The sequence below is a fragment of the Nocardioides sp. genome (assembly GCF_016462705.1).
Classification (GTDB): Bacteria; Actinomycetota; Actinomycetes; order Propionibacteriales; family Nocardioidaceae; genus Nocardioides.
Genome location: NZ_JAEMSS010000003.1, coordinates 1 through 54718, shown reverse-complemented (window position 1 = coordinate 54718; position 54718 = coordinate 1). Strand labels below are relative to the sequence as shown.

Here is a 54718-nt window from a genome sequence, read left to right as displayed (position 1 = left end):
GCCCCAGCTGAGCCATGCCCCTGCCCGACCCCGCGCTGGTAGTGCTCGTCGGGGCGTCGGGGTCCGGCAAGTCGACGTGGGCGGCGGCCCACTACCGCGCCCCTGAGGTCGTCTCCTCAGACACTTTGCGCGGGGTCGTCGGCAGCGGGCCACACGACCTCGCCGCCTCCGACGAGGCGTTCGTCCTCCTCGAGTCGATCGTGGCGGCCCGCCTCGGACGCGGCCTGACGACCGTCGTGGACACCCTGGGAACCGACACCGAGCGCCGCCTCGGCTGGCTCGCCCGGGCCAGGTCCGCCGGGCTGCCGGCCGTGGCGGTCGTGCTGGACACCGCGGAGGCGACCTGCCGCGTCCGGAACGCTGCTCGGCAGGTGCCGGTCCCCGCCCGGGTGCATGCCGCCCAGCTCCGTCGGCACCGTGAGCACGTGGCGCGACTCAGCGCCGAGGGCTGGGACGTCGTGCACACGGTGACCACGGACGAGCCACCGCCGGAGGTCGCCGCGGCCGCGTCCGTCGCGCCAGGGGCGGAACGGCGGAGCTCCCAGGGCCTCAAGGTCGTCCTCCAGGTCAGCCGGTTCACGTGGGGTGAGGACCCTCTGGGCTGGCTCCGCGGGGTCGCCACGGAGGCCGACAGGCTCGGCTTCTCGGGCCTGGCGCTCATGGACCACCTGATCCAGATCCCGCAGGTCGACCGGGCGTGGTCGCCGATCCCGGAGCCCTGGGTGGCCCTCGGTGCCGTCGCGGGCCTGGCGACGGACCTCGAGCTCGGCACCCTGGTCACGCCCGTCACCTTCCGGGCTCCCGGCATCACCGCCAAGGCCGCCGCCACCCTGGACGCTCTCACCGGGGGGCGCGCGTTCGTCGGCGTCGGCGCCGGGTGGTGGGAGCGCGAGCACGCGGCCTACGGGCTGCCGTTCCCGCCGGCGCGCGAGCGGCTGGCCGCCCTCGAGCGCGGCATCGAGACCATGCGCGCGCTGTGGTCACCCGGCACCAAGGCCTACGACGGCGAGCTGGTGTCCCTGCCGGAGACGACCTGCTACCCGAGGCCCGCCGCCGGGATCCCGGTCATCGTCGGAGGTAGCGGCCCACGTTCGCTGCGGGTGGCGGCCCACCTCGGCGATGCCGCGAACGTCCCCTCGGCACGGCCGGCCCTGGACGAGCTGGTCACGACCTTGCGCGGCCACTCCGAGACCGTGCGGATCACCGTGCTCGACCTGCCGACGGTCGGGCGTGACCGCGAGGACACCTGGGCCAGGGTCGAGCGCCTGCGGGGGCGCACCCCGGCGGCGGCGTACGCCCAGCGGACCCACGCGGGGACGGTGTCGGCGCATCGGGACCGGTGGGGCGAGCTCGCGGACCTCGGTGTCGACACGGTCTTCGTCGGTGTGGCGGACCTGGACGGTCCCGAGGACGTCGAGCGGCTGGCCGGACTGGTGCGCTAGTCCCGGTCGGCGGGAGTCAGCGGTGGGTGAGCCGCCGGCGCCGCTCCTCGTCACGCCGCAGGTCACGGTCGAGGCGCCGGTCGCCGTGGTAGAGGATGGCGGCCCAGTCGACGGCCTTGCCGTCGGCCGCGACCGGCGCGGCGGCGGCCACGGGCTCAGGCTTGGGCACGTAGAGCCAGTTCACCAGCCCCAGGGCCATGTCGGCGATCGAGTTGCGGATCCCGATGTAGGCGTTGATCGCCAGTGCCGCCAGGACCGCGTTGAAGAGGGCGAAGGCGAAGTTGCCCCAGTTGTCATGGGTGTAGCTGCGCCACGCGGTGAGCACCGAGTAGCCGACGATCAGGTAGGGCACCAGCACGTGCAGCCCGGGCGAGGCCGTCCGGTTGCGCACCTTGGGCGTGCGGGCGAACGGGATCTTCTCGCCGGTGAAGGCCTGCTGGATCGACTTGAGGACGCCCGCCAGGTTGACGAAGAGCAGGACCAGGTTGAACCCGTAGATCCGGAAGACGTCCAGGTAGCGGTGCCCGCACAGCTTCAGGTCGCTGCCCATGGCGATGAAGTAGGGCAGGGCGGCACCGACGACCAGCGGGCTGAGCAGCCGGCCGTCGTAGGGATAGAACAGGAGCAGCAGCAGGCTGAAGCTGGCCCAGGTGATCGAGGCCATGTAGTTGACCCGCAACGTCCACTCGCCCAGCGTCACGGCGTTGTCGGCGCGGGCCCGGGCCCGGCGCTGGTGCCAGAGCTTGGGGAGGATCAGCAGGCCGCCGTTGGCCCACCTTCGCCGTTGCACGACGAGTGACCCGAAGTCCGGAGGCGTGGCGCTGTAGCTCAGCCGCTCGGGGTAGTTGACCAGGTCCCACCCCTGCCCCGCGAGGTCGATGCTCGACTCGGTGTCCTCGATGACCGTCCGGTCCTGGATGTAGGTGCGCACCTCGTGACCGCCGATGGTCTCGATCTGCACGATGTCCTCGAGGGCACGGCGGCGGATGACCGCGTTCGCACCGACCCAGAACGTGGCTCCGTAGTAGGTCATCCCCTGGTGGAGGATGTGCTGGATGTCGGTGGTGGCGCCGGCGATCCGCTCGATCCGGGTCGGCGCGCCGCGGTACGACGAGTAGGGCGTCTGGGTGATCGCGACGTGCCCGTTCTCGGGTTGCTCGAGGAAGTAGACCAGGCGCAGGCAGTAGTCGCGGAGCAGCTGGGAGTCCGCGTCGAGCGTCAGCACGTACTCGGGGCCCTCGACGACGAGGTCGCCGTCCATGGCCGGGGTGCCCTCGTCGAGCCGTACCAGCACGGTGCCCTCCGCGGACTCGGTGGGCCGCCACGTGGCTCCCATCAGCCCGAGGTAGGCGTTGATGTTCATCGCCTTGTTGGCCTCGTGCGAGAGGGACGCGTAGAGCTTGCGCTCGAACGTGTCCGCCGTGGCACCGAAGATCCACATCAGTCGGCGGTGGAGCTCGCGGACCCGTTCGGAGGCGATGGTCCCGCGCTGCTCGATCAGGGCCTCGAGCCCCAGCAACGTGAGCCGGAGCTCGCTGGCCAGCCCCATGAGCACCTGGTCGACGAAGAACTCGGTGACGTGGTCGTGGACGTCCTCGGTGGCGGCCATCTCCTCCAGCCACTCGGCCGAGGCGAGGTAGGCGTCGGCGAGGGCGCGGACCACGTCGAGCGGAGCGTCCGGGCCGGCGTCCTGGAGCCAGTCGACCGCAGCGTCGTGGGCATCCTGCGCGACCGCGTGAGGGTGTGCCAGCCGCTCGTTGATCTCGTCGGCCAACGCCCGGGTCGCGTCGAGGGTGGCCCGGACCTCGGGGTCGGAGGGGAAGGGCGGGTCGTCGATCAGCAGCACCACGCGCAGGTCCGGGTACTCCTGGAGGGCCGCGCTCCACAGCGTGAGCCGGACGATGTCCGGCTCCTCGGCGTACGACGGGATCAGCACCGTCAGTGCCCCGTGGTCCTCCGTGAAGTGCGCGTCGAGCAGTCCCCGAGGTACTCGCTGGTGCTCGCGGAACCGACGGAGGGCCCCCTGCCGCGCGACCAGGTACATGAGCGCGGAGAAGGTGAGGACCGTGACCACGATGAGGTAGGAGATCGCCTCCATGGTGAACCGGAAGCCGCCGACGTCGTCGAGGAAGCGCCGCAGGATCGTCGAGACCACGTAGGCGAGCCAGAACAGCACCGTGGTGGCGATGGCGACCCGGCCCCAGGTGAGCTTGGCGGCACTGGGTCGCAGATGCACGATCGGCATCGGCTCGGCACGCTTCTCCGAGCCCCACTGCCGACGGCGGGTCGCCGGTCCGGCGGGCGCGTTCTTCGCCACGCGCCCTCCTCCTGTGCGGTCATGACTGGACCAGCAGCGTAGATCGGGACTGGCCATACCGCCGCGAGATGCGGGTATTGGTGCGAGCATCGTGACCACTGAGCCGCGAGATGGGAGTCGGATGTCGCTGGTCGAAGGGCGACGTCTGTCGCTGGCGCGGCTGGGCCTGCTCTTCCTGGTCCTGGCCGCTGTCGTGTTCGCCTCCCTGCAGGGGTGGCGCTGGTTCCAGGACGCCCGCTCGGCGGTCTCGCAGAGCGCCTACTTCGCGCCGTACGTCGACGTGACCGCCACTCCGACGGTCGAGTTCGAGAAGGGCCCGGACGGGGCCGGCCCCAACGTCGTGCTCGCCTTCGTGGTCGCCGACCCCGCGGACGGGTGCCGACCCACGTGGGGGGCGGCCTACAGCCTCGACGAGGCGGAGGAGCAGCTCGACCTGGACCGGCGCGTCGCCCGGGTGCGGCAGCTCGGGGGCACCCCGATCGTGTCCTTCGGAGGCCAGGCCAACGACGAGCTGGCCGTGGCGTGCACGGACGGCGACGACCTCTACGAGGCGTACCGGTCCGTGGTCGACCGCTACGACACCCGGGTCATCGACCTCGACATCGAGGGCGAGGCCCTGACCGACGCCGCCGCCAACGACCGGCGGGCGCAGGCCGTCGCCCGGCTCCAGCAGGACGAGGAGCTGGAGGTGTGGGTCACCCTTCCCGTCTCCCCCGACGGGCTCACCGCGGACGGGGAGCTGCTGGTCGCGTCCATGCTCCGAGGAGGTGTGGACCTGACCGGGGTCAATGCGATGACCATGAACTACGGCGAGAGCAGGTCGAGCGGCAGCTCCATGGCGGAGGCCTCGATCGACGCGCTCGAGAGCACCCACGACCAGGTCACCGCGCTGTACGCCGACGCCGGCCAGCGGCTCACCCCGACGCAGGCCTGGCAGCGCATCGGTGCGACGCCGATGATCGGCCAGAACGACCTGGCAGGCGAGGTGTTCGGCCTCGGTGACGCCGAAGAGCTGCACGCGTTCGCCAGTGACCGTCGGCTGGGGCGCGTCTCGCTGTGGTCGATGAACCGGGACCGGGCCTGCAGCTCCAACTACCCGGACGTCACGATCGTGTCGGACTCGTGCAGCGGCGTGACGCAGGAGGCCGGGTCCTTCTCGGCGGTGCTCGGAGCGACCTTCGACGGTGTCCCGGAGGACGTCTCCACCTCCGCGGCACCCGACCCGACGGAGACTCCGAGCGACGACCCCGCCACCAGCCCCTACCCGATCTGGACCGAGGACGGGGTCTACGTCGCCGGCGAGCGCGTGGTCTGGCGTCAGAACGTCTACGCCGCCAAGTGGTGGACGTCCGGCGAGCTGCCGGACGACCCGACCATCGCCGAGTCCGCCTCGGCGTGGCAGCTGATCGGACCCGTGCTTCCGGGCGAGACCCCGGCGCCGTCGCCGACGATCCCCGCCGGCACCTACCCGGAGTGGGACCCGGACCAGGTCTACGAGAAGGGCGACCGGGTGCGCTTCGGCGAGCTCGGGTACGTCGCCCAGTGGTGGACCCAGGGCGAGCCGCCCGACGCCCGATCCACGGCGGACGCCCCGTCGCCGTGGCGGATGCTCACGCTGGCCGAGGTAGAGAGCCCCACCCCAGAAGGGTGACGTCGCTCATTTCAGCTCAGCGCTGGACAGGCCCAGGACCCGGCGGGCGATGATCAGCTGCTGGATCTGCTGGGTGCCCTCGAAGATGTCCAGGATCTTGGAGTCGCGCGCCCACTTCTCGAGCAGCTCGTTCTCGCTGTAACCGACCGTGCCGCACAGCTCCACGCAGCTGAGCGTGATGTCGGAGCCCACCCGACCCGCCTTGGCCTTGGCCATGGAGGCCTCGAGCGAGTTGGGCTTGCGGTTGTCGGCCATCCACGCGGCCTGCAGCATCAGGAGCCGGGCCGCCTCGAGGTCGGCCTCCATCTGCAGCACCTTCGCGGCAGCGGCGGACTGGAGACACGCGGGGCGGTCGTAGTCGACCACGACGCCCGCCTGGGCCAGCAGCTCCCGGGTGAGGTCGAGCGCCGCGGTCGCGCAGCCGACCGCCATCGAGGCGACCAGCGGCCGGGTGTTGTCGAAGGTCGCCATGGCTCCGGCGAACCCCTGCTTGGGGTCGATCTCGGGCGACCCGAGCAGGTTCTCCTTGGGCACCCGGCAGTTCTCGAAGATGATCGTGGCCGTGTCGGACGCTCGGATCCCCAGCTTGTGCTCGAGCCGGTCGACGCGCATCCCCGGCGTGCCCTTGGCGACGACGAACGACTTGATCGCCGACCTGCCGAGCTCGCGGTCGAGGGTCGCCCACACCACGATGTGGTCGGCGCGGTCGCCCGAGGTGACGTAGATCTTCTCGCCGTTGATGACGTACTCGTCGCCGTCCAGGACGGAAGTGGTCGTGATGTTGGCGGAGTCGGAGCCCGTGCCGGGCTCGGTGATCGCCATGCCCGCCCAGACGCCCTCGAACCGCTTGAGCTGCTCGTCGTCCGCCACGGAGGCGATCGCCGAGTTGCCGAGCCCCTGGCGGGGCATCGACAGCAGCAGGCCGACGTCGCCCCAGCACATCTCGGCGATCGACATGACCGAGGCGAGGTTGGCACCGTTCTTCACGCCGGCGTCGGCCTCGGACTCGTCGCGCCGTACGCCGGCCGCGCCCGCGCCCTCGCTGGCGCCGGACTCGGCGAGGCCGTCGATCATCGCGGCGAGCATGTCGAGCTCCTTGGGATACTCGTGCTCGGCGCGGTCGTAGGTCCTCGAGATCGGGCGCAGCATGTTCATCGCGACCTGGTGGGCCTGCCCGGCCAGGGTCCGGAACTTCTTCGGGTCGTCCAGCCAGATGCTCATGCCTTCCGGGGTCCCCTTCGTGTTGTGAGTGGTGAAGCGTTGCGGGGGAACGAGCAACAGGGAGGGGCGTTCATACCAGGACAGCTCCTTCCGCGAGTCCGACGACCCTGAGGTCGCGGTACCACCGCTCCACCGGGTGCTCCTTGACGAACCCGTGCCCGCCGAGCAGCTGGACGCCGTCGAGCCCGATCCGCATGGCCTTGTCGGCGCACAGGTTCCTGGCGAGGGCGACCTGCTGGGAGAAGTCCTTGCCTGCGGCGGCGCGCGCCGCGGCCTTGTAGGTGAGCAGCCGCATCGCCTGGAGCTCGGTCGCCATGTCGGCCACCATGAACGCCACCGACTGGCGGTGCGCGATCGGCTCGCCGAAGGCCTCGCGCTCCTTGACGTACGGCGTGACGTAGTCGAGCACGGCCTGCCCGGTGCCCACGGCCAGCGCGCACCAGGCGAGCCGGGACAGCCGCACGCACTCGGCGTACGCCGTGCCGTCGGTGTCGCCGAGGACCGCGCTCTCGTCGAGCCGGACGCCGTCGAGACGGAGCGTGGTCAGGGACGCGGCCCGGATCCCCATCGACGGGTCGGCCTCGACGGTCAGGCCGGGTGTCGAGGACTCGATGAGGAACAGGACCGGCGCGTCGTCGAGCGTGGCGCCCACCACGAACAGCTCGGCCTCGGCGCCGCGTGGGACCAGCGACTTCACGCCGTCGAGCACGAAGCCGTCGTCGGTCCTGGTCGCGGTGGTCGCCGGGGACAGCGCGTCGAACAGGACTGTCGGCTCGGCCAGGGCGAGCGCCGCGGCGGGGACCTTCTCGTCGCCCCGGTCACCGGTGAACGCCGGCAGGTAGGTCTGCTGCTGCTCCTCGCTCCCCCACAGGCCGATCGCGGTCGCGACCGCGCCCGGGGCGAGGGCCGCGACCGCCAGGCCCATGTCGCCCTTGCCGAGCGCCTCTGCCACCAGGGTGCCGGCCATCGCGGAGCGCTCCTCGGAGATGCCGCCCAGCGACTCCGGGACGCCCAGGATCGGCAGCCCGATCTCCAGGCTCCCCTCGAGGACCTCAGTCGGAGCCGCGCACGCCTCGTTGGCCTCCGCCGCCGCGGGCCGGACGACCTCGTCGGCGAACTCGGTCACGACGTCGACCAGCATCTGCTCGTCCTCGGTCGGGGTGAGGTCGAAGGTGCCGGGGGCGCTGACGCCCGGTGGCCGGACGCCCGGCTTCTTGCTCGAGCCCCGCCGCGAGAACTGCCGGCTGGCGGCGGTGACCGCCTTGAACCCGCCGCTCGTGACGGTGAACACGGTCTGCTCGGCCTGCTTGCGCAGGCCGAGCCGGTCGAGGAGGTCGGCCTGCGCCAGCCGGCTCAGGCCCGCCACGAGGTAGCCGATCGGGTCGCGGGTCTCGGTGGATGCCACACCATGGCGTCCGCCGGGCCGCAGGTTCGGGAGCAACGACATGACGCCAATGTAACTGCGAGTTACACACCGGGATACAGCCGGCCCGCGTGCCCCGCGTCACATCGCGCCTGTCGTGCGCCGCTCAGGTGAGGTCACGACGGATCCGCCAGAAGCAGAACCCGGCCAGCACGAGTGCGAGGCCGAGCATCAGCCCCGTCTCGATCAGCTGTAGCGTCCAGAACCGCGAGGCCGGGTGGTACTCGACGTGCTGCCGGTAGCCCTCGGCGGCCAGCCTGTCGAAGCACGCCGCGGTCTCCGCGTCCTGCTGTCCGGGCGGCGCCGCGCACTCGGCGACCCACGACGGGAAGGTCGCCACCACCGTGCCGGAGTCATCGAGGGTCTGGTTGGACGTGATCCACGCGCCTGGGCTGTCGATCGACACCCCGATGCGCTCGACGACCATCTCGTCGGGCGCGCTCCCTGGTCTCCCGGTGAACTCCGTGAGCCGATCCTCGGTGATCGTGGTCGTGAGCTCCTTGGGTGGCAGGAGACGTGCCTGGACCACGAGCGGGAACACGAGCTGCACGGCCACGACGGCCACCAGGGTGACCGCCATGGCCGCGATGGAGCGACGCACGAGGAGTCCCGCGGTCACCCCGATGACGAGGGCCAGGACGGTCATCGCCAACGGCACCACGCCCCGGGAGCCGAACAGCTCCGGCCAGAGCCGCGGCACGCTCAGCATCCCCGGGTCGGAGTAGCCCTCGGCGACGGCGTCGTCGATCGGCGCGCACCACCACGTGAACGCCAGGCCCCCCAGCCCCACGATCGCGGCGCCCGCGCCGGCGACTCCCAGCTTGGTGGCCAGCCAGCGGATCCGGGTGACCCCCTGGGTCCAGACCAACCGGGACGTGCCCGCCTCGAGCTCGCGGGCGACCGTCGGCGCACCCCAGAACACCCCGACCACCGCGGGAAGCGCGTAGACGACGGCGGTGCCGGCGTGGAAGATCGCCGTCTTCACCCGATCCGTGGCCAGCTGGTCGAAGAAGCTCTGCTGGGACACCTGCCACGAGTCGGCGAGCTGAGGTCCGGTCACGCCGAGCACCAGCAGCCCCACGGCCAGGGCTCCCAGCATGATGAAAGCCGACACCCGGAACTGCCGCCAGGTCAGCCAGATCATCGGAGTGCCTCCAGGCTCGGTCGCGCGCTGGAGCCGGGCTCCGCGGCCGATCGCCCCAGGTAGGCCAGGACGAGGTCCTCCAGATCGACCTGGCTCACCTCCCAGCCCGGGTCGAGGATGGGCCGGTCGGTCCGCACGAGCAGGGTCGACTGCCGGTCGGTATGACTGGCGGCCACCACGTGCTGGTCGGCGGGGAGCTGCGCGGGGTCACGTCGGGGCCCGGTCAGCCGATGATGGGTGGACAGGAGCTCCTCGATGTCGCCGGCGACCTGGACCCGCGAGTCCACGAGCACGACGAGATAGTCACAGGCGCGCTCGACGTCGGAGACGAGGTGCGAGGACAGCACCACGCTCAGCTCCTGCTCCGCCACCGCCTCCATCAGGTCCTGGAGGAACTCGCGGCGTGCGAGCGGGTCGAGGCTGGCGACCGGCTCGTCGAGCAGGAGCAGGTCCGGCCGCTTGGCGATGCCCAGGGTCAGGGCCAGCTGGGCGCGCTGGCCGCCGGAGAGCCGACCGGCGCGTTGACCGGGGTCGAGTCCGAGACCCGAGATCCGGTCCGCTGCCAGCGCGCCGTCCCAGTACGGGTTGAGGTGGGCGCCGAGCCGGAGGTGGTCGGCGACGCTCAGGGCGGCGTACGTCGGGGTGTCCTGACCCACGAAGCCGACCTTGCCGCGGCGGGCCCGACGGCCCGTCGGCCGCTCGCCGAGGACCTCGATCTCGCCGGACGAGGGGGTGAGCAGGCCGACCGCCAGGTTGAGGAAGGTGCTCTTGCCCGCACCGTTGGGGCCGACCAGGCCGACCACGCGGCCCCGGGGCACGTCGACGGTGCAGTCGGTGAGTGCCCAGCGACGGCCGTAGCGCTTGCCCAGGCCGGTCGCCCGGAGCACCGCGCTCACGCGGACTCCTCGGTCACCGCAGCACGAAACGTGGCGAGGAACAGGGCCTCGATGCTCTCGTCGTCGAGGCCGGCCCGCCGCGCCTTGGCGAGCCACTGCTCGAGGCTTGCGCGCAGCGGCCCGTGCGCAGCCAGGGTGTTGTCGGTCAGGGTGCGGGTCACGAAGGTGCCCACACCCGGCCGCGGGGCCACGAGTCCCTCGTGCTCGAGCTCGCGGTAGGCCTTGAGCACGGTGTTGGGGTTGATCGCGAGCCGGCCGACGACGTCCTTGACGGTCGGGAGCTGGTCGCCCTCCTGGAGCAGGCCGAGCCGCAGAGCGCGGCGCACCTGCTGGACGAGCTGCAGGTAGGGCGAGATGCCCGACCTGCCGTCGAGATGGAACTCGATCATGCGCCCTCCATTGTGCTAGGTAACTAGCACTATAGATCTCTGAGTACGACTCGGGAAGACCCAACGGCCTCCGAGTCGGGCGCACCTAGGATCTGGGCATGGCCGACCCGTCCACCGGCAGCACGTCCACCGGCACCGTCCGCGCCCCGCACGGCGCGCTACCTCGCGGTGGCACGGTCCGGCCCATCACGCGGTGGGGTAAGCCCGTCATGCACCGCGCCCAGCAGCCCGTCGTGAGCTACGACGACGAGCTGCGCAGCCTGGCCGCGGACATGGTCGAGACGATGTACGCCGCCGACGGCGTCGGGCTCGCGGCGTGCCAGATCGGCGTCGACCTGGCGATGTTCGTGTTCGACTGCCCGGACGAGAGTGGGATCCGCACCGTCGGAGTGGTCTGCAACCCCGTGCTCACGCTGCCCGAGGGACGGGACCGCCACCTCGACGAGAGCGACGAGGGCTGCCTGTCCTACCCGGGTGCCTACATCGAGTGCGCGCGTCCGGACTTCGCCTCGGTCCGAGGGACCGGTCTCGACGGGGAGCCCGTGGAGTTCTCGGGTGACGGCTTGCTGGCTCGGTGCCTCCAGCACGAGGCCGACCACACGGCGGGCACCGTGTTCGGCGACCGGCTCCCGACCAAGGCCCGCAAGCGCCTGCAGAAAGCGATGGAGAAGGCCGCCGAGGACTACCCGGACAACTGGCCGGCGTGAGCGGCCCGCAGGTCCGGATCGTCCACCTGTCGGCCGAGGCGCTCGGCGCCCTCGCGGCCGGCGACCTCGAGGCCGCGTCCGCCGCCAGCCCGGTCCCGCTGACCCCGTGGCTCGTCTCGGACGAGGCGATCGGCACCTGGCGCTACCGCGTCAGGCAGGTGGCGGACACACCGGCGGACCTGGGCTGGGTCACCGGGGTGATCTGGGACGACGAGCGTGAGGTCGTCGTGGGCAAGGCCGGCTTCCACGGCGCACCCGACGCCAGCGGCATGGTCGAGGTCGGCTATGCCGTCGACCCGGCAGAGCGCCGGCGCGGCTACGCCCGAGCGGCGCTCCTGGCAATGCTCGACCGTGCTCGCGCCGAGCCATCCGTCCGGACCTTCCGGGCGACCGTGTCGCCGACCAACACCGCGTCCCTGGGACTCATCGCCCAGCTGCCGTTCGCCGAGGTCGGCGAGCAGTGGGACGACGAGGACGGACTCGAGACGATCTATGAGCTGCCCGTCTGACGGTTCGGGAACGCCGTTCCCCCGCCGGACGCCAGGCTCTCGGCGACGATCCGCACGTGCTCGCGCTGCAGGTCGTCGGGCATGGCCGGCAGGACGTCGTCCCAGAACGCCAGCATCGGTCCGCGCCCCTGCATCATGCCGAGCGGCCGGGCGAGCGCCCACAGGTGGAAGTGCTCGCTGCCGTCACCCCAGCGCGCGAAGTGGGTCCGGGCCACCCCGGGGATGGACTTCACCGCGGCGTTGATCCGCTGCAGGAGCGGGCCGAGGGAGGTGAGCACGTCGAGGGGAGCCGTGTCGAGCGTGCAGTGCTGGTTCGGCGCGAGGCCACCGACGTACGGGATGCCCATGCCGGTCCACCCGGCGTTGACGTGCCAGGTGTCGTCGGACCAGATGGTGTCCTGCGACGCGCGGCAGTGGTGACAGCTGTCCCGGTCCCCCTCGGCCGCCCGAGGTCTCTCGGGGACCAGCATCGGCTCGAGCTCCTTCAACGTCACCGTCTCGAAGCAGGAGAGCTCGTCCTCCACCAGGGGTCGGGCACTCAGGCGCTGACCGATCGGCAACGTCCGGTGGTAGGGCGAGTCGGCGGCGCGGGTGCGGTAGGCGGCCATCCCGCGACGGTATCCGTGATCAGCCTCGAGGATCAGTGGTGCTCAGCGGTGCGACGTGACGTAGCAGGCGACCGCGGCCGCGGCGGCGACGTTGAGGGAGTCGACGTCGGCAGACATCGGGATGATCGCGCGTCGGTCCGCCACCTCTTCCCAGCGGCGCGAGAGACCGTGGCCCTCCGAGCCCAGGACGAGGGCGACCCGGTCCAGCCCGGCGACGGACTCCTCGACGGGGCGCGCGTCCGGGGCGAGAGTCAGGGCGACGGTGGTGAAGCCGAGCCGGCTCAGCGACGGGAGCGCGTCGGCCCAGTCGGGGAGCCGGGTCCACGGCAGCGCGAAGACGGCGCCCATGCCGACCTTGACCGACCGCCGGTAGAGGGGGTCGGCGCAGCGCGGCGCCAGCAGGACTGCGTCGAAGCCGAACGCCGCGCCGCACCGGAAGATCGCGCCGACGTTGGTGTGGTCGACGACGTCCTCGAGCACCAGGACCGAGCGGGCGCCGGCCAGGACGTCCTCGACGGGGGGTAGGGCTCGGCGTTCGAGCGAGGCGAGCGCACCGCGGTGCACGTGGAAGCCGGTGACCTCCTCGGCGAGGTCCTCGCTCATGACGAAGCAGGGCGCGTCGCTGGCGTCGAGGACGTCGCGCAGGCCGTCGAGCCAGCGTGGCGCCATGAGGAACGAGCGGGGCGTGAATCCGGCGGCCGCGGCGCGGCGTACGACCTTCTCGCCCTCGGCCAGGAACAGCCCGTGCTCGGCTTCGTGGTGCTTGCGTAGCTCCACGTCGCGCAGGTCGCGGTAGTCGGCCAGCCGGGGGTCGGTGGGGTCGGTGACCTCGATGAGCTCCGCCATCTCAGGACACCTCAGGCCGTCTCAGGCATAGCGGGCGGGATGGGCGACCGCCACGACGTCGCCGACGACGAGGATCGCGGGCGGTGCGACCGACTCCCGCTCGAGGTCGGTGGCCAGGCCGGCGAGGGTCGACAGGACGGTCCGCTCCCCCGGCATGCTGCCCTGGCAGATCACGGCGACCGGTGTGCCCGGCTTGCGCCCGCCGGCGAGCAGGACCTCGGCGATGGCGGGCGCGTTCTCGACGGCCATCATCAGCACCAGGGTGCCGGTCAGCCGCGCGACCGCGTCCCAGTCGGTCAGGGACTCGGGGTGACCCGGGGGCAGGTGGCCGGAGATGACGGTGAAGTCGTGGGCCACCCCCCGATGGGTCACCGGGATGTTGGCCAGGCCCGGCACGGACACGGGGCTGGTGAGACCGGGGATCACCGTCACCGGGACACCCGCCTCCCGACAGGCCAGGACCTCCTCGTAGCCCCGGCCGAAGACGAAGCTGTCGCCACCCTTGAACCGCACGACCCGCTTCCCGGCGAGTGCGTGCTCGACGATGAGCCGGTTGATCTCCTCCTGCTGGGCGGAGCGGCCGCGGGGCAGCTTGGCGACGTCGATGAGCTCGACGTCGGCCGGGAGCTCGCCCAGGAGCTCGCGAGGCGCGAGCCGGTCGGCCACGACCACGTCGGCCTCCATCAGGGCCCGGCGCCCCGCGACGGCGATGAGGTCCGGGTCGCCCGGCCCACCGCCGACGAGCGTGACCCCCGGGGTGTGGTCGCGCTGGTGGCGGGCGGTGATCCGCCCCTCGCGCAGCCCCTCGAGGATCTCGTCGCGGACGGCCGCCGAACGCCGTGGCTCGCGGTTGCCGAGGACCGCCACCGTCACTCCCGCGTGGCGACCGACGGCCGGGGTCCAGGCGCTGGCCCGGGTGGCGTCGTCCGCCCGGACGCAGAAGACCCGGCGGGCCTCGGCGCCGGTGCTGACCAGCTCGTTGACCGCGCGGTCGTCCGTGGCCGCGATCACGTACCAGGCGCCGTCGAGGTCCGCGTCCTCGAAGCCCCGAGCCTCCCAGTGGATCTCGCCGTCGGTCGCCATCCCCTCGATGGCGGGCGTGACCACGGGAGACACCAGGTGGACGTCCGCCCCGGCGGCGATCAGCTGCGGCACCCGTCGCTGGGCGACGTGCCCGCCGCCCACGACGACGACACGCCGGCCGCCGAGCCGCAGCCCGGCGGGGTAGGTCACCTCCTCGTCCACCGGTCCATCATCGCGGGCCGCGGACTATGGTCGGAAACCGTCCGACCGCCGCGAGACACAGGAGCCGTGATGAGCCTCGACCGCCCCGTCAGCCCCGACCCCTACGAGCTGCTGCCCAGCGTCCCGTCGTTCACCGTCACCAGCGACGACGTGACCGACGGCCAGCCGCTCGAGGACGACCAGGTCAACGCGCACGGCGACCGCTCCCCGCAGCTCTCCTGGTCGGGGTTCCCGGAGGACACCAAGAGCTTCACCGTCACCTGCTTCGACCCGGACGCACCGACGCCGTCCGGCTTCTGGCACTGGGTCCTGGTCGACCTGCCCGCCGACGTGACCTCGCTCGAGGCCGGCGCGGGCGCGGAGGGGGCGGCACTGCCCGGCAACGCGTTCATGTGCCGCAACGACGGCGGGGTGAAGGGGTTCATGGGTGCCGCGCCCCCGGAGGGCGACCAGGTGCACCGCTACTACTTCGTGGTGCACGCGGTGAAGGAGGAGAGCCTCGGGGTCGACGCCGACGCGTCCCCTGCCGTGGTCTCGTTCAACCTGGCGTTCAAGACGGCGGGCCGGGCGATCATCCACGGGACCTACCAGCACTGATCCTGGCTGAGCCCCGGGCCGACCTCCGGTCAGGGCCGGCGCGCGGCGTACGCCGCCGGTGACTGCCCGACCAGGGCGGTGAAGTCCCGGGTGAAGTGCGCCTGGTCGAACCAGCCCAGCTCCACGGCGAGCGAGGCGAGGTCGCCGTAGCGGCCGGTGTCGATGCGGTCGACGGCGTCATGGAGCCGGGCCCGCCGCAGCACCCACTTGGGGCCGACCCCCACGTAGCGCCGGAACAGCCGCTGGAGGGTGCGCTCCGAGACGGCGTGGCGACGCGCGGCCAGGTCGACGGTCGTCAGGGTGGGGTCGTCGCGGATCTGGTCGACGATGGTCAGGACGGCGTCGTAGCGCGGGTCCCGGCCCGGCGCCCGGCTGAGCAGGAAGCCGTCGGCGACCGCCGCCCGGTCGGCGTCGGCCGGCACCGCGAGGACCTGGTCGAGCAGGGTCGCCGCCGAGTCGCCGAACGCTGCCGACAGCGGCAGCACCCGATCGGTCCAGGCGCCGACGTCCGCCCCGGTGAAGGCCCCGAAGCCGCCCGGGTGGAACTTCACACCGAACACCCGTCCGGCGCCGACCAGCTGGTGGCTGAACCTGCGGGTGACCACGCCGTGCACGAGGCCCGCCGGCATGGCGTGGCCGAAACGTGGCCGGGTGCCGCTCTCGACGGTCACGTGGACCGAGGGATGCGTGACGACCTCCGCCACGAACGGAGCCCCGCCGCGGAGGTCCCACTCGACGGTCCAGTAGTGCTCGACCCAGGCGGTCAGCGCCTCCGCGGGCGCCAGCCGGTCCCGGCGCACGACCGCGTCCTGCAGCTCCGGACGCAGGATCCCGACCGCCCGCTCGGCTGTCGCGTTCGTCCAAGAACCCACGTCTGGAGCGTAGGGAGGATCGGGGACATGACGAACTTCGTGCCGGACGGCTACACCAGCCTGACCCTGTTCCTGTGCGTCGACGGTGCCGCCGCGGCCATCGACTTCTACACCTCGGTGCTCGGGGCCGAGGTCGTGTCCAGGAACGACCTGCCCGACGGTCGGGTCGCCCACTGCGAGCTGCAGCTGCCCAGCGGTCGGATGCAGCTCAGCGACCCGGATCCCGAGCACCACCTGGTGCCGCCGTCGGGGGCCGACGACGTGCACCACTCCACGGTCCTCTACGTGCCCGACGTCGACGCGGTCCACGCGAAGGCGGTGGCCGCCGGCGCCAAGAGCTACGAGGCGCCGCAGACCTTCGTCACCGGCGACCGGTTCTGCTCGATGCTCGACCCGTGGGGGCACCGGTGGGCGATCCTGACCCGGGTCGAGGACGTCAGCCCCGAGGAGGCCCAGCAGCGGGTCGACGCCTGGCTCGCCGAGCAGGTCGAGCCGGCCGGATCCTGACGCTCGGCGCGGGTCCGCCGGGGTCACCCGGTCGCGTCGGTGCGCACCAGGCGCCACCCGCCGACGGCGACCGCGGAGACCGCCCACACGACCAGGGTGAGGCTCGCCGAGGTCGTCGTCATGTCGTCGCTCGGCCCCTCACCGTAGATCAGGAAGAGGGCGCCCGACCCCAGCAGGTGCTCGGCCACCGTGGTCGACCAGGAGTACCCCAGCTGGGCGAGGAGCAGGGGCAGGACCAGGACCAGGCCGATCACCGTGACCAGACCTCCCGCGGTGCTGCGCAGCGCCAGTCCGACGCCCGAGCCCAGCAGTGCTCCCGATGCGAAGACGAAGGCGAGTCGGCCGAGGACCTGTGCTCCGTCCCCGACGGGCAGGCCGAACTCGGGGAGGAACACCCACACCATGACGCTGGCACCGCTGACGGCCACGACCCCCAGGAGCGTGGTGGTCGCGACGACCACGCCGGAGCGGGCGGCGAGGAGGACGCCTCGGCGTGGTGACCACTGAAGTGTCGGGACGATGCCTCCGGTGCCGTGGTCGGCGGTGGTGGTGACCACCGCCAGGGCGAGGACGCCGAACAGGGCGAACATCCCCGTCGGCTGGCCGCCGTCCCAGGCGGTGGACCCGGGCGACGCGACGGACGGGTCACCGGAGGTGGAGTAGCCGACCAGGGTGCCGAACCCGAGGACGGCCAGGACCGTCACCCCGGCCAGGATCCAGCTCGACCGGACGCTCCAGATGCGGTGCCACTCGGCCGTGCCGGTGCGGACCAGGACCGCGCCCGCCGTCATCGCCCGGCTCCGCTCGCGGCCGCGCCGTGGAACTCGACGCTCTCGCCGGTCAGGGCCAGGTAGGCGTGCTCCAGCGACTGCTCGACCTCGGACAGGAGGTGGAGCGGCAGCCCGTCGGCGTACGCCGCGTCACCGATCTCGACCGCGCTCAGTCCGGTGACCTCGAGCTCGTCCGGACCGGTCCGCTCGATGGCTGCGCGGCCGGAGAACCCCGTGGTCAGCGCGTCGGCCAGGTCGTCCGCCCTGGCCGTCCGGACCCGGACCCGAGGTCCGCTCAGGCCCCGGAGCATCTCGTCGAGCTCCGCGTCCGCGATCAGCCGCCCGCGGCCGATCACCACCACGCGGTCCGCGACCACCTGCATCTCGCTCATCAGGTGGCTGGAGACCAGGACCGTGCGGCCCTCGTCGGCGAAGCTCCGGAAGAGGCCTCGGATCCACCGCACCCCGTCGAGGTCGAGCCCGTTGACGGGCTCGTCGAACAGGAGGGTCTGCGGGTCCCCCAGGAGGGCGGCGGCGATGCCGAGGCGTTGGCGCATCCCCAGCGAGTACCCCTTGATCCGCCGACCGGCGACCTTCTCCAGACCGACCTGGGCGATGACCTGGTCCACCCGGGAGAGCGGGAGCCCGTTGCTGCGCGCCGCGATGCGCAGGTGGGCGCGGCCGCTGCGACCGGGGTGCACCGCTCCCGCGTCCAGGAGCGCGCCCACCGTGCGCAACGGCGCGGGGAGACCGGCGTACGACCGGCCGTCGACCGTGGCGGTGCCCGCCGTCGGCCGGTCGAGCCCCAGCACCATCCGCATGGTCGTGGACTTGCCGGCCCCGTTGGGGCCCAGGAACCCGGTGACCTTGCCGGCACCGACGTCGAAGGTCAGGTCGTCGACGGCGCGGGTGCGCCCGTATCGCTTGGTCAGGCCACGCACGCTGATCACGCCTCGGGCTCCCATCGGAGCAGGTCGCCGGGCTGGCACTCGAGCACCTCGCACAGGGCCTCGAGGGTCGTGAACCGCACCGCCTTGGCGCGCCCGTTCTTGAGCACGGCCAGGTTCGCCGGCGTGATCCCGACCCGCTCCGCCAGGGTGCCGACCGGCATCTTGCGCTTGGCGAGCATCACGTCGATGTCGACCACGATCGGCATCAGATGACCTCGTCCAGCTCGGACTGCAGGCTCCGGGCCTCGTCGTCGCGGGCCACCGCCTGGGCCAGGAGCGCGCGCTGGACCATGACGACCAGCGCCACCCCGGCGATCACCAGGGAGAGGCCACAGATCAGGCCGACCACGCCGGGGGCGACCTCGTCACCGGGGGTGGTGCGGTTGCTGATCGCCGCCACCACCGCGACGCCGAAGGTGAGGGCCGACGCCGCCAGGATCGCGCCGACGATGATGTCGACGAAGCGGAACGCCGCGGGCGAGAAGACGGTGCCCCGGCGGACCATCGTCAGCAGCCGCCAGATGCACACGGCGGTCACCTGCATGCAGACGATGACCAGCACGAAGATCACGATCAGCGGGACTCGGACCTCAGGCCGGGCGTCGTCCATGTCTTGCCACATGAGCGGCGTGAGCAGGCACTGGACGAGCACCGAGCCGGCGAAGGCGATGGCGATGACCACACGCAGCGCCAGGATGGCGAGATTTCCCATGTCGTCTCCTTAGATCGAACAACGACAGGAATCTATCGTTATTCGACAGGTCAGACAAGCGTCAGCCCGGTGAGCTCGGCCGACCGCTCCCACAGCCCGTCGACGAGCGACTGGTCGCCGGCCTGCTTGTTCTCCCGTCCGTCGACCTTGAACCGGCTGTAGTAGCGCCCGTTGACCTCGGGGTCGGGGCCGCGTTCGGCGAGGGCGATCAGCGGGGCCGCGCCGTCGGCGACGCTGATGGTGCCGAAGCGCCGGAGCGGCGTCCGGTAGAGCAGGCCGACGAACCACGAGTCGCGCCCGAACGAGGTGCCGGCCGGGCCCGGGTGGACCGCGACCGAGACGATGCCGTCGCCTGCCCAGCGCTGAGCGATGCCCCGGGTGAAGAGGATGTTCATCAGCTTGCCGGTGCCGTAGGCGGTCATCTCCATCGACCGCCGGTGCTGGTAGTCGAGGTCGTCGAGGACGATCTTGCCCCCCAGGTTGGCGATGCTCGAGGTGTTCACGACGAGCGAGGAGCCCGCCGCGACGAGCTGCGGCCGCAGCAGGTGGGTGAGCAGGTACGGCGCCAGGTGGTTGATCTGGAAGTTGGGCTCGTGGCCGTCGTGGGTGGTCCTGGACGGGGCGAAGGTGCCGCCGGCGTTGTTCATGAGCACGTCCAGTGACTCGACCCGCTCCCCCACCTCGGCGGCCAGCCGGCGTACGTCGTCGAGCCGGGAGAAGTCGGCGACGAGCGGCTCCGTCCCGACCTCCTGGGCGACCGGCCGGAGCTTGTCGGCCGAGCGCCCGGTCACGAGCACGGTCGCGCCCTTCCGGGCCAGGACCCGCGCGGTCTCGGCCCCGATCCCGTCGCTGGCCCCGGTCACCAGGACCGTGCGGCCCGCCATCGTCGTGTCAGTCATGCCGTGAGCGTAGGGCGGACCCGTGCAGTCGATCAGCGGCGGACCCGGCATGATGCGGCCCGTGGAGTCCACGGGGAGGCGCAGCCTGATCTGGCTGCCCGCACTCATCCTGGCGCTGACCGTCGGCCAGCTGGCGGTCGCGACGTTCGTCCCGGGGATCGAGCGGTTCGAGGACAAGGCCTTCGGTGCCCGGCTGGCGGCGTACCCGGTGATGATGCTCTTCGTCCCGGCGATCTGGTGGCTGACGGTCAAGCGGAAGCGTCCGGACGCGGAGGTGCCCTACCTCGCGTTCGCCCTGGTCATGCTCGGGTTCCTGGTCGACACGACCGGCAACAGCCTCGACTACTACGACACCCTCGACTGGTGGGACGACCTCAACCACTTCGTCAACTGGGTCTTCCTCAACGCCGGGATCGGCCTGCTCGTCGTGGGCGCCGTGCGACCGCCCTGGGCCCGGGTGGTGCTGGTCGCCGGGATCGGGTCCCTGCTCGCGCTGGGCTGGGAGATCGGTGAGTGGTACACGTTCATCCGGCACGGCACCGAGATCGAGACGGCGTACGAGGACACGCTCGGTGACATGACCCTCGGCACCCTGGGCGGCACCCTCGCCGCGCTGCTAGTGGCCAGGGCGAAGCGCGGGTAACCTCTCGCCGGTGATCCACCGGTGAGCCTCCACGTCGCCGTCGCGACGCGGGCCTTCCGCCGCTACTCCACCTATCGGGCGGCGACCCTGGCCGGGATCTTCACCAACTCCGTGTTCGGCGTCATCTACTCCTACGCCTACCTGGCGCTCTGGGCCGCCAACCCCGACGCCGGCGGCTACGACGCCGTGGACGCGGTGACCTTCGTCTGGCTGGGCCAGGCACTGCTGATGACGGTCGCGCTGTTCGGCGGCGGCAGCACCGAGGACCTCGCCGAGCGGATCCGCACGGGGGACGTCGCCATCGACCTCTACCGGCCGGTCGGCCTGATCGGCTGGTACCTCGCCTCGGACCTCGGCCGAGCCGCGTACCACCTGCTCAGCCGGGGACTGGCACCTCTGGCGGTGGGTCTGCTCCTGTTCGACCTCACGCTGCCCGTGTCGCCGCTCCACGCGCTGGCCTTCGTGGTCAGCCTCCCGCTCGCCGTGACCCTGAGCTTCACGGTTCGCTTCCTCGTCGCCTGCAGCGCCTTCTGGTTGCTCGACTCGAGCGGCCTCCGGGTGCTGTCGCTGGGGTTCGCGCTGTTCTTCAGCGGGATGACGCTGCCCCTCGTCCTGTTCCCGGGCTGGCTCGGCACAGTGGCGGAGGCCATGCCCTTCGCCGGGTTCCTCCAGGTCCCCGCGGACCTGTGGCTGGGACGGCACGAGGGCGTCGACATCCTGGCCCGCCTCGGGTTCCAGGTGGGGTGGATCGTCGTGCTCCTCGCCGCCTGCGCACTGGTGCTCCGCGCCGCCACCCGGAAGGTGGTGCTCCAAGGTGGCTGAGATCCAGGCTGAGGACTCGCTCTCCGCGCGCGGTCACGTCGGCATGTACGCCGCGATCGCGGGCCTGTGGGTGCGCGCGGCCTGGGTCTACCGCACCTCCTTCGTCACCCTGGTGGTCGCCAACGGGCTGATCACCGGTCTCGACGCGGTCGCCATCTGGATCATGTTCAGCCAGCTCGACCTGCTCGGCGGCTTCGCGCTGCACGAGGTGGCGCTGCTGTATGGCGCCTCGTCCCTGGGACTCGGGATCGCGGACACGCTGATCGGGAGCGTCGAGCGGATCGGCGAGTACATCCGCACCGGCCGCCTCGACCAGATGCTCACCAAGCCACTGCCCCTGCTGCTCCAGGTCTGCGCGGACCAGTTCACGCTGCGCCGGCTGGGCCGCATCACGCAGGCGGCCGTCGTGTTCGCGTGGGCGGCGGCGTACGTCGACTGGACGCCGGCCCGGGTCGGCGTCGCGGTCGTCATGGTGGTCTCCGGCGGGGCGATCTTCTTCGGGCTGTTCGTGACGTTCTCGTGCATCCAGTTCCTCACCAAGGACGCGACCGAGTTCGCCAACGCGTTCACCTACGGCGGGGCCACGCTCACGCAGTACCCGCTCACGATCTTCCCGCGCGAGGTGATGCGCTCGCTGACGTTCGTCGTGCCGGTGGCGTTCGTGAACTGGTACCCGTGCCTCTACCTGCTGGGCCGCGACGACCCGTTCGGGCTGCCCGGCTGGCTGCAGCTCTGCTCGCCCGTCGCCGCGGTGGCCATGGTGGGAGTCGCCCTGCTGACCTGGCGGGCCGGTGTCCGCCGCTACACCTCGACAGGATCGTGATGACCCGGCCCGTGCACCACCCACTCATCGACGTCAGGGACCTCGCCCGCACCTTCGTCCGGCGGCGCAGGATCGGCCGCCTGCGGCGCACCACCGACACCGTGAAGGCGGTCCACGACCTGTCCTTCACCATCGACGCCGGAGAGATGGTCGGCTACATCGGCCCCAACGGGGCTGGGAAGTCGACGACGATCAAGATGCTCACCGGGATCCTGGTCCCCACGTCGGGCGCGCTCACGGTGGCGGGACTCGAGCCGCAGCGCGACCGCGTCGAGCTGGCGAGGAGGATCGGCGTGGTCTTCGGCCAGCGCACCACGCTGTGGTGGGACCTCCCGTTGCGCGACTCCTTCGACCTGCTGCAGAAGATCTACCGCACCGGACCGGCACGCCACCGGGAGAACCTCGGGCGCTTCGTCGAGCTGCTCGACCTGCAGGACCTGCTCGACACTCCCGTCCGGCAGCTCAGCCTCGGGCAGCGGATGCGCGGCGACATCGTGGCGGCGCTCCTGCACGACCCGGAGATCCTGTTCCTCGACGAGCCCACCATCGGCCTCGACGTGATCAGCAAGGGCCGCCTTCGGGAGTTCCTTCGCGCGCTCAACGCCGAACGGGCCACCACGCTGGTCCTGACCACCCACGACCTCCAGGACATCGAGGCGCTGTGCGACCGGGTGATCGTCATCGACCACGGCACGGCGGTGTACGACGGCAGCCTGACCGGGCTGCACCAGCGCGGCGGGTCGACCAGGACGCTCGTGGTCGACCTGGTCGACGAGGCACCGCCCATCGACGTCCCGGGTGCCACCACGCGGCGGGTGGAGGGGCCGCGTCAGTGGCTGGCGTTCCCCGCGGACGCGTCGGCCGCTCCGGTGGTGGCGGCCGTGGCGGCGGCGTACGACGTGGCGGACCTGTCGATCCAGGAACCGGCCATCGAGGACGTCATCCGCGAGCTGTACTCGACTCCTCCGGCTCCGCCCGGGTGACGACGGGCTCCCGGCTGAGGATCAGCACGGCACGGTCGTCGTCGCCGCGGGCGACCTGGCCGATCACCCGTTGCGCGGCGCCGGCGAAGCCGCGGCTGACCGCGTCGCGGGCGATGCGTTGGAGCCAGGCGATGCCCACGTCGAGATGTGCCGTGCGGGACTCGACGACCCCGTCGGTGTAGAACATCAGGGCCTCGCCGGGGCACAGCCTGCCGTCGGTCCGGTGCAGCTCAGGGTCGGTGAGCACTCCCAGCGCGGTGCCGCGGGCGTTGTCGATCACCCACTCACGCGTGGGCAGGTCGTACCGCAGCGCGGGCGGGTGACCGGCGCTGGTGATCTCGTAGGTCCCGTCGGCGAGGTCGACCACGAGGTGCACGGCCGTGGCGAACTGCTCGTCCTCGGGCTGCCGGAGCAGGAAGTCGTTGGCGGCACGGAACAGGTCGATCGGCGGGAGGGCCCCGATCAGCCCACCCAGCGCGCCGGCGAACTGGAGCGCGGCCGGTCCGGCCGCCGTGCCCTTCCCGACCACGTCCACGAGGATCACCTCGAGCCGGCGCCGGTCCTCACTGAGGTCTGCGACCAGGAAGTCGCCGGCGTAGTGGGCACCGTCGGAGGCGATCATCGCGGTCTGCGAGTGCCACCCCGACGGGAGGTCAGGGACCGTGCCCTGGCGCTGGAGCCGGCCACGCAGGTCAGCGAGCAGCGCTTCGCTGAGCGGCCCCGGCAACCCGTTTCGCTGCCGGCTGGCCTGGAAGACGACCATCGCGACCGCCACCAGGTAGAGCGCCACGGCGACCAGCCGCTGCCCCGTCATGGACCCCCGGGCGACCTCCGTGACGATGACGGCGACCGTGTTCCAGCCGACGGCCACCATCAGCGGCTCGAAGCGCAGCAGGAGCATGGCGGCCAGCAGCCACACGAAGTACGCCGCCAGCGGCATCCACGCCGGGGCGGCCAGCGAGACCACGAAGGACACGCTGATGCCGACGAGGAGCACGACCAGGGCGTAGAGCTGGGACTCGCGCGAGCCGGTGCGCCAGCTGCGCACGCGACCGCTGACGTAGCCCGTCACCCCTCCGTGGGTGGCCCGAGTCTCCACCACGGCGTCAGGGTATCCCGCCTCGATCAGGCCAGCGGGGCTCTCAGGGAGACCTGCACGGCGTGCCGACGGCCGGCGACGTCGACCTCGAAGCGTGCCCCCGCCAGCGATGCGGCGGTCACCGGAGCGGCCGCCCTCAGGTAGGCCAGCCCGACCGCGGCCCCGACGGTCGCCCCCCAGGCCGCGCTGGTGACCTGCCCCGCCGGCTCGCCGTCACGGAGCAGCAGCTCGCCGCCCCAGAGCATCGGCTCGGGGTCGTCGAGCACGAAGGACACGAGTCGCCGCCGAGGCCCGCCCGCTGCGAGCTCCTCGCGGTGCGCCTCGAGAGCCGCGCGGCCGAGGAAGTCCTTGTCCGTCTTGAGCCCGGTCGCGAACAGGAGGCCGGCCTCGACCGGTCCGAAGTCGGGCGTCAGCTCGCGGGCGAACGCGCGGTAGCCCTTCTCCAGGCGCATCGACTCGATCGTGTAGTAGCCCGCGTTGGCCACGCCGAGCGTCTTCCCGGCGGTCATCAGGGCGGCGTACACCTCCCCCGCGTCGGTGGTCGGCACGAGGAGCTCCCAGCCGAGCTCGCCGACGTAGGTCATCCGGGTCGCGCGCACGCGTGCCGGGACGAGGTCGATCTCCCGGCTGGTGGCGAACGGGAAGCCCTCCTCCGACAGGTCGTCGTCGCTCAGCAGGCCGAGCAGGTCGCGGGACGACGGACCCATGACGCCGAGCACCGTGTAGTCCCCCGTCACGTCGAGCGCCTCAACGGGCGTGTGCCGACGGATCCAGTCCAGGTCGCGCACCGTCGTCGCCGAGCTCGACAGCACCAGGAACGCGTCCGGGGCCGTGCGGGTCACGGTCACGTCGGCTTCGTAGGTGCCGCGCTCGTTGAGGAACGGCGTGTAGACGCTCCGGCCCACCGCGACGTCGACGTCGGCCGCGCACACCCACTGCAGGGCGGCGAGCGCGTCCGGCCCGTCGACGACGTACTTGGAGAACGAGGTCTGGTCGAACACCGCCACGCCGGACCGGCAGGCGAGCTGCTCGGCGACCGACCACTCGAGCCAAGACGGCTTGGCCCAGCTGTAGTCGAGCTCGGCGCCGGGGGTCGGCGCGAAGACGTTGGGCCGCTCCCAGCCCATCTTGGAGCCGAAGACCGCCCCGGCCTCCGCCAGCCGGTCGTGCAGCGGGCTCCGGCGTACGTCGCGGGCGGTCGCCACCTCGAGGTTGGGCCACGGCACCGCGTAGTGGAGCCCGAGGACCTCGGCCACCCGGTCCCGCAGGAACGAGCGGTCGGCGTGGAACGGCGCGAACCGGCGGATGTCGACGCCCACGAGGTCCCCCGTCGGTTCCCCTGCCACGATCCACTCCGCCAGGGCCCGGCCGGCGCCGCCGGCGGACGCGATGCCGACGGAGTTGAAGCCGGCGCCGATGAAGGCGTTCTCGACCTCGGGAGTGCGGCCGAGGAGGAACTGGTTGTCCGGGGTGAACGACTCCGGGCCGTTGTAGAACTTGCGGATGCCGGTCTCGGCAAGCGCCGGGACCCGGTGCAGCGCCTCGTCCATCAGCACCGAGAAGTGCTCCCAGTCCTCCTCGAGCAGCTGGAACTCGAAGGGGTGCGGCAGGTCGTCCGGTGCGCGCCAGGGCTTCGCCTCCGGCTCGAACCCGCCGACGACCAGGCCGCCGACCTCCTCCTTGAAGTACGTCCAGCCATCCGGGTCACGCATGATCGGGAGGTCCGGGTGGGTGCCCTCGACCGCCTCGGTGACGACGTAGAAGTGCTCGGCTGAGTGCAGCGGCACCGTCGTGCCCAGGAGCAGACCCACGGCGTGGGCCCACTGGCCGGCGCAGTTGACGACGACCTCGCACTCGACGTCGCCGTGGTCGGTCCGGACCGCGGTGACCCGCGGTCGGCGGCCACCGGTGTCCACCTCGAACCCGGTGACCCGCACCTGTTCCCGGACTGTCGCGCCACCCAGCCGGGCGCCCTTGGCCAGCGACTGGGTCAGGTCGGTCGGGTTGACCTTGCCGTCACCCGGGAGCCAGATGGCGCCCAGCAGGTCCTCGACCTGCATCGGCGGCCAGAGCTCCTGCGCCCGCTTCGGCGAGATGAGCTCGCACTCCAGGTCGTACGCCGCCGCGTTGGCGGCCGTGCGCCGGAGCTGGACCATCCGGTCCTCGGTGCGGGCGACGATGACCCCGCCGACGTTGCGGTAGCCGGTCGCCAGGCCGGTCTCGGCTTCGAGGGAGGCGTAGAGCTCCGCGGAGTACTGCACGAGACGGGTGCCGCTCTCGCTGGCCCGCAGCGGTCCGACGAGGCCGGCGGCGTGCCAGGTCGTCCCACCGGTGAGGTGGCCCTGCTCCAGGAGCAGCACGTCGGTCCAGCCCAGCTTGGTGAGGTGGTACGCCACCGAGCAGCCGACGACTCCCCCGCCGACGACGACGACCTGGGCGCGTGCGGGAACGTCAGCCACCGGTGCCCGCCACCTCCCTCAGCAGCCGGTCGAGCTCCGGCCCCCGGAACGTTGCCTCGGCCTTGTCGAACCGCTCCATGCCCCAGCCGTGGAAGTCGAAGTCCATCGGGCTCGTGGCGGCCTGGATGAAGCCCCACAGAGACCATCCGTACTGGCTGCAGAGCGCCTGCAGCCGCACCCGGGCCAGGTCCGCGGCGGTCGGGCTGCCGAAGTAGGCCTCGGTGTAGGCCTCGGTCTGCTCCGGGGTGAAGTCGCACTCCGTCGAGGTGTTGCCGAGCTCGAAGCAGGCGTCGTTGTTCCCGGAGTATTCGTAGTCGATGAGCCAGACCTGGTCGTCGTCGTCGATGAAGTTGGCGGCCAGCAGGTCGTTGTTGCAGGGCACGGTCGGCCGCGGGTCGGTCAGCAGTGCCCGGCGCACCGCCTCCCAGGCGTCGGCGTGGTCGTCGTACGTCGCCGGCAGGGCGAACCCGCGCTCCCTCACGACGGCCAGGTAGCCCGCCTGGCGCTCGAACATGTCGAAGTGGTTGGTGAACCGGCCACCGGCGTGCAGCCGCCGGCATGCCTCGGCGGACCTCGCCAGCACGGCGGCATCGCGGAACGAGTCGTTCACCAGCGGGTGCCCCGGGAGGAACTCGATCACCAGCATCCCCAGGTCCGGCCGGTACTCCACGACCCCCGGGCCGACACCCGCGCCGGCCGCGACGACGGTGTTGAGGTGCTCGGCGTCCCGGTCGATCCCGAGCAGCCCGGGGTCCCCCTGCGAGCAGCGCACCACGAGGTCGAGGGGCTCGCCCTCGTCGGTCGTGGTCACCCTCAGGTTGCGGTTGGTCAGCCCGCCCGGCAGCTCGGTGACCGACCAGGACCGCCCCGCCAGGACGGCGAGGCGGCCCAGGTCAGGAGTCACGCCCGTTCGTCGAAGGCCTCGACGACCGCCGGGTCGATCGTGTGCTTGGGACCCGTGTACCAGTTCTTCGCCGAGACGCTCCACCAGATCCAGAGGATGACGAGCGACCCGATGGTCAGCACCGGTGCGTAGTTGACGAACTTCAGGTCGAAGTTCTCGCTGAACGGGCTGCCCGCCGGGACGAACGGCAGCACGAAGTAGACGCAGATGATCGCGATCTCGGCCACCGCGATGAGGTTCATCCACTTGTACTTCTGGCCGTTGTTCCAGGAGCCGGGCTCGAAGGCGTCGCCGATCTTCCACCGGAGCCAGATCGGGATCAGGAAGGCCAGGTAGAGGCCGATCACGGCGACCGAGACCACCGCGTAGAAGGCGGTCGGGACGATCAGCGGCTCCTCCTCGGTGCCGATGTTGACCTCGACCAGCGCCGGCAGGGTGATCAGCGCGGCGACGACCGCGACCAGCAGCACCGCGTTGGCCGGCACCTTGGCCGCGTTGACCTTGGACCACAGGCCGGACCCGGGGATGGCCCCGTCCCGGCTGAACGCGAAGGTCATCCGGGACGCGCTCGTCATGCAGGCCGTGGTGCAGAAGAACTGCCCGACCGCCGAGACCAGGAGCACGGTGGCGGCGAGGTCGTTGTCCAGGGCGGAGGTGAAGATGTACGCCACCCCACCGCCCCCGACGCCGGCGTTGTCGGGGTTGCCCGCGGCGTCGTCCGGGATCGCGAAGAGGAACGTCAGGAGGAGGATCCAGCCACCGATCGCGGAGTAGAAGATGGACCGCCAGATCCCCTTGGCGGCTCCTTCAGAGGCGGCCTGGGTCTCCTCCGAGAGGTGTGCGGACGCGTCGAACCCCGTGATCGTGTACTGCGTGAGCAGCAGCCCGAACGGGATGACGAGCAGCCAGTACAGGGCGCTGTCGTTGGCGCCGTCGGAGTAGCCGGAGTTGTTGAAGCGCTCGGTGAAGACGTAGCTGAAGCTCTGGTGGTTGTCCGGCACGAAGATGAGCACCACGACGATGAACGCGGCTCCCACAACGTGCCACCACACCGAGACGTTGTTCATGACCGCCATCAGGTGGCCGCTGAAGATGTTGAGCAGCGAGGCGATGGCGAGCAGCACCAGGAAGATGACGAACACCCGGCTCAGCGAGTAGTCCTCGGCCCAGCCCTCCGAGAAGACGCTCAGCGTGAGGTCGATGAACGTGGCACAGCCGTAGGCGACCGACGCGGTCACGGCGACCAGGCCGATCAGGTTGAGCCAGCCGGTGAAGAACCCCGCCCGCGGGCCGCCCAGCTTGGACGCCCACCAGTAGATGCCACCCGAGGTGGGGTAGGCCGACACCAGCTCGGACATGGTGAAGCCGATGATCAGGATGAACGCCGAGACGATCGGCCAGCCCCACGAGATCGCGACGGGACCGCCGTTGTTGAAGCCCTGGCCGAAGGTCGTGAAGCAGCCGGCCAGGATCGAGATGATCGAGAAGGAGATCGCGAAGTTGGAGAAGCCGGACCACGTCCTCGACAGCTCCTGCTTGTAGCCGAGCTTCGCGAGGGTCGCCTCGTCCTCGTTGAGGTGCGGATGATGTGGGTGGATCTGCTCGTGCGCTTCAGGCATGGGACACCTTCCAGGAGGAACGTCCGAATTGATCGGGAACCTAGACCCGTGGCGTTCGGGCTGTAAATGCCCTGCGGTAAAAATGGTATGAACTCAGACCATTAGCCCCCGCTCTCGTTGACACCGCGTGTCCGTCGTCCTGAGGATGTCCGCCATGGCCCTGCCGTCCCCCCACCTCCCCGCAGCCGTGCTGCGGCCGGTGCGGGGCCATCACGCCTTCGAGGCGTGCGTGGAGCAGCTGGCGACCGCCATCCGGCTCGGCGTCTACCCGCGGGGCACCACGCTGCCGGCCGAGAGGGACCTCGCCGAGCTCCTGGGGGTGTCGCGGGCCACGCTCCGTGAGGCGATGGCCGCACTACGTCAGGCCGGTCTCGTGGAGACCACCCGGGGCCGCAGCGGCGGCACCGTCGTCACCCTCAAGCCCGGCACCCCGTCGGCCCGGGCCGCGGCCCGCATCACCGACGACCGGCGGCGGGACTGGCTGGACTCGCTGGACTACCGCCGGATCGTGGAGCCAGGTGCCGCGGAGCTCGCCGCCTCCCGGCCGCTCGACGACGTGCGCCGGCAGCAGCTCGAGCAGGCTCACACCGAGGTGGCCGCCGCGGACAAGCCGGCGGCGCACCGGCAGGCGGACTCCCGGTTCCACCTGACGATCGCGGCGCTGACCGACTCACCGCGGACCGTCGAAGCGGTGACGTCGGTGCAGTCCGTGCTGCACGAGATGCTGCTGGCGATCCCGGTGCTGGGCACCAACATCGCCCACTCCGACCGGCAGCACGCCCGGCTGGTCAACGCCATCCTCGCCGGGAAGCCCGACCGGGCGCGCAAGGTCATGCAGGAGCACTGCGACGACACGGCCGCGCTCCTGCGCGGCCTCGTGGGATAGGAAGACCGTGGCCCGAAAACCCCAGAGCCCGCTCCGCAACGACAGGCACCTGTCGATGGAACAGCTGGTCGTCCGGATCGAGGACGGTGAGGTCGACACGGTCGTCGTCGCCTTCACCGACATGCAGGGCCGGCTCCAGGGCAAGCGGCTGCACGGTCGCTACTTCGTGGACCACGTGGTCGAGCACGGCACCGAGGGCTGCAACTACCTGCTCGCCGTCGACGTGGACATGAACACCGTCGGCGGCTACGCCATGTCGTCCTGGGAGCGCGGCTACGGCGACATGGAGTTCGTCCTCGACGACCGCACCATCCGGCTGCTCACCCACCTGCCGAGGACCGCGATGATCCAGTGCGACCTGGTCTGGCTCGACCATGCCCCGGTCGTGCAGTCGCCCCGGACCATCCTCCAGGCCCAGCTCGACAAGGCGGCTGCCCAGCAGTGGCAGGTCCTGGCCGGGACCGAGCTGGAGTTCATCGCCTTCGACACGACCTACGAGGCGGCCTTCGACGCCGGGTACCGCGACCTGACGCCGGTGAACCAGTACAACGTCGACTACTCGATCCTCGGCACGACCCGGGTGGAGCCACTGCTGCGCGCGATCCGCAACACGATGTACGCCGCGGGCCTGGACGTCGAGGGCGCCAAGGGCGAGTGCAACTTCGGCCAGCACGAGGTCGGCTTCCTCTACGCCGACGCGCTCACCACGGCCGACAACCACGCGGTCTACAAGACCGTCGCCAAGGAGATCGCGGCCCAGCAGGGCAAGGCGATCACCTTCATGTCCAAGTTCGACCAGCGCGAGGGCAGCTCCTGCCACATCCACCTGTCGCTGCGCGGTGAGGACGGCTCGCTGGTCTTCTGGGACGCCGACGCCGGGACGTCCACCCCGCTCTACGACTCGTTCGTCGCCGGCGTCCTGGCGACGATGGCCGACTTCACGCTGCTCTACGCGCCCAACATCAACTCCTACAAGCGCTTCGCCGCCGGGTCGTTCGCCCCGACCGCGATCGCCTGGGGCCAGGACAACCGCACCTGCGCGGTGCGGCTGGTCGGGAGGGGGGCCGGTGCCCGCATGGAGAACCGGGTCCCCGGCGCCGACGTCAATCCCTACCTGGCCCTGGCCGCGATGCTCGCCGGCGGCCTCCACGGCATCGAGCAGGGGCTCGAGCTCGAGCCCGAGCTGGTCGGCAACGCCTACGACTCCGACAAGCCGCACGTCCCGGGGACGCTGGCCGAGGCTCGCGAGATCTTCGCGGCCTCTGCCGTCGCGCGGTCGTGCTTCGGCGACGAGGTCGTCGACCACTACGTCAACATGGCCGACGTCGAGCTGGCGGCCTACAACGCCGCGGTGACCGACTGGGAGCTGCGCCGGGGGTTCGAACGCCTGTGACCACGTCCATGAGCACCTTCACCGTCATCAACCCGGCGACCGAGCAGCCGGTCGTCGACGTCCCGCTCACCGACCTGGCCGGCGCGGACGCGGCGATCGAGGCAGCACATGCCGCGTTCCCGGCCTGGCGGGCAGTGGCACCCGGCGAGCGGGCCCGGCTGCTCCGGCGGTTCGCCACCGTCGTCGAGGAGCACGTCGAGGAGCTCGCCGAGCTCGAGGTGCGCAACGCGGGCCACACCTGGGGCAACGCCCGCTGGGAGGCCGGCAACGTCCGGGACTGCCTCAACTACTACTCCGGGGCGCCCGAGCGGATGTCCGGCAAGCAGATCCCGGTGCCGGGCGGCGTGGACGTGACCTTCCACGAGCCGCTCGGGGTGGTCGGGATCATCGTCCCCTGGAACTTCCCGATGCCGATCGCCGGCTGGGGCTTCGCCCCGGCGCTGGCCGCGGGGAACACCGTGGTCCTCAAGCCCGCGGAGCTGACCCCGCTGACGGCCATCCGGCTGGGTGAGCTCGCCCTCGAGGCCGGGCTCCCGGAGCACGTCCTGACCATCGTGCCGGGCAAGGGCTCGGTGGTCGGCGAGCGCTTCGTGACCCACCCGCTGGTCCGCAAGGTCGTCTTCACCGGCTCGACCGAGGTCGGCAAGCGGGTCATGGCCGGCTGCGCCGAGCAGGTCAAGGCGGTCACCCTCGAGCTCGGTGGCAAGAGCTCCAACATCGTCTTCGCCGACGCCGACCTGGCCGCGGCGGCCGCGGCGGCGCCGTACGCCGTGTTCGACAACGCCGGCCAGGACTGCTGCGCCCGCTCGCGGATCCTGGTGGAGCGGTCGGCGTACGACGAGTTCCTCTCGCTGCTCCAGCCGGCGGTGACCGGGCTCCGGGTCCTGGACCCGGCGGACGAGGCCAGCGAGATGGGCCCGCTCATCTCGTCCGGCCAGCGCGACTCGGTGCGCGGCTTCCTCGACGAGGTCGAGGTGGCCTTCGCCGGGTCGGCCCCGACCGGACCCGGCTGGTGGGTGCCGCCGAGCGTGGTCACCGTCGACGACCCGGCGAGCCGGATCTGGCGTGAGGAGGTGTTCGGCCCCGTCGTCGCCGTGATGCCCTTCGACGACGAGGCGGACGCCGTGGCGAGGGCCAACGACACCGAGTACGGGCTCTCCGGGTCGATCTTCACCAACGACCTCGGCCGCGGCCTGCGGGTCGCCCGAGCCGTCGAGGCCGGCAACCTCTCGGTCAACTCCCACTCCTCGGTCCGCTACTGGACGCCGTTCGGCGGCTACAAGCAGTCCGGCCTCGGCCGTGAGCTCGGGCCGGACGCCCCGCTCGCGTTCACCGAGGAGAAGAACGTCTTCATCGCCCACTGACCGCCCCCTGAGGGCCAGGAAGGAACAACGTGGCAGGACGCATCCAGGACCGGGTGGCGGTCATCACCGGCGGCTGCTCGGGCATCGGCCTGGCCACCGCGAGGCGGTTCGCCGAGGAGGGCGCCCGGCTGGTCGTCGGCGACGTCAACGACGAGGCCGGCGGTCAGGTCGTCGAGGAGCTCAACCGGATCGGCGGCTCCGACGTGGCGACGTACGTCCATGTCGACGTGACCAGCAAGGACCAGGTCGACGCGCTGTTCCGGACCGCCAAGGAGACCTACGGCTCGGTCGACATCGCGTTCAACAACGCCGGCATCAGCCCGCCGGACGACGACTCGATCCTGGACACCGAGCTGGATGCCTGGCGCCGGGTGCAGGAGGTCAACCTCACCTCGGTCTACCTGTGCTGCAAGGCCGCGCTGCCCTACATGCTCGAGCAGAAGCGCGGCTCGATCATCAACACCGCGTCGTTCGTCGCGGTGATGGGCGCGGCGACCTCCCAGATCTCCTACTCGGCGTCCAAGGGTGGCGTGCTGTCGATGACCCGCGAGCTCGGCGTGCAGTTCGCCCGCGAGGGCGTCCGGGTCAACGCGCTGTGCCCGGGACCGGTCAACACGCCGCTGCTCAAGGAGCTCTTCGCGAAGGACGCCGAGCGGGCCGCCCGGCGGCTGGTGCATGTCCCGATGGGCCGGTTCGGCGAGCCCGAGGAGATGGCCAACGCCGTGCTCTTCCTCGCCTCCGACGAGTCGTCCTTCATGACGGCGAGCACCTTCCTGGTCGACGGCGGGATCTCCGGGGCCTACGTCACACCGCTGTGATGTCCCCACCGCTCATCGGACTCACCGTCTACCGCGAGGTGGCCGCGTGGGGCGTGTGGGAGCAGCGGGCCGACCTCCTCCCCGCGCAGTACGCCGAGGCGGTGACCTCGGTCGGTGGCGTGCCGGTCCTGCTGCCGCCGACCGACGCCGCCGGCGCGGCCGAGGCCGCGGTCTCGCGGCTGGACGGCCTGGTCATCTCCGGTGGTGCCGACGTCGAGCCCGCTCGCTACGACGCCGAGCCGCACCCGCGCACGGCCGGCTGGCGCCCCGACCGGGACGCCTGGGAGACCGCGCTGCTCGACGCCGCCGACGCGGTGGGCCTGCCCGTCCTGGGGGTCTGCCGCGGCATGCAGGTCATGGCCGTGCACGCCGGCGGCCGGCTGGACCAGCACACGCCGGACCTCGTCGGCCACGACGAGCACAGCCCCGGCGGCGACGTCTTCGGCGACGTCGAGGTGATCACCGAGCCCGGCACCCGGGTGGCGGGCCTGGTGGGTCCGGCCCTCGCGGTGAGCTGCCACCACCACCAGTCGGTGGCCGAGCACCCGGGGTTCACGGCGGCGGCGCGGGCCGCCGACGGCACGCTGGAGGCCATGGAGTCACCCGGCGACCGGTTCTGCGTCGGGGTGCAGTGGCACCCGGAGACAGCGGCCGACGTCGGCCTGCTCGCCGGGCTGGTCGCGGCCGCGGCGGCGTACCGTTCTGCCTCGTGAGCAGCGAGACGACCTGGGTCCCGGACGTCCTGGGCGAGCCCTATCTGGCCGAGACGTTGACCCTGCCGGACGACCACGAGGGTGAGGTGGTCGCGACGCTGGTGCACCGGCCCGGCGTGAAGCCCAAGGGCAGCCGGAAGAAGCTCACCAAGGCAGTGCTGCACGTGCACGGTTTCGCCGACTACTTCTTCCAGACCGAGTTCGCCGAGTGGTGGGCCGACCGCGGCTACGACTTCTACGCCCTCGACCTGCGCAAGTACGGCCGGTCGCTCCGACCCCACCAGACCCCCAACTACGTGGGCGACCTGAAGGAGCACTTCGACGAGATCGAGGAGGCCTGGCACCGGATCGTGGTCCGGGACGGGCACGACCACGTCGTGCTGTCCGCGCACTCGACCGGGGGCCTGGTGGTCGGGCTCTGGGCGAACGCCTTCCAGCCCGAGCAGCTCGCGGGCGTGGTGCTCAACTCCCCCTGGACCGACCTCGCCGGCGGCACCCTCCTGCGGGCGGCGAGCACGCCGGTCCTCAACCAGGTCGGAGTCCGGCAGCCGATGCGGGAGATCAAGCGGCAGGTCAGCGGCTTCTACGCGCGCAGCCTGCACCGCGACCACGAGGGCGAGTGGGACTTCGACCTGCTCTGGAAGCCGGTCCAGTCGTTCACGATCTACGCCGGTTGGCTGCGGGCGATCCGGCACGGGCACGCCGAGCTGCACCGCGGCCTGGACATCCGCTGCCCCGTGCTGGTCCTCTCGTCGGGCCGCTCGTCGACCCCGGCCGAGCTCGACGACGACGCACACGGCACCGACATCGTCCTCGACGTCGCGCAGATCCGGCAGTGGGCGACCGCCTTCGGCCCGCACGTCACCTACGTCGCGGTCGAGGGCGCCCGGCACGACGTCGTGCTCTCGCGACCCGGACCCCGCGCGCAGGTCTACGAGGAGATCGAGACCTGGCGAGCGGCGTACGTCGACCGCTCCTCCGAGTCGTAGGGTCACGGCGTGCGGGTCCTCGAGCTCGCGCTGCGGGAGGTGAGGAAGCGCCAGAGGTTCGTCGCGAGCTTCAGCGTGCGCACCCCGGGACCGGACTTCAGTGTCTCGGTCGACCGTTTCGAGCGCGGCGGTGAGGTCGAGGTCTTCCTCGCGAAGGAGGCCAAGCCCGGGAAGCCCGACGAGTGCGGCAACGTGGCGACGGTGCAGGTGGGGCGCCCGTGCTCCGGCATGGTCGGCGAGGCCGACGCCGCAGCGAACCTGCTCCGGCTGACGGTGCCGCGCGTCTGCCTCAAACGCCCGGAATGGGTCCGGGTGGGCGCCCGGTCGCAGGCCATCACCAAGCCGTACCCGTCCGACACCTGGGGCCGCCGCACGGACATCCCGAAGAACAACCCGTTGGTCAACCCACTCGGTCCCCGCGTCCACGCCGCCGCCCCCTAGGCTCGCGCCATGAACCCGATCATCGGACTGTCGCTCGGCCGCATCATCGTCGGCCTCCTCTTCTTCGTGCGCCCGGACCTCGCGGCCCGGATCATGGGGCACGACCTGGAGCGCAACCCCGAGCTGGCCCTCGGAGCCCGGCTGTTCGGCTCCCGCGACATCGCCCTGGGCGCTGCCACGCTGCTCGCCAAGGGCACCGCCCGCCGCAACCTGGTCGTGGCCGGCATCGCGGTCGACGCCGCCGACGCGGGTGCCGCCGGTCTCGGGCTCACCGACAAGTCCGTCAAGCCGGTCCCCGCGGCCCTGCTGGCCGGTGTCGCGCTGATGGCCGTCGGTCAGGGCATCGTCTCCCTGCGGAAGAAGTAGGCCCCGGCGCTCCTAGGTCAGCAGGAACACGATCAGCGCGGACAGGCCCACGACCACGATGGTCACCCGCAGGACCGGGTCCGGGAGCCGGCGCCCGACCGTCGCGCCGAGCTGCCCCCCGATCACCGAGCCGACCCCGATCAGGGCGACGACCAGCCAGTCGACCTCGGCGACGAAGGCGAACACGGTCCCGGCCACGAGGTTGACCAGCATGGCCAGGACGTTCTTGACGCCGTTGAGGCGCTGGAGGGTCTCCTGGATGCCGATCCCCATGACGGCCATCAGCAGGACCCCCTGAGCCGCGCCGAAGTAGCCGCCGTAGACGCCCGTCACCAGGACCAGGGGCCAGACCCACCAGGACCCGGTCGCCCCGGTGGGGTGCGTCCCCGTGCGCTCCCGTCGCGCCGTGATCCAGCGGGTGATCCTCGGCTGCAGGACGACCATGGTCAGGCCGAGGAGGATCAGCACCGGCACGATGGCCTCGAACGCGTCCTCGTCCAGCGTGAGGAGCAGGACCGCGCCGCCGACCGCTCCGATCACCGACGCGGCGGCGAGCCTCAGGACCCGGCCGCGCTGGCCGGCGAGCTCGCGCCGGTAGCCGATCGCCCCGGACAACGAACCCGGCACCAGCCCGATGTTGTTGGAGACGTTGGCCGTCACCGGGGGTACGCCGAACGCGAGCAACGTCGGGAAGGTGATCAGAGTGCCGGAGCCGACGACGGTGTTGATGGTCCCTGCCGCGAGCCCGGCCAGCCCGATCAGGAGCGCCTCGAGCAGCGACACCCGCTAGCTGGCAGGCGGGGCCGGAGGCGCCGGCGGAGCAGGAGGCTCGGCGGCGGGCGGCGGGTCGACCCCGCCGGTGGGTCCCGCGGCGTCCTCGGCGGCCGCGATGGCCTCCTTCACCGCCTGGTTGGCCTCGCTCAGCTCACGGTCGTGCAGGGCACCGCTGCCACCGAGCCGCTCGCGCTCCATGCTGCCCATGTCGACTCGGGTCCGGGGGCCACCCGAGTCCTTCGGGATGCCCGCGATCTCGTGGATGGACGAGCCGAGCCCCTCGAGGGCCTTGGTGATCTCGGACGGGATGACCCACACCTTGTTGGCGTCGCCCTCGGCGATCTTGGGCATCATCTGGAGGTACTGGTAGGCGAGCAGCGACTGGTCGGGCTGACCGTCGTGGATCGCCTGGAACACGGTCTGGATGGCCTGGCCCTCACCCTGGGCCCGCAGGATCTGGGCCTCCCGGTCGGCCTGGGCGCGCAGGATCTGGGACTCCCGGTCGCCCTCGGCGTTGAGGATCGCGGACTGCTTGTTGCCCTCCGCGGTGAGGATGGCCGACTGCCGCTGGCCTTCCGCGGTCAGGATGAGCGCCCGCTTGTCGCGGTCCGCCCGCATCTGCTTCTCCATCGCGTCCTTGATCGACGGCGGCGGGTCGATGCCCTTGATCTCCACCCGGTTGACCCGGATGCCCCACTTGCCGGTCGCCTCGTCGAGCACGCCGCGCAGCCCGTGGTTGATCTCCTCGCGGCTGGTCAGCGTCTGCTCGAGGTCCATGCCACCCACGATGTTGCGCAGGGTGGTCATGGTGAGCTGCTCGACGGCCTGGATGTAGTTGGCGATCTCGTAGGTCGCTGCGATCGGGTCGGTGACCTGGAAGTAGATGACCGTGTCGATCGACACCACCAGGTTGTCCTCGGTGATCACCGGCTGCGGCGGGAAGCTCACGACCTGCTCGCGCAGGTCGATGAGGTAGCGCACCTTGTCGATGAACGGCATCACGATGTTGAGCCCCGCGGGCAGGGTCTGCTTGTACTTGCCGAACCGCTCGACGATGCCGGCCCGGGCCTGCGGCACGATCCGCACCGTCTTGGCCAGCACCGTGATCACGAAGATGAACAGCAGCAGCAAGAGGATCAGGACGATCAGACCGCCCATGGGCGTCTCCTCACTCTGGGTGATGCGTCGGTTGTGCTCTACAAGACGTACGACGGAGCCGGGTCGGTTCCAGCAGGGGTCTAGTCAGGACTCTAGGCGCGGAACCGGGTGGACGTAGGCGGTGGCCCCCTTGATCTCCAGCACCTCGACCGTCTCCCCGGGCTCGATGGCGATCGTGTCGTCGTAGGGGGCGGCCGTCCAGAACTCACCAGCGAGCTTGATCCGGCCCGCCTGGAGGCCGGTGATCCGCTCGGTCACGATGCCCTGGGCACCGACCAGCTTGCCGTGGCCGAGCTGGAGCTCCGGACCCGAGTGCAGACGCTTGACCAGCGACGGCCGCACCAGGGCCAGGCAGGCGGTGGCCACGCCCGCCGCCACCAGTGCCGAGACCACGAAGCCCGCACCGGCGAGCGAGCTGACCATGCCCGCGAGCGCGCCGGCGGCGAGCATCAGCAGGATCAGGTCCATGCTGGCCAGCTCTGCGACACCCAGCACGATGGCCAGTCCCAGGAAGACCGCGGTCAGATGGTCGCTGATCCAGTCCATGGCCGAAACCTAGTGCATCCGCCGTCGTCGGGCCGCCCATCGGTCGTCGGCCTTGTCCAGCACCAGCGGCATCCCGAACGTGGTGGAGAGGTGGTCCTCGGTGAGGACCTCGTCGAGGAGTCCGCCGGCCACGACCCGGCCCTCGCGGAGCAGCAGCGCGTGGCTGAAGCCGGGAGGGATCTCCTCGACGTGGTGCGACACCAGGACCGTCGCCGGGGAGTCGGGGTCCATCGCCAGCGTCGACAGCGTCGAGACGAGGTCCTCGCGTCCGCCGAGGTCGAGCCCGGCGGCGGGCTCGTCCAGCAGGAGCAGCTCCGGGTCGGTCATCAGGGCCCGGGCGATCTGGACCCGTTTGCGCTCGCCCTCGCTGAGGGTGCCGAAGGTCCGGTCGGCGAGGTGGGCGACGCCCAGCTCGCGGAGCAGCCCGGCGGCGCGGCCGTGGTCGAGGTCGTCGTACTCCTCGCGCCAGCGTCCGACGACGCCGTACGACGCCGAGACGACGACGTCGTGCACGCGCTCGTCCCGCGGGACCCGCTCCCCCAGCGCGGCGCTGGTCAGGCCGATCCGGGGCCGCAGCTCGAACACGTCGACGGTGCCGAGCACCTCCTCGAGCACGGCCGCGACGCCGTCGGTGGGATGGATCTGGGCCGCGGCGACCTGCAGCAGGGTGGTCTTGCCGGCACCGTTGGGACCGAGGATGACCCAGCGCTCGTCCTCCTCGACCACCCAGTCGACGTCGTCGAGCAGCACTGCCTGGCCCCGCCGGACCGTCACCCCGGCGAACTCGATCACGGCGGCCATGGGCGTCACCCTATGTGGTGCGGCGTACCGTCTCCCGACGTGCCGAGCCTGCTGCCCGCCTCGATCCGGCTGGCCTGGTGGGGCACCGCCTGGCTACGCGGTCGGGTGGTCGCCGACGAGCTCATCGACGCGGTCGTGGGCGACGACGCCGTGCACCTCCTGGGCGGCCCGGAGAGCTCTCCCGAGGCGCTGGTCACCGGCCTCGGCTCTCTGCGGTCCCGCGGCGCCGACGCCGTTGGCGCGGCACTGCCGACCGACGGCGACCTGGTGGGGCTGGGCGGGCCGGCGGCCTTCAACACAGCGGCCCTCGACACCGGCGAGGCGGTCCTGGTGCTCGACGCGGCGGGGTTCGCCATCACGGGGCTGGTACCGGACCGGGTGGGCGCCGCCGTGACCTGGCGCCCGATGCCGGCCGAGCGCCGCCAGCTCCCCGACGTGGGCGAGGCGGACCGTGAGCTGCGCACCGCGCTCCTCGACGCCGCCGAGGCGCTGGCCCGGCTCGAGGTCGCGCGCTGGCGGCCGGAGGTGGCGGACCGGCTGATGAACCTCCGGCACCGGCCGCGACTCGCCACGCCACCAGGAGTCCCGCCGCGGTGCGCCGACCTCGCGGCCCGGGGCCTCCAGGCGCTCGAGATCACCGCCCTGGCGCTCGAGGACGACGGTGGCGCCCTCACGGCGTACGACGCCGGCGCGCGACGTACGGCGATCGTGCCGCTGGGACGTGCGGGACGGCGGGCGCTGGTGGCGGCGGCCTCCCCGGAGGTGTGGCCGCCGGACGCCTGACCAGTCCTCCCCGTCAGGCTGGTCCGCGCTGCGGGTGTGGTGCGACGGCCTCGGTCCAGACCTCCACGAGCCGGGTGAGCAGTCCCTGCGGATCCAGGGACCCGAAGGTCGCGACGTGGAAGGTCTCGTCACCCACGACGGTCCGCGCCCTCACCACGGCCCTGGCGCCACCGTCGACGACCTCGTCGACGTGGAACACCCAGTCGCCGGGATAGTCGCGGTTGAGGGCGACGAACGCGTCCGCGTCGAACCGCTCACCCGTGTGGACCAGCTCGACGGCGGCGTCATCGGCGAGCAGCGCCCGCAGACCGGACCAGTCGTGCGCGGCGATGCACGCACCGAAGAACACCAGGGCAGATCCCGCGGTACCGCTGCTCATGACACCCAGCATGGACCGAACCGCCGACATCACCTCGGCCACCGATAGCCTCGCAACGATGGACGGTGACATGCACGGGGAGCGGCGGCCCGACACGCTGCTGCTCACCCTGACCGGCAAGGACCGTCCCGGGGTCAGCTCGGCGATCTTCGCGACGCTGGCGCGCGCCGGCGTCGAGGTCCTCGACATCGAGCAGATCGTCCTGCGCCGCCGCCTGGTCCTCGGCGTGCTGGTGACCGCACCGCGGGACTGGAAGAAGCTGCGTGCCGCCGTCGAGCAGACCGCCGCCGAGCTCGGGATGGCCGTCGAGGTCGAGCGGGGCAGCGGCGACAACCGGGCCAGGCGGGGTGGCCGCTCGCACGTGACGGTCATCGGGACCCCGCTCAAGGCGTCGGCGATGGCCGCCATCGTCGGCCGGATCGCCGACTGCGGCGCCAACATCGACCGCATCGTCCGGATGGCGCGCTACCCGGTCACGGCCATCGACCTGCACGTCTCCGGCGTGGACCCGGAGGCGCTCCGCGGCATCCTCGCCACGGAGGCGGCGACCCAGGGCGTCGACATCGCCGTCCAGCCGGCCAACCTGCTCCGGCGCAGCATGCGGCTGATCGTCATGGACGTCGACTCGACGCTGATCCAGGGCGAGGTCATCGAGATGCTGGCCGAGCACGCCGGCTACGGCAACGAGGTCGCCGAGGTGACCGAGGCGGCGATGCGCGGAGAGCTGGACTTCGAGGAGTCGCTCAGATCGCGGGTCAAGCTGCTCGAGGGCGTCGACGTCTCAGCCTTCGACGAGGTGTACGACGCCATCGTCCTGGCTCCGGGAGCGCGCACCCTGGTCCGGGTGCTGCGGCGGCTCGGCTACCGGTTCGCGCTCGTCTCGGGCGGGTTCACCCAGATCACCGACCGGCTGGCCGAGGACCTCGGGATCCACTTCTCCCGGGCCAACGAGCTCGAGGTCGTCGACGGCAAGCTCACCGGCAACATCGTCGGCGAGGTGGTCGACCGGGCCGGCAAGGCCCGAGCACTGCGCGAGTTCGCCGCCGAGCTCGGCCTCACCGAGGCGGCCACGATCGCCATCGGCGACGGCGCCAACGACCTCGACATGCTCAACGCCGCCGGTCTGGGCATCGCCTACAACGCCAAGCCCCTGGTCCGCGACGCCGCCGACACGTCGGTCAACGTGCCCTACCTCGACGCGATCATGTACCTGCTCGGCATCAGCCGCGAGGAGATCGAGGCGGCCGACCTCGAGGCCGGCGTGGTGACCCCCGCGCCCCCCGTGTGAGGTCGTGGACCCGGGGCCGAAGCTCGCGGGGTATCAAGCCCGCCCGACGTGGAACGCCACCACCGACGCCGAGGCCTCGTCGAGCTCGGACCACCTGCCGTCGTACTCGAAGACGGTGACCGCCGAGGTCGGGTAGCCCAGCGCGAGCTCGTTGCCGGCCTCCTCGTCGCCCTCACCGTCGTCGAGGATCGTCGCGAGCGACGCCACGGTCGGGTTGTGACCCACCAGGATCACGCTGGTGATGCCGTCGTCGACCTCGCGCAGCAGGTCCAGGGCGGCCTGGGTCCCGGCGCTGTAGAGGCCCTCGTCGAGCTCGGGGTCGAGGTCCCAGCCGGCGCCCTCCACGAGGGAGTCCCAGGTCTCCTGGGTCCGGACGGCGGCCGAGACGAGGGCGAGCTCGGGCTCCACGCCGCGGGCCGCGAGCCAGCGACCGGCTTCCGCGGCGTCGGCGCGTCCTCGCTCGGCGAGACGGCGCTCGTAGTCCGTCGCACCGGTCTGCTCGGCCTTGGCGTGGCGCATCACGACGATGGTCCTCACATGACCAACTGTGTCAGGACCTAGGCTGAGCGTCATGTCTGGTCCGCTCATGATCATCGGAGGGGCCGAGGACAAGCTTCGCAAGCGCCGGATCCTCCGGGAGTTCGTCTCCGCGGCGGGGGGACTGGACGCCCGCATTGTGGTGATCCCGACCGCGTCCTCGCTGGGGCAGGAGATCGTCGACGTGTACGACGCGCTGTTCCGGGCCGAGGGGGCGGCCGAGGTCACCGTGGTCCGGCCGCACAGCCGCGAGGAGGCCTGCGACGAGGAGCTGGCCAAGCGGATCGGCGAGGCGTCCGGGATCTTCATGACCGGCGGCAACCAGCTCAAGCTGAGCGCGATCATCTGCGGTACGCCCGTCGGCGCCGCGATCGTGGCCGCCCACGAGCGCGGCGTCGCCGTCGCGGGGACCTCGGCCGGCGCCAGCATCCAGTCCAGCCACATGGTCGCGTTCGGGGTCGGCGGGGCCACCCCCAAGCAGCGGATGACCCAGGTCGCGGCCGGGCTGGGGCTGCTCCAGTCCACCGTGATCGACCAGCACTTCGACCAGCGCAACCGCTACGGTCGGCTGTTGATGATCGTCTCCCAGTCCCCGTCGCTGCTCGGGCTCGGCGTCGACGAGGACACCGCCGCGATCGTGGAGACGCACGAGGAGCTGGACGGTCCGCACGAGATCATGCGGGTGGTCGGGCGCGGGTCGGTCACGGTCATGGACCCGGCCAACCTGGTCACCAACGCCTACGAGGCGAAGCGCTCGGCGCCGATCCTCGCCAGCGGGGTCATCCTGCACGTGCTGCCCGACGGAGCCCGGTTCGACCTCACCACGCGCACCCTGCTCCCGACCGTGCAGGTGGTCGACCCGCTCGAGGAGCTGGAGATGGCGGAGGCCGGCCAGGACCTGCGCCAGATGGCCCGCGACATCGCCGCGGCCGACGCCTCCCCCACCTCGCTGCGCCGCCGGCTGCGGCGGTCCCGGGGTGCTCGACGGACGATCCGCGCCGACCAGGAGAAGAACACCCCATGACAGAACGACCGACCCCTGACCTGGCGATCCTCGAGACCCGCGTCTACCGCGGAGCCAACATCTGGTCCTATGACAAGGCCATCCACCTGGTGGTCGACCTCGGGTCGCTGGAGAGGTTCCCCACCAACACGATCCCCGGGTTCACCGACAACATCCTGGAGATGCTGCCCGGTCTCCGCGAGCACTCCTGCTCGCGCGGCAAGCGGGGCGGGTTCGTCGAGCGGCTGCACGAGGGCACCTGGCTCGGCCACGTCGCCGAGCACGCGGCCCTGGCGCTGCAGCAGGTGGTCGGGCACGACATCCGGCGCGGCAAGACCCGCGCGGTGAAGGGCGAGCCGGGTCACTACAACGTGATCTTCGGCTACGTCGACGAGCAGGTCGGTCTGGCGGCGGCGAAGCTGGCCGTCCGCCTGGTCAACCACCTCGTGCAGCCGGACCCGGAGCTGGACTGGGAGACCGAGCGCGACGAGTTCATCCTGCGCGCCGAGCGCACGGCGTTCGGTCCGTCGACCCAGGCCATCCTCGACGAGGCCGTGTCCCGGGACATCCCGTGGATCCGCCTCAACCAGTACTCCCTGGTCCAGCTCGGACAAGGGGTCCACGCCAAGCGGATCCGGGCGACCATGACCTCGGCGACGTCCGCGATCGCCGTCGACATCGCCTCGGACAAGGACCTGACCACCCGGCTGCTCGGTGCCGCCGGCCTGCCGGTCCCGAAGCAGGAGTCGGTGCGCACGGCCGACCAGGCGGTGCGGGTGGCCGAGCGGATCGGCTACCCGGTCGTCCTCAAGCCACTGGACGGCAACCACGGCCGCGGCGTCTGCCTCGACCTGACGAGCGAGGCCGAGGTCCGCGAGGCGTTCGAGATCGCGAAGGCCGAGTCCCGGCGGGGCGTGATCGTCGTCGAGTCCCTGATCCTCGGCAAGGACTACCGCTGCCTGATCATCGACGGCCGGGTGGCCGCCATCGCCGAGCGGGTGCCGGCGTCCGTGACGGGCGACGGCACGTCCACCGTCGAGCAGCTCGTCGACACCGCCAACGCCGACCCGCGGCGCGGCGTCGGCCACGAGAAGGTCCTGACCCGGATCAAGGTCGACGACGCCGCTGTCGCCCGGGTGCGCGAGCAGGGCTTCGAGATGACCGACGTCCCGCCCGAGGGTCAGATGGTGAAGCTCGCGCTCACCGGCAACATGTCCACCGGCGGCATCTCCATCGACCGCACCTACGAGGCGCACCCGGAGAACGTGGAGATCGCCGAGGAGGCGGCCCGGATGGTCGGTCTCGACATCGCGGGGATCGACTTCATCTGCCCCGACATCACCGAGCCGGTGCGGGAGACCGGCGGGGCGATCTGCGAGGTCAACGCGGCCCCGGGCTTCCGGATGCACACCCACCCGACGATCGGCGAGCCGCAGTTCATCGCCAAGCCGGTCGTCGACATGCTGTTCCCGCCGGGGGCGAAGTCCAGGATCCCGATCGTCGCGGTGACCGGTACCAACGGCAAGACCACGACCTCGCGGATGATCAGCCACATCTTCAAGGGCATGGGCCGCAAGGTCGGCATGACCTCCACCGACGGCGTCGTGATCGACGAGCGGCTGGTCATCCGGGCCGACGCGTCCGGACCGAGGTCGGCGCGGATGGTCCTCCAGAACCCCCGGGTCGACACGGCGGTGTTCGAGGTCGCCCGCGGCGGCATCCTGCGCGAGGGGCTCGGCTACGAACGGAACGACGTCGCCGTCGTCCTCAACGTCCAGCCCGACCACCTCGGCCTGCGGGGCATCGACACCGTCGAGCAGCTCGCCGACGTCAAGGCGGTCCTGGTGGAGGCCGTCCCCCGCGACGGCCACGCCGTGCTCAACGCCGACGACCCGCTCGTCCGCGAGATGCGGCGCCGCTGCTCGGGGCAGGTCGTCTGGTTCTCGATGGAGGAGCCGGGCTCGGAGATCCGGGACATGATCGACGCCCACTGCCGTCGTGGCGGCAAGGCGCTGGTCCTCAACCCGTCCGAGCGCGGCGAGATGATCGTGGTCAAGCACGGCCCCCGCGAGATGCAGCTCGCCTGGACCCACCTGCTGCCCGCGACGTTCGGCGGCCGGGCCCGGATGAACGTCCAGAACGCCCTCGGCGCCGCCGCCGCGGCGTTCGCCATCGGCGCGCCGCTGCACGACATCCGCCAGGGCCTGCGCTCCTTCTCGACCAACTACTACCTCTCCCCCGGCCGGCTCAACGAGGTCGAGGTCAACGGCGTCAACGTGATCGTCGACTACTGCCACAACGCCCCCGGGATGCGGATGCTCGGCGACTTCGTGGACCGGGTCGGCGACTCGCTGGAGTCCGCCCACGAGCTGGCCCGGCCCTCCCGGATCGGGGTCATCGCCACCGCCGGGGACCGTCGTGACGAGGACATGCGCGAGCTCGGCCACATCGCCGCCCAGCACTTCGACGTGGTCATCGTCCGCGAGGACGTCGCCCTGCGCGGCCGCGAGCGTGGCGACGTCGCCGGCCTGGTCGCCGAGGGCGTGCGTGCCGCCATGAGCGAGGGCGCCCGCTGCAAGCAGGTCGAGGAGTGCCACGAGGAGATCGTCGCGGTCCGGCACGCCATGGCCCGCGCCAACAAGGGTGACCTCGTCGTGATCTGCGTGGACATGCACGCCGAGGTGATGACCGAGCTCGAGAACTGGTCACCCCAGGCCCAGGCCGGTGCCGGCGTGAGCTCCGACGCACCCGCCGCCGACCCGGACTACCAGCCGGCCACCCCCACCGACGCCTGACGCCGCCGAGTCGGCCCTACTGTCCGTCAGTAACGCCGACTCGCTGGGCGGCTCGGACCTTGTCGGCGAGGGTCTCCGGGCTGTCCGGCGTACCGCCGTGCTCGGCGATCCAGTCGTAGGCCTCCTGGCGCTCGGCATGGCACATCAGGCCGACGACGTCGCCGGGGAGCGCCTGGCCCACCAGGGCCGAGAGACAGTCGACCTCGGTCGCGTATGCCGGGACGCCGGTGACCCCCACCCGCTCGGCCCCGGCCCGCATCAGCGTGTCGAGCTCCTCGACGGTCCGGCCACGCAGGTAGCGCTCCTTGTGCCCGATCGCGATCACGTCGGCGTCGCGGGCCGCGATCTCCCCGATCATCTCGATCAGGTCGTCGGTGCGGTCCCCGACCACACCGATGCCGAGCAGCAGCCGGCAGCCGGGCCGGCGGACGCCGTTCATGATCTCGAGCAGTGCCTCGAGGCCGGCCTCGTTGTGGGCCAGGTCCATGACGACGCTGATCTCGCCCGCGGTGACGGGGACCGAGAAGAAGTTCATCCGGCCGGGGTTGTGCTCGGCGTCGGGCAGGAAGGTGCGCAGTCCCTCGACGACGGACCGGCGTGGGATCCCCGCCGCCAGCGCCGCCGAGGCGGCCGCCAGCGTGTTCTCGACGTTGAAGTGGGACAGCCCGGCCAGGGTCATCGGTACGTCGACGAGCTCCACCAGCGGGTCCGGGTCGGCGTCGCGCTGGAGCACGGCCACCCAGCCGTCGATGATGGTCGTGGCCCGTCCGCCGGCGTCCAGCACCTCGCGGATGGCGGGGGACGACGGGTCGCGCGAGAACACCCACGGCTGGGCCGCGGTCGTGCTGCGCATGGCCAGCACCCGCGGGTCGTCGCCGTTGAGGACGGCCCAGCCGCCCTTGCGGGTGATCCGCGGGACGACCGCCTTGACCTCGGCCAGCTGGTCGAGGGTGTCGATGCCTTGTTGGCCGAGGTGGTCGGCGCTGACGTTCGTGACGACCGAGACGTCGTTGCGGACCAGCCCGATCCCCTTCAGCAGGATGCCGCCGCGGGCGGTCTCGGTGACCGCGAGCTCGACCTCGGGGTGCGCCAGCACCCTGCCGGCGCCGCTCGGCCCCGAGTAGTCGCCGGCCTCGACCAGCTCGCCGTCGACATAGATGCCGTCGGTGTTGGACCACCCGACCAGTCGACCGTCGGTCCGCGCGATGTGCGCGATCATCCGCGAGGTGGTGGTCTTGCCGTTGGTGCCGGTGACCGCGACCACGGGGATCCTCGGGGTGATGGTGTGCGGGCGCGCCCCGGGCTCGGACTCGCGCACGGCCCTCGCGGCGTGGCCGACGGTCTCCTCCACGTCGCCGCGTGGCAAGGCGTCCAGCACCTCAGCCACGGCGCGGCCCATGACCTGGGCCCGCTCGCGGTGTGCCCACGGGTAGGCCACCACGATCCGGTGCGGGTCGCTGGTCGGTCGCACCCGGACACCGAGCTTCGACGTGCCGGCCTCCGTCGCGATCGCGCGGACGAGCCGGCCCACGGCCCGGAGCGCGAACCGCTGTCGGAAGCCGGAGTCGGGAGGCCCCGGGCGGGCGTTCCGGAGACCGATCCGGGTGGCGAACCGCTGGGCCTTCTCGTCCGACGCCGACGCCAGCCCGCTGATGTCCAGCGTCAGCTTGATCGCGGCCCGCGGGAAGTAGAGGTTCGGACCCTCGAGGACCCGCAGCTCGACGAGGGACTGCGGCTCCGAGGTCACCGGCGGAACGCTACCGACAGGACCGCACGTCTCGACACCTCGGTCGCGACCTCAGGCCCCCATCGCGTGCAGGCCGCCGTCGACGTGCACGATCTCGCCGGTCGTCGCCGGGAAGAGGTCCGAGAGCAGCGCGCAGACCGCCTTGGCGGTCGGCTCCTGGTCGGTGTTGTCCCAGCCGAGCGGGGCGCGGCCGCTCCACATCGTCTCCAGGTCCTCGAACCCCGGGATCGCCTTGGCGGCGAGCGTCTTGAGCGGTCCCGCGGAGACCAGGTTGACCCGGATGCCCTCGGGACCGAGGTCGCGGGCGAGGTAGCGCGACGTGGACTCGAGTGCGGCCTTGGCCACGCCCATCCAGTCGTACGCCGGCCACGCGACGGTGGCGTCGAAGGTCAGGCCGACCACCGAGCCGCCACTCGACATCAGTGGCCGGCAGGCCTCGGTCAGCGACTTCAGCGAGTACGCCGACACCTGGACGGCCTGCGCGACGTCGGGCCACGGGCCGGTGAGGAACTTGCCGCCGAGCAGCGTCTCGGGGTTGCCGAACGCGATCGAGTGGACCACGCCGTCCAACCCGTCGACGTGCTCGCGGACCTGGTCGGCGAGACCGGCCAGGTGGTCGTCGTCGGTGACGTCCAGCTCCAGCACCGGCGGCTCGGTCGGGAGCCGCTTCGCGATCCGCCGGGTGATGCCCAGCGCGCGGCCGAAGTTGGAGATCAGGACGGTGGCGCCCTGCTCCTGGGCGTACTTCGCGGCCGCGAAGCCGATCGAGCTGTCCATGGTCACGCCCGCGACCAGGATGCGCTTGCCTTCGAGGATGCCTGTTGAGCTGGTCATCGGTCAGTGCCCCATTCCGAGTCCGCCGTCGACCGGGATCACGGCCCCGGTCACGTACGCCGCGCCGTCGCCGGCCAGCCAGGTCACCGCGGCGGCGACCTCCTCCGGGGCGGCGTACCGCCCGAGCGGCACCTGTGTCTTGATCGCTGCCTTCTGGTCGTCCGTGAGCACGCCCGTCATGTCGGTCTCGACGAACCCGGGAGCCACCACGTTGGCCGTGATCGAGCGGGACCCCAGCTCGCGGGCGATCGAGCGCGCCATCCCCACCAGGCCGGACTTCGACGCGGCGTAGTTGACCTGGCCGGCCGAGCCCAGCAGCCCGACGACCGAGGAGACGAAGACGATGCGGCCGCGCTTGAGCCGGAGCATCCCCTTCGAGGCGCGCTTGGCGAGCCGGTAGGAGCCGGTGAGGTTGGTGTCGATGACCGAGGCCCAGTCGTCCTCGGACATCCGCAGCAGCAGCGTGTCCTTGGTGATCCCGGCGTTGGCGACCAGGACCTCGACCGGTCCGTGCGCCTCCTCGACCTGGGCGAACGCCGCCTCGACCGCGTCCGGGTCGGTGATGTCGCAGCGCACGTCGAGGGTGCCGTCGGGCGCTCCGCCGTTGCGGGTCGTCACGGCGACCTTGTCGCCGAGCTCGACGAACGCCTCGGCGATCGCGCGCCCGATGCCCCGGTTGCCGCCGGTGACCAGGATGGATCTCGGTTCGCTCACTCCGGCGACGCTATCGACTACCGCCGGGTAGGCCGAAACGGGTCAGTCGTCCTCGAGCCGGAAACCGATCTTGAGCCCGACCTGGAAGTGGTTGACCTTGCCGTCCTTGACCTGGCCGCGGACCTCGGTGACCTCGAACCAGTCACAGTGCCGCAGCGTCTTGGCGGCGCGCTCGACGCCGTTGTGGATGGCCTGCTCGAGGCCCTCCGGGGAGGTCCCCACGATCTCGGTCACGCGGTAGGTCCTGTTCGTCATGCGCGCCAGCCTAGGCCGACAGGCACCGACGTACAGTTGCCCCATGGCCCGGGAGCGGAGCGACCAGCAGGACGCCGTCCGCATCACCACGGCCGCCGAGAGCCGCAACGCGGACATCGCGGTGCGCCAACGGCGCTACCTGCTCTCGATGAGCCTGCGCACGCTCTGCTTCGTCGGCGCCATCCTCGCCTCCCTCGCCGGGATCCACTGGCTGTGGCCGATCCTCATCGTCGGCGCGCTGGTCCTGCCCTACGTCGCGGTCGTCATGGCCAACGCGACGAGCCGGCGCGGGGACGGCTTCAGCCTGCTCGACAGCGCGTTCGGCCGACCCGAGCTGGGGCCCGGAAGCGGTGCCACCCAGGCAGCGGTCCAGAGCAGTCAACGTCCCGGCCACACTCGGAGTTGACTTCACCGCCGCGCGTGCAAGACTTGGGAGGCCGACCAGGTTCGTCCTCGGTCGGTGTGGTGCCGGACAGCTCTCCCCGTGGTTGGCCGGCACCACTTTTCATGTCCTCCCCCCTGTCCGTACCGACCTCGGGAGGTCCCGGGTGACGGAGATCTGCTCCGCCAAGGGCTGCCAGCAGGACGCCGCCTGGGCGCTGCTCTGGAACAACCCCAGGCTGCACACGCCTGAGCGTCGCAAGGTGTGGCTGGCCTGCGCGGACCACCGGCAGTCGCTGTCGGACTTCCTGGGCGCCCGGGGCTTCCTCATCGGGGCCGTGCCGCACGAGTCCGGCGTGGACCGCTCAGTCTGAGCCCTGGGCCCTCCAGCCGCGGGGTCGCCGCCTCGACCCGGCCGGTCAGGAGCAGCAACAGGGCGACCGCGGGACCTCGGATCTCCGGCCCGTGGCCGGCGCTCCACTCGCCGTCCGTGGCCGTGAGCGTCACGTGGCCCCAGCGTCGGCCGGCCCGGAAGGGCCAACCCATCGACCAGACCCGCTCGAGACCGGCCACCGCGGCATCGGCCTCCACCTCGAAGCGCTGTCCCAGTGGCAGGAACATGTCCTGACCGTGGACCACCAGGTCGAACAACGAGTCCGCCGTGTCGAGGGCCTTGGCCGTGGTGCGGTCGTGCGCATGGTCGCGGATGCGCGCCACGATCACGGCCGGCTCCACAGACCCGTAGCGACGCGCGATCAGCGTGTTGACCCGATGCAGGTTGAAGCCGGCCCGCGGCATGGCCGCCACCAGCTCGCGCGTGGTCACGGTGGGGATGATCGACAGGTGACCGGCGACGTCGCGCACGCGCCAGCCTTCGCACAGTGAGGGGACGTCCCAGTCCGCTGCCGACAGGGTCTCCAGCTGGTCGGCGATGCGCTGACGAAGCCCGGTCACGAGCTCCCAGTACTCGTCATCCTCCACAGCGCCTCCACTTGTCCGAACCTCGTACTACTATGGTCCGAGTTTCGGACTGATGCAAGGAGAAGCCGTGACCGACCCGTCGACCCTCAACCTGGGGCTGCTCCTCTTCATCCCCTACCGGGCGATGGAGTCGGCGGTGCTCGACGAGCTGCGGGCGCAGGGCCATGACCTGCCGATCAGCCAGGCCCGCGTCTTCCAGCGCATCGGCCCGCAGGGAACCCGGATGTCGGACCTCGCCCGCGCGGCGCAGGTCAGCAAGCAGACCCTGGGCTCCATCGTGGACCAGCTGGAGCGACGCGGCTACGTGCAGCGCGTGCCCGACCCGGCCGACGCGCGGGGCCGGATCGTCACCATCTCCCCCCTGGGGCGCCGGCTGGTCGACCTCGGTCGCCCGGTCGTGGAGAAGGTCGAGGCAGGCTGGTCGGCCAGGCTCGGACCCGAGGACACCGCTACCCTGCGCCGGCTCCTCGAGGAGCTCGTCCGCGAGTCGGAGGACTAGCCCCCGATGGCCGACATCGGCCGGTCGGGCTGGAGGAACGTCGGGTCGTCGATGCCGTGCCCGGGGAGCTTGCCGCGCATCGCGATCACCCAGCGGTCGGCGATCTCCTGGTCGTCGGCGCCGTCCCGCATCGCCGAGCGCAGGTCGGACTCGTCTCGGGCGAACAGGCAGTTGCGGACCTGACCGTCGGCGGTGAGCCGCACCCGGTCGCAGTCGCCGCAGAAGGGCCGGGTCACCGAGGCGATGACGCCGACCGTGGCCGGACCGCCGTCCACCGCCCAGAGCTCGGCGGGCGCGCTGCCCCGGGGCTCCCGAGCGGGCGTCAGGGTGTAGCGGGTCTGCAGTGCCGCGAGGATCTCCTCCGCGGTCACCATCGCGTCCCGGTCCCACCCGTGCTGGGCGTCGAGAGGCATCTGCTCGATGAAGCGCAGGTCGTAGCCGTGCGCCAGGCACCAGCCCAGCAGCTCGCCCGCCTGGTCGTCGTTGACGCCGCGAAGCAGGACGGCGTTGACCTTGACCGGCCCCAGGCCGGCGGCCTTGGCCGCCGCGAGCCCCTCGAGGACGTCGTCCAGGCGGTCGCGGAGAGTGATCTCCCGGAACGTGTCGCGGCGGATGGTGTCGAGGCTGACGTTGACCCGGTCGAGCCCTGCCTGGGCGAGCGTCGCCGCGGTGCGGGCGAGCCCGAGCGCGTTGGTGGTCAGGGACGTCTCGGGGCGCGGCTGGAGCGCCGCCGTACGCCGCACGATGTCGGCCAGCCCGCGGCGCAGCAGCGGCTCGCCGCCGGTGAAGCGCACCTCGGTGATGCCCAGGAGCTCGACACCGATGCGGATCAGCCGGACGACCTCGTCGTCGGTGAGCAGCGTCTCCTTCTGCAGCCAGTCGAGACCTTCCTCCGGCATGCAGTAGGAGCAGCGCAGGTTGCAGCGGTCGGTGAGCGAGACGCGCAGGTCCGTGGCCACGCGTCCGTAGCGGTCCGTCAGCTGCATGGACCCACTGTAGGTGCCGCCCGGCTGGTCACGGGCCGACCGGTCGCAGATGTTCCATCAACTGATGGAACTCCGCTAGCCTCCCGCCATGACCACGGATCAGGCCGACCGGGCCGTCCACCTGCGCACCTGCCCGCTCTGCGAGGCCATGTGCGGCCTCAAGGTCCACACGATCGGCACCGGACCCGACGCCCGGGTCGAGCGGATCGAGCCGGACCGTGACGACGTCTGGTCGAGGGGCCACATCTGCCCCAAGGGGACGACGCTCGGCGCCCTGCACGAGGACCCGGACCGGCTCCGGGCGCCGCTGGTCCGCGGGACCGACGGGGAGCTCCACGAGGCCACCTGGGAGGAGGCCTTCGCCCGGTGCTCCGAGCTGCTCCTGCCGGTCGTTGCGGAGCACGGGATCGGTGCGGTCACGGCGTACGTCGGCAACCCGCTCGCCCACGCGTTCGACCTGAGCCGCTACGTCGGGATCCTGATCGGGATGTCGGGGATCCCGATGATCTACTCCCCCGGCGTGGTCGACCAGTGGCCCAAGAACGTCGGCGCACACCTGATGTACGGCGGGATGTGGTCGATCCCGGTGCCCGACGTCCAGCGCACCGACCTGTTCGTCATCATGGGCGCCAACCCGTCGGCGTCGCAGGGGTCGCTCCTCGCCTGCCCGGACCTGATGGGCGAGATCACCGGCATCCGCAAGCGCGGTGGCCGGGTCGTCGTGGTCGACCCGCGGCGCACCGGGACCGCGGACAAGGCCGACGAGTGGCTGCCGGTCACCCCGGGCACGGACGCCGCGCTGCTGCTGGCGGTGGTGCAGGTGCTGTTCGCCGACGAGCTCGTCGACCTCGGGACGATCGCCGAGCTCGTGGACGGCGTCGACCGGCTCCGGGAGCTCAGCGCCGACTGGACGCCCGAGCGGGTCGCGGGGGTCACCGGCATCGACGCCGACCGGATCCGCGACCTCGCCCACGAGCTCGCGGGGACCGAGCGGGCGGTGGTCTACGGCCGGATCGGGCTGTGCAACCAGGAGTTCGGCACCCTCGCCAGCTGGCTGGTCGACGTCGTCAACATCCTCACCCGGCACTTCGACGCCCCCGGCGGGCTGATGTTCCCCCGGGCCGCGGCCTGGTCGGTCAGCACGCTGCCGATGGAGGGGCTCGACGGCGGCGCGGCCAACTTCGGCCGCTGGCGGAGCCGGGTGCGCGGCGTCCCCGAGGTCCTCGGCCACGTCCCGGTCTCCTGCCTGCACGAGGAGATCAGCACCCCGGGCCCGGGGCAGATCCGCGCCCTCATCACGGTTGCGGGCAACCCGGTGCTGTCGACCCCCGAGGGCGACCGTCTCGACGCCGCCCTGCCCGGCCTGGACTGCATGATCAGCGTCGACAACTGGGTCAACGAGACGACGCGGCACGCCGACGTCATCCTGCCGGGGCTGTCGGCGCTCGAGCAGGCGCACCACGACGACCTCATCTGGCAGTTCGCGGTCGGCAGTGGGGCGAACTACTCCGCGCCCGTCTTCCCGCCCGACCCGGACCGGCCGCGGGAGTGGGAGGTCCTCATCCGGCTGGCCGGAGCCTGCCTCGGCCAGCCGATGGCCGACGTCGACGTGGCCGCCATCGACGACGGCTTCTTCGACGTCCTGGCGATGATGCAGGGACTCGACGGGCCCTCGCTGCGGGAGCAGTACGACGAGGGCGGGCCCGAGCGGCTGCTCGACCTCACCCTCCGGACCGGTCCGTTCGGGGACCGCTACGGCGAGGCGCCCGGCGGTCTCACCCTCCAGCAGGTCAAGGACAGCCCGCACGGCGTCGACCTCGGCCCGATGGTGCCGAGGCTGGCCGAGGTGATCGCGACCGAGTCGGGCAAGGTCGTGCTGGCGCCGGACTACATCACCGACGACCTCCCGCGGCTCGCCGCGCGCCTGGACCGGAACGAGGGCGGTCTGGTCCTGACCAGCCGCCGGCACCTGCGCTCCAACAACTCCTGGATGCACAACGTCCCCGCGCTGATGAAGGGCCGGGACCGCTGCACGCTGTTGATGCACCCGGCCGACGCCGAGCGGTGCGGGGTCGCGGACACGCGCCTGGCCCGGGTGACGTCGTCGCGAGGCAGTGTGGAGGTGCCGGTCGAGCTCACCGACGGGATCAAGCAGGGCGTCGTCTCCCTCCCGCACGGGTGGGGGCACGACCGGCCGGGGGCGCGCCTGGCGGTGGCCGGCCAGCACGCC

General features: G+C 71.6%; 57 protein-coding genes. 26 read left to right on the top strand and 31 right to left on the bottom strand.

The features are described from left to right. Window positions 1–14 precede the first annotated feature (14 nt). Window positions 15–1442, top strand: a complete 1428-nt coding sequence (locus JHD21_RS00880; protein WP_292670881.1) for an LLM class flavin-dependent oxidoreductase — start codon at window positions 15–17, stop codon at window positions 1440–1442. Between the two features lie 16 nt (window positions 1443–1458). Here the strand turns inward: JHD21_RS00880 and JHD21_RS00875 are convergent, their stop codons facing one another. Then, entirely contained in the window at window positions 1459–3759 is a 2301-nt protein-coding gene (locus JHD21_RS00875) for a glycosyltransferase family 2 protein (RefSeq protein ID WP_292670879.1), read from the bottom strand. Between the two features lie 121 nt (window positions 3760–3880). On the opposite strand from JHD21_RS00875, the gene JHD21_RS00870 reads away from it, so the two are divergent. Continuing rightward, complete coding sequence (locus tag JHD21_RS00870; protein ID WP_292670877.1) at window positions 3881–5410, top strand: carbohydrate-binding protein; 1530 nt, start codon at window positions 3881–3883, stop codon at window positions 5408–5410. 6 nt (window positions 5411–5416) lie between these two features. Here the strand turns inward: JHD21_RS00870 and JHD21_RS00865 are convergent, their stop codons facing one another. The 5 genes from JHD21_RS00865 to JHD21_RS00845 form a co-directional block, all read right to left on the bottom strand. Continuing rightward, entirely contained in the window at window positions 5417–6631 is a 1215-nt protein-coding gene (locus JHD21_RS00865; protein ID WP_292670876.1) for an acyl-CoA dehydrogenase family protein, read from the bottom strand. Window positions 6632–6701: 70 nt separating this feature from the next. After that, window positions 6702–8078, bottom strand: a complete 1377-nt coding sequence (locus JHD21_RS00860) for an acyl-CoA dehydrogenase family protein (protein ID WP_292670875.1) — start codon at window positions 8076–8078, stop codon at window positions 6702–6704. A gap of 82 nt (window positions 8079–8160) precedes the next feature. Further along, window positions 8161–9198 (bottom strand): ABC transporter permease, encoded by a 1038-nt coding sequence (locus tag JHD21_RS00855; protein ID WP_292670874.1) that lies wholly within the window; start codon window positions 9196–9198, stop codon window positions 8161–8163. Further along, window positions 9195–10094: an ABC transporter ATP-binding protein gene (locus tag JHD21_RS00850; protein WP_292670873.1), complete on the bottom strand. Its 900-nt coding sequence runs from the start codon at window positions 10092–10094 to the stop codon at window positions 9195–9197. Before JHD21_RS00850 ends, JHD21_RS00855 begins: the two co-directional genes overlap by 4 nt. After that, window positions 10091–10483 (bottom strand): GntR family transcriptional regulator, encoded by a 393-nt coding sequence (locus tag JHD21_RS00845; RefSeq protein WP_292670871.1) that lies wholly within the window; start codon window positions 10481–10483, stop codon window positions 10091–10093. The genes JHD21_RS00850 and JHD21_RS00845 overlap by 4 nt, the downstream gene beginning before the upstream one ends. A gap of 98 nt (window positions 10484–10581) precedes the next feature. On the opposite strand from JHD21_RS00845, the gene def reads away from it, so the two are divergent. Both def and JHD21_RS00835 read left to right on the top strand, forming a co-directional pair. After that, complete coding sequence (def, locus tag JHD21_RS00840) at window positions 10582–11190, top strand: peptide deformylase (protein WP_292670869.1); 609 nt, start codon at window positions 10582–10584, stop codon at window positions 11188–11190. Beyond that, window positions 11187–11699 carry a GNAT family N-acetyltransferase gene (locus tag JHD21_RS00835; RefSeq protein ID WP_292670867.1) on the top strand — a complete coding sequence of 171 codons (513 nt, stop codon included), beginning with the start codon at window positions 11187–11189 and terminating at the stop codon, window positions 11697–11699. The genes def and JHD21_RS00835 overlap by 4 nt, the downstream gene beginning before the upstream one ends. On the opposite strand, the gene JHD21_RS00830 is transcribed toward JHD21_RS00835, so the two are convergent. The 3 genes from JHD21_RS00830 to cobA are packed head-to-tail and all read right to left on the bottom strand — an operon-like array spanning window position 11681 to window position 14398. After that, window positions 11681–12307, bottom strand: a complete 627-nt coding sequence (locus tag JHD21_RS00830; protein WP_292670866.1) for a hypothetical protein — start codon at window positions 12305–12307, stop codon at window positions 11681–11683. The genes JHD21_RS00835 and JHD21_RS00830 overlap by 19 nt on opposite strands. Window positions 12308–12349: 42 nt before the next feature. Further along, window positions 12350–13153 carry an RNA methyltransferase gene (locus tag JHD21_RS00825; protein ID WP_292670865.1) on the bottom strand — a complete coding sequence of 268 codons (804 nt, stop codon included), beginning with the start codon at window positions 13151–13153 and terminating at the stop codon, window positions 12350–12352. A 21-nt stretch (window positions 13154–13174) separates the two neighbouring features. Then, complete coding sequence (gene cobA, locus JHD21_RS00820) at window positions 13175–14398, bottom strand: uroporphyrinogen-III C-methyltransferase (RefSeq protein WP_292670864.1); 1224 nt, start codon at window positions 14396–14398, stop codon at window positions 13175–13177. A gap of 69 nt (window positions 14399–14467) precedes the next feature. On the opposite strand from cobA, the gene JHD21_RS00815 reads away from it, so the two are divergent. After that, complete coding sequence (locus JHD21_RS00815; protein ID WP_292670863.1) at window positions 14468–14995, top strand: YbhB/YbcL family Raf kinase inhibitor-like protein; 528 nt, start codon at window positions 14468–14470, stop codon at window positions 14993–14995. Between the two features lie 29 nt (window positions 14996–15024). Here the strand turns inward: JHD21_RS00815 and JHD21_RS00810 are convergent, their stop codons facing one another. Continuing rightward, complete coding sequence (locus JHD21_RS00810; protein ID WP_292670862.1) at window positions 15025–15867, bottom strand: AraC family transcriptional regulator; 843 nt, start codon at window positions 15865–15867, stop codon at window positions 15025–15027. 27 nt (window positions 15868–15894) lie between these two features. Here JHD21_RS00810 and JHD21_RS00805 point away from each other — a divergent pair, with 27 nt between their 5' ends. Beyond that, window positions 15895–16374, top strand: coding sequence for a VOC family protein (locus tag JHD21_RS00805; protein ID WP_292670861.1), 480 nt, complete (start codon window positions 15895–15897; stop codon window positions 16372–16374). A gap of 23 nt (window positions 16375–16397) precedes the next feature. Here JHD21_RS00805 and JHD21_RS00800 read toward each other — a convergent pair whose 3' ends face one another. Genes JHD21_RS00800 through JHD21_RS00780 form a run of 5 tightly spaced genes read right to left on the bottom strand, consistent with a single transcriptional unit; the run spans window position 16398 to window position 19705 of the window. Beyond that, on the bottom strand, window positions 16398–17165 hold the full coding sequence (locus tag JHD21_RS00800; RefSeq protein WP_292670860.1) for a hypothetical protein: 768 nt from the start codon (window positions 17163–17165) through the stop codon (window positions 16398–16400). Then, the gene (locus tag JHD21_RS00795) at window positions 17162–18094 is read right to left on the bottom strand and encodes an ATP-binding cassette domain-containing protein (protein ID WP_292670859.1); all 933 of its coding nucleotides are present in this window, start codon (window positions 18092–18094) and stop codon (window positions 17162–17164) included. The genes JHD21_RS00800 and JHD21_RS00795 overlap by 4 nt, the downstream gene beginning before the upstream one ends. Continuing rightward, window positions 18091–18300 carry a helix-turn-helix transcriptional regulator gene (locus tag JHD21_RS00790; RefSeq protein ID WP_292670858.1) on the bottom strand — a complete coding sequence of 70 codons (210 nt, stop codon included), beginning with the start codon at window positions 18298–18300 and terminating at the stop codon, window positions 18091–18093. Before JHD21_RS00790 ends, JHD21_RS00795 begins: the two co-directional genes overlap by 4 nt. Then, window positions 18300–18806, bottom strand: coding sequence for a DUF2975 domain-containing protein (locus JHD21_RS00785; RefSeq protein ID WP_292670857.1), 507 nt, complete (start codon window positions 18804–18806; stop codon window positions 18300–18302). The genes JHD21_RS00790 and JHD21_RS00785 overlap by 1 nt, the downstream gene beginning before the upstream one ends. Before the next feature lie 50 nt (window positions 18807–18856). Further along, on the bottom strand, window positions 18857–19705 hold the full coding sequence (locus JHD21_RS00780) for an SDR family NAD(P)-dependent oxidoreductase (protein ID WP_292670856.1): 849 nt from the start codon (window positions 19703–19705) through the stop codon (window positions 18857–18859). A 22-nt stretch (window positions 19706–19727) separates the two neighbouring features. Between JHD21_RS00780 and JHD21_RS00775 the strand changes: the two genes are divergently transcribed. From JHD21_RS00775 to JHD21_RS00760, 4 genes are read left to right on the top strand one after another with little or no spacing between them, the layout of a single operon-like run. Beyond that, on the top strand, window positions 19728–20348 hold the full coding sequence (locus JHD21_RS00775) for a hypothetical protein (RefSeq protein WP_292670855.1): 621 nt from the start codon (window positions 19728–19730) through the stop codon (window positions 20346–20348). A gap of 21 nt (window positions 20349–20369) precedes the next feature. Beyond that, window positions 20370–21170 (top strand): ABC-2 family transporter protein, encoded by an 801-nt coding sequence (locus tag JHD21_RS00770; RefSeq protein ID WP_292670854.1) that lies wholly within the window; start codon window positions 20370–20372, stop codon window positions 21168–21170. Then, on the top strand, window positions 21163–21993 hold the full coding sequence (locus JHD21_RS00765) for an ABC-2 family transporter protein (RefSeq protein WP_292670853.1): 831 nt from the start codon (window positions 21163–21165) through the stop codon (window positions 21991–21993). Before JHD21_RS00770 ends, JHD21_RS00765 begins: the two co-directional genes overlap by 8 nt. Beyond that, on the top strand, window positions 21993–22976 hold the full coding sequence (locus JHD21_RS00760; protein WP_292670852.1) for an ATP-binding cassette domain-containing protein: 984 nt from the start codon (window positions 21993–21995) through the stop codon (window positions 22974–22976). Before JHD21_RS00765 ends, JHD21_RS00760 begins: the two co-directional genes overlap by 1 nt. On the opposite strand, the gene JHD21_RS00755 is transcribed toward JHD21_RS00760, so the two are convergent. Genes JHD21_RS00755 through JHD21_RS00740 form a run of 4 tightly spaced genes read right to left on the bottom strand, consistent with a single transcriptional unit; the run spans window position 22933 to window position 29057 of the window. Continuing rightward, a complete protein-coding gene (locus JHD21_RS00755) occupies window positions 22933–24078 on the bottom strand; it encodes a PP2C family protein-serine/threonine phosphatase (protein ID WP_292670850.1) in 1146 nt (381 codons plus the stop codon). The two genes, JHD21_RS00760 and JHD21_RS00755, sit on opposite strands and share 44 nt — an antisense overlap. 23 nt (window positions 24079–24101) lie before the next feature. After that, complete coding sequence (locus JHD21_RS00750) at window positions 24102–26534, bottom strand: FAD-dependent oxidoreductase (protein WP_292670848.1); 2433 nt, start codon at window positions 26532–26534, stop codon at window positions 24102–24104. Next, entirely contained in the window at window positions 26527–27438 is a 912-nt protein-coding gene (locus tag JHD21_RS00745) for a phosphotransferase (protein ID WP_292670847.1), read from the bottom strand. The genes JHD21_RS00750 and JHD21_RS00745 overlap by 8 nt, the downstream gene beginning before the upstream one ends. Next, window positions 27435–29057 carry an amino acid permease gene (locus JHD21_RS00740; RefSeq protein WP_292670845.1) on the bottom strand — a complete coding sequence of 541 codons (1623 nt, stop codon included), beginning with the start codon at window positions 29055–29057 and terminating at the stop codon, window positions 27435–27437. The genes JHD21_RS00745 and JHD21_RS00740 overlap by 4 nt, the downstream gene beginning before the upstream one ends. Window positions 29058–29211: 154 nt before the next feature. Here JHD21_RS00740 and JHD21_RS00735 point away from each other — a divergent pair, with 154 nt between their 5' ends. From JHD21_RS00735 to JHD21_RS00700, 8 genes are read left to right on the top strand one after another with little or no spacing between them, the layout of a single operon-like run. Continuing rightward, the gene (locus JHD21_RS00735) at window positions 29212–29943 is read left to right on the top strand and encodes an FCD domain-containing protein (RefSeq protein WP_292670843.1); all 732 of its coding nucleotides are present in this window, start codon (window positions 29212–29214) and stop codon (window positions 29941–29943) included. 7 nt (window positions 29944–29950) lie between these two features. Beyond that, window positions 29951–31336, top strand: a complete 1386-nt coding sequence (locus JHD21_RS00730) for a glutamine synthetase family protein (protein WP_292670841.1) — start codon at window positions 29951–29953, stop codon at window positions 31334–31336. Window positions 31337–31344: 8 nt separating this feature from the next. Beyond that, the gene (locus JHD21_RS00725; RefSeq protein ID WP_292670839.1) at window positions 31345–32700 is read left to right on the top strand and encodes an aldehyde dehydrogenase family protein; all 1356 of its coding nucleotides are present in this window, start codon (window positions 31345–31347) and stop codon (window positions 32698–32700) included. Between the two features lie 29 nt (window positions 32701–32729). Then, on the top strand, window positions 32730–33518 hold the full coding sequence (locus JHD21_RS00720) for a 3-oxoacyl-ACP reductase (RefSeq protein WP_292670838.1): 789 nt from the start codon (window positions 32730–32732) through the stop codon (window positions 33516–33518). After that, window positions 33518–34231: a gamma-glutamyl-gamma-aminobutyrate hydrolase family protein gene (locus JHD21_RS00715; protein WP_292670837.1), complete on the top strand. Its 714-nt coding sequence runs from the start codon at window positions 33518–33520 to the stop codon at window positions 34229–34231. The genes JHD21_RS00720 and JHD21_RS00715 overlap by 1 nt, the downstream gene beginning before the upstream one ends. After that, window positions 34228–35220 carry an alpha/beta hydrolase gene (locus JHD21_RS00710; RefSeq protein WP_292670836.1) on the top strand — a complete coding sequence of 331 codons (993 nt, stop codon included), beginning with the start codon at window positions 34228–34230 and terminating at the stop codon, window positions 35218–35220. Before JHD21_RS00715 ends, JHD21_RS00710 begins: the two co-directional genes overlap by 4 nt. 9 nt (window positions 35221–35229) lie before the next feature. Then, entirely contained in the window at window positions 35230–35661 is a 432-nt protein-coding gene (locus JHD21_RS00705; RefSeq protein WP_292670835.1) for a hypothetical protein, read from the top strand. A gap of 9 nt (window positions 35662–35670) precedes the next feature. After that, window positions 35671–36027, top strand: coding sequence for a hypothetical protein (locus tag JHD21_RS00700; RefSeq protein WP_292670834.1), 357 nt, complete (start codon window positions 35671–35673; stop codon window positions 36025–36027). Window positions 36028–36039: 12 nt separating this feature from the next. Here the strand turns inward: JHD21_RS00700 and JHD21_RS00695 are convergent, their stop codons facing one another. The 4 genes from JHD21_RS00695 to JHD21_RS00680 form a co-directional block, all read right to left on the bottom strand. Next, entirely contained in the window at window positions 36040–36810 is a 771-nt protein-coding gene (locus JHD21_RS00695) for a sulfite exporter TauE/SafE family protein (RefSeq protein WP_292670833.1), read from the bottom strand. Window positions 36811–36813: 3 nt separating this feature from the next. Next, window positions 36814–37959 (bottom strand): SPFH domain-containing protein, encoded by a 1146-nt coding sequence (locus JHD21_RS00690; RefSeq protein ID WP_292670832.1) that lies wholly within the window; start codon window positions 37957–37959, stop codon window positions 36814–36816. A gap of 84 nt (window positions 37960–38043) precedes the next feature. Beyond that, window positions 38044–38505: an NfeD family protein gene (locus JHD21_RS00685; protein WP_292670831.1), complete on the bottom strand. Its 462-nt coding sequence runs from the start codon at window positions 38503–38505 to the stop codon at window positions 38044–38046. Between the two features lie 9 nt (window positions 38506–38514). Further along, a complete protein-coding gene (locus JHD21_RS00680; RefSeq protein ID WP_292670830.1) occupies window positions 38515–39306 on the bottom strand; it encodes an ABC transporter ATP-binding protein in 792 nt (263 codons plus the stop codon). Window positions 39307–39345: 39 nt separating this feature from the next. Here JHD21_RS00680 and JHD21_RS00675 point away from each other — a divergent pair, with 39 nt between their 5' ends. Beyond that, window positions 39346–40089, top strand: a complete 744-nt coding sequence (locus JHD21_RS00675) for a hypothetical protein (protein ID WP_292670829.1) — start codon at window positions 39346–39348, stop codon at window positions 40087–40089. A 13-nt stretch (window positions 40090–40102) separates the two neighbouring features. Here the strand turns inward: JHD21_RS00675 and JHD21_RS00670 are convergent, their stop codons facing one another. Next, entirely contained in the window at window positions 40103–40468 is a 366-nt protein-coding gene (locus tag JHD21_RS00670) for a nuclear transport factor 2 family protein (RefSeq protein WP_292670827.1), read from the bottom strand. A gap of 58 nt (window positions 40469–40526) precedes the next feature. Between JHD21_RS00670 and serB the strand changes: the two genes are divergently transcribed. Then, window positions 40527–41756: a phosphoserine phosphatase SerB gene (gene serB, locus JHD21_RS00665; protein WP_292670826.1), complete on the top strand. Its 1230-nt coding sequence runs from the start codon at window positions 40527–40529 to the stop codon at window positions 41754–41756. A 33-nt stretch (window positions 41757–41789) separates the two neighbouring features. On the opposite strand, the gene JHD21_RS00660 is transcribed toward serB, so the two are convergent. Next, window positions 41790–42293 carry a histidine phosphatase family protein gene (locus tag JHD21_RS00660; RefSeq protein WP_292670825.1) on the bottom strand — a complete coding sequence of 168 codons (504 nt, stop codon included), beginning with the start codon at window positions 42291–42293 and terminating at the stop codon, window positions 41790–41792. Between the two features lie 34 nt (window positions 42294–42327). Between JHD21_RS00660 and JHD21_RS00655 the strand changes: the two genes are divergently transcribed. Together JHD21_RS00655 and cphA are read left to right on the top strand one after the other, a co-directional pair. Further along, on the top strand, window positions 42328–43317 hold the full coding sequence (locus JHD21_RS00655) for a cyanophycinase (protein ID WP_292670823.1): 990 nt from the start codon (window positions 42328–42330) through the stop codon (window positions 43315–43317). Further along, window positions 43314–46091: a cyanophycin synthetase gene (gene cphA, locus JHD21_RS00650; RefSeq protein WP_292670822.1), complete on the top strand. Its 2778-nt coding sequence runs from the start codon at window positions 43314–43316 to the stop codon at window positions 46089–46091. Before JHD21_RS00655 ends, cphA begins: the two co-directional genes overlap by 4 nt. A gap of 16 nt (window positions 46092–46107) precedes the next feature. Here the strand turns inward: cphA and JHD21_RS00645 are convergent, their stop codons facing one another. Genes JHD21_RS00645 through JHD21_RS00630 form a run of 4 tightly spaced genes read right to left on the bottom strand, consistent with a single transcriptional unit; the run spans window position 46108 to window position 49641 of the window. Continuing rightward, window positions 46108–47838 carry a Mur ligase family protein gene (locus tag JHD21_RS00645; RefSeq protein ID WP_292670821.1) on the bottom strand — a complete coding sequence of 577 codons (1731 nt, stop codon included), beginning with the start codon at window positions 47836–47838 and terminating at the stop codon, window positions 46108–46110. A 51-nt stretch (window positions 47839–47889) separates the two neighbouring features. Then, entirely contained in the window at window positions 47890–48672 is a 783-nt protein-coding gene (gene fabI, locus JHD21_RS00640; RefSeq protein ID WP_292670820.1) for an enoyl-ACP reductase FabI, read from the bottom strand. Window positions 48673–48675: 3 nt separating this feature from the next. Then, window positions 48676–49386 (bottom strand): 3-oxoacyl-ACP reductase FabG, encoded by a 711-nt coding sequence (fabG, locus tag JHD21_RS00635; protein ID WP_292670819.1) that lies wholly within the window; start codon window positions 49384–49386, stop codon window positions 48676–48678. A gap of 42 nt (window positions 49387–49428) precedes the next feature. Then, window positions 49429–49641: a dodecin gene (locus JHD21_RS00630; protein WP_292670818.1), complete on the bottom strand. Its 213-nt coding sequence runs from the start codon at window positions 49639–49641 to the stop codon at window positions 49429–49431. A gap of 43 nt (window positions 49642–49684) precedes the next feature. Here JHD21_RS00630 and JHD21_RS00625 point away from each other — a divergent pair, with 43 nt between their 5' ends. Continuing rightward, window positions 49685–50047: a DUF3099 domain-containing protein gene (locus tag JHD21_RS00625; protein ID WP_292670817.1), complete on the top strand. Its 363-nt coding sequence runs from the start codon at window positions 49685–49687 to the stop codon at window positions 50045–50047. A 142-nt stretch (window positions 50048–50189) separates the two neighbouring features. After that, window positions 50190–50396 carry an acetone carboxylase gene (locus JHD21_RS00620; protein ID WP_292670815.1) on the top strand — a complete coding sequence of 69 codons (207 nt, stop codon included), beginning with the start codon at window positions 50190–50192 and terminating at the stop codon, window positions 50394–50396. On the opposite strand, the gene JHD21_RS00615 is transcribed toward JHD21_RS00620, so the two are convergent. After that, complete coding sequence (locus tag JHD21_RS00615) at window positions 50350–51003, bottom strand: maleylpyruvate isomerase family mycothiol-dependent enzyme (RefSeq protein ID WP_292670814.1); 654 nt, start codon at window positions 51001–51003, stop codon at window positions 50350–50352. The two genes, JHD21_RS00620 and JHD21_RS00615, sit on opposite strands and share 47 nt — an antisense overlap. 67 nt (window positions 51004–51070) lie before the next feature. Here JHD21_RS00615 and JHD21_RS00610 point away from each other — a divergent pair, with 67 nt between their 5' ends. Beyond that, the gene (locus JHD21_RS00610) at window positions 51071–51502 is read left to right on the top strand and encodes a MarR family transcriptional regulator (RefSeq protein ID WP_292670813.1); all 432 of its coding nucleotides are present in this window, start codon (window positions 51071–51073) and stop codon (window positions 51500–51502) included. Here JHD21_RS00610 and moaA read toward each other — a convergent pair. Then, window positions 51499–52488: a GTP 3',8-cyclase MoaA gene (gene moaA / locus JHD21_RS00605; RefSeq protein WP_292670812.1), complete on the bottom strand. Its 990-nt coding sequence runs from the start codon at window positions 52486–52488 to the stop codon at window positions 51499–51501. The two genes, JHD21_RS00610 and moaA, sit on opposite strands and share 4 nt — an antisense overlap. An 88-nt stretch (window positions 52489–52576) precedes the next feature. On the opposite strand from moaA, the gene JHD21_RS00600 reads away from it, so the two are divergent. Further along, window positions 52577–54718, top strand: a 2142-nt coding sequence (locus tag JHD21_RS00600; RefSeq protein ID WP_292670810.1) for a molybdopterin-dependent oxidoreductase, incomplete at its 3' end; no start/stop codon positions are given.

What these genes read in the sequence shown, in the direction of transcription:
- JHD21_RS00880 (WP_292670881.1), top strand. Translation starts at nt 15, where the DNA reads ATGCCCCTGCCCGACCCCGCGCTGGTAGTGCTCGTCGGGGCGTCGGGG.
- JHD21_RS00870 (WP_292670877.1), top strand. Translation starts at nt 3,881, where the DNA reads ATGTCGCTGGTCGAAGGGCGACGTCTGTCGCTGGCGCGGCTGGGCCTG.
- JHD21_RS00865 (WP_292670876.1), bottom strand. Translation starts at nt 6,631, where the DNA reads ATGAGCATCTGGCTGGACGACCCGAAGAAGTTCCGGACCCTGGCCGGG.
- JHD21_RS00860 (WP_292670875.1), bottom strand. Translation starts at nt 8,078, where the DNA reads ATGTCGTTGCTCCCGAACCTGCGGCCCGGCGGACGCCATGGTGTGGCA.
- JHD21_RS00855 (WP_292670874.1), bottom strand. Translation starts at nt 9,198, where the DNA reads ATGATCTGGCTGACCTGGCGGCAGTTCCGGGTGTCGGCTTTCATCATG.
- JHD21_RS00845 (WP_292670871.1), bottom strand. Translation starts at nt 10,483, where the DNA reads ATGATCGAGTTCCATCTCGACGGCAGGTCGGGCATCTCGCCCTACCTG.
- def (WP_292670869.1), top strand. Translation starts at nt 10,582, where the DNA reads ATGGCCGACCCGTCCACCGGCAGCACGTCCACCGGCACCGTCCGCGCC.
- JHD21_RS00830 (WP_292670866.1), bottom strand. Translation starts at nt 12,307, where the DNA reads ATGGCCGCCTACCGCACCCGCGCCGCCGACTCGCCCTACCACCGGACG.
- JHD21_RS00825 (WP_292670865.1), bottom strand. Translation starts at nt 13,153, where the DNA reads ATGGCGGAGCTCATCGAGGTCACCGACCCCACCGACCCCCGGCTGGCC.
- JHD21_RS00815 (WP_292670863.1), top strand. Translation starts at nt 14,468, where the DNA reads ATGAGCCTCGACCGCCCCGTCAGCCCCGACCCCTACGAGCTGCTGCCC.
- JHD21_RS00805 (WP_292670861.1), top strand. Translation starts at nt 15,895, where the DNA reads ATGACGAACTTCGTGCCGGACGGCTACACCAGCCTGACCCTGTTCCTG.
- JHD21_RS00800 (WP_292670860.1), bottom strand. Translation starts at nt 17,165, where the DNA reads ATGACGGCGGGCGCGGTCCTGGTCCGCACCGGCACGGCCGAGTGGCAC.
- JHD21_RS00790 (WP_292670858.1), bottom strand. Translation starts at nt 18,300, where the DNA reads ATGCCGATCGTGGTCGACATCGACGTGATGCTCGCCAAGCGCAAGATG.
- JHD21_RS00785 (WP_292670857.1), bottom strand. Translation starts at nt 18,806, where the DNA reads ATGGGAAATCTCGCCATCCTGGCGCTGCGTGTGGTCATCGCCATCGCC.
- JHD21_RS00780 (WP_292670856.1), bottom strand. Translation starts at nt 19,705, where the DNA reads ATGACTGACACGACGATGGCGGGCCGCACGGTCCTGGTGACCGGGGCC.
- JHD21_RS00760 (WP_292670852.1), top strand. Translation starts at nt 21,993, where the DNA reads ATGACCCGGCCCGTGCACCACCCACTCATCGACGTCAGGGACCTCGCC.
- JHD21_RS00740 (WP_292670845.1), bottom strand. Translation starts at nt 29,057, where the DNA reads ATGCCTGAAGCGCACGAGCAGATCCACCCACATCATCCGCACCTCAAC.
- JHD21_RS00735 (WP_292670843.1), top strand. Translation starts at nt 29,212, where the DNA reads ATGGCCCTGCCGTCCCCCCACCTCCCCGCAGCCGTGCTGCGGCCGGTG.
- JHD21_RS00725 (WP_292670839.1), top strand. Translation starts at nt 31,345, where the DNA reads ATGAGCACCTTCACCGTCATCAACCCGGCGACCGAGCAGCCGGTCGTC.
- JHD21_RS00715 (WP_292670837.1), top strand. Translation starts at nt 33,518, where the DNA reads ATGTCCCCACCGCTCATCGGACTCACCGTCTACCGCGAGGTGGCCGCG.
- JHD21_RS00700 (WP_292670834.1), top strand. Translation starts at nt 35,671, where the DNA reads ATGAACCCGATCATCGGACTGTCGCTCGGCCGCATCATCGTCGGCCTC.
- JHD21_RS00690 (WP_292670832.1), bottom strand. Translation starts at nt 37,959, where the DNA reads ATGGGCGGTCTGATCGTCCTGATCCTCTTGCTGCTGCTGTTCATCTTC.
- JHD21_RS00685 (WP_292670831.1), bottom strand. Translation starts at nt 38,505, where the DNA reads ATGGACTGGATCAGCGACCATCTGACCGCGGTCTTCCTGGGACTGGCC.
- JHD21_RS00680 (WP_292670830.1), bottom strand. Translation starts at nt 39,306, where the DNA reads ATGGCCGCCGTGATCGAGTTCGCCGGGGTGACGGTCCGGCGGGGCCAG.
- JHD21_RS00670 (WP_292670827.1), bottom strand. Translation starts at nt 40,468, where the DNA reads ATGAGCAGCGGTACCGCGGGATCTGCCCTGGTGTTCTTCGGTGCGTGC.
- serB (WP_292670826.1), top strand. Translation starts at nt 40,527, where the DNA reads ATGGACGGTGACATGCACGGGGAGCGGCGGCCCGACACGCTGCTGCTC.
- JHD21_RS00655 (WP_292670823.1), top strand. Translation starts at nt 42,328, where the DNA reads ATGTCTGGTCCGCTCATGATCATCGGAGGGGCCGAGGACAAGCTTCGC.
- cphA (WP_292670822.1), top strand. Translation starts at nt 43,314, where the DNA reads ATGACAGAACGACCGACCCCTGACCTGGCGATCCTCGAGACCCGCGTC.
- fabI (WP_292670820.1), bottom strand. Translation starts at nt 48,672, where the DNA reads ATGACCAGCTCAACAGGCATCCTCGAAGGCAAGCGCATCCTGGTCGCG.
- JHD21_RS00630 (WP_292670818.1), bottom strand. Translation starts at nt 49,641, where the DNA reads ATGACGAACAGGACCTACCGCGTGACCGAGATCGTGGGGACCTCCCCG.
- JHD21_RS00625 (WP_292670817.1), top strand. Translation starts at nt 49,685, where the DNA reads ATGGCCCGGGAGCGGAGCGACCAGCAGGACGCCGTCCGCATCACCACG.
- moaA (WP_292670812.1), bottom strand. Translation starts at nt 52,488, where the DNA reads ATGCAGCTGACGGACCGCTACGGACGCGTGGCCACGGACCTGCGCGTC.